Source organism: Streptomyces monticola, from assembly GCF_042665355.1.
Classification (GTDB): domain Bacteria; phylum Actinomycetota; class Actinomycetes; order Streptomycetales; family Streptomycetaceae; genus Streptomyces; species Streptomyces monticola.
Map to the genome: position 1 here is coordinate 20,480 of NZ_JBHTCF010000035.1, position 41,335 is coordinate 61,814.

Annotated in this window: 28 protein-coding genes; 14 read left to right on the top strand and 14 right to left on the bottom strand. The window is 71.3% G+C overall.

The window, feature by feature from the left end; all coding sequences use genetic code 11:
- The 3 genes from ACFQVC_RS40550 to ACFQVC_RS40560 form a co-directional block, all read left to right on the top strand.
- The coding region (locus ACFQVC_RS40550; protein WP_381841119.1) for a hypothetical protein at positions 1-460 on the top strand (460 nt) is incomplete at its 5' end.
- Positions 461-607: 147 nt separating this feature from the next.
- Positions 608-1,114: a DUF6912 family protein gene (locus ACFQVC_RS40555; protein WP_381841122.1), complete on the top strand. Its 507-nt coding sequence runs from the start codon at positions 608-610 to the stop codon at positions 1,112-1,114.
- A gap of 58 nt (positions 1,115-1,172) precedes the next feature.
- The gene (locus ACFQVC_RS40560; protein ID WP_381841125.1) at positions 1,173-1,838 is read left to right on the top strand and encodes an HAD family hydrolase; all 666 of its coding nucleotides are present in this window, start codon (positions 1,173-1,175) and stop codon (positions 1,836-1,838) included.
- Positions 1,839-1,963: 125 nt separating this feature from the next.
- Here the strand turns inward: ACFQVC_RS40560 and ACFQVC_RS40565 are convergent, their stop codons facing one another.
- A complete protein-coding gene (locus ACFQVC_RS40565; protein WP_381841128.1) occupies positions 1,964-2,530 on the bottom strand; it encodes a DJ-1/PfpI family protein in 567 nt (188 codons plus the stop codon).
- Between the two features lie 506 nt (positions 2,531-3,036).
- Here ACFQVC_RS40565 and ACFQVC_RS40570 point away from each other — a divergent pair.
- From ACFQVC_RS40570 to ACFQVC_RS40595, 6 genes are all read left to right on the top strand, one after another.
- Positions 3,037-7,971 carry an NAD-glutamate dehydrogenase gene (locus ACFQVC_RS40570; protein WP_381841131.1) on the top strand — a complete coding sequence of 1,645 codons (4,935 nt, stop codon included), beginning with the start codon at positions 3,037-3,039 and terminating at the stop codon, positions 7,969-7,971.
- Between the two features lie 366 nt (positions 7,972-8,337).
- Positions 8,338-9,477, top strand: coding sequence for a mannosyltransferase family protein (locus ACFQVC_RS40575; RefSeq protein ID WP_381841134.1), 1,140 nt, complete (start codon positions 8,338-8,340; stop codon positions 9,475-9,477).
- Positions 9,478-9,701: 224 nt separating this feature from the next.
- On the top strand, positions 9,702-10,784 hold the full coding sequence (manB, locus tag ACFQVC_RS40580; RefSeq protein ID WP_381841137.1) for a mannose-1-phosphate guanylyltransferase: 1,083 nt from the start codon (positions 9,702-9,704) through the stop codon (positions 10,782-10,784).
- A gap of 212 nt (positions 10,785-10,996) precedes the next feature.
- Positions 10,997-11,728 (top strand): polyprenol monophosphomannose synthase, encoded by a 732-nt coding sequence (locus ACFQVC_RS40585; protein ID WP_381841196.1) that lies wholly within the window; start codon positions 10,997-10,999, stop codon positions 11,726-11,728.
- A gap of 47 nt (positions 11,729-11,775) precedes the next feature.
- Positions 11,776-12,312 carry a GtrA family protein gene (locus tag ACFQVC_RS40590; RefSeq protein ID WP_381841140.1) on the top strand — a complete coding sequence of 179 codons (537 nt, stop codon included), beginning with the start codon at positions 11,776-11,778 and terminating at the stop codon, positions 12,310-12,312.
- The gene (locus ACFQVC_RS40595) at positions 12,293-13,837 is read left to right on the top strand and encodes a hypothetical protein (protein ID WP_381841143.1); all 1,545 of its coding nucleotides are present in this window, start codon (positions 12,293-12,295) and stop codon (positions 13,835-13,837) included. The genes ACFQVC_RS40590 and ACFQVC_RS40595 overlap by 20 nt, the downstream gene beginning before the upstream one ends.
- Positions 13,838-13,973: 136 nt before the next feature.
- On the opposite strand, the gene ACFQVC_RS40600 is transcribed toward ACFQVC_RS40595, so the two are convergent.
- The 5 genes from ACFQVC_RS40600 to ACFQVC_RS40620 form a co-directional block, all read right to left on the bottom strand.
- Positions 13,974-15,674, bottom strand: coding sequence for a glycosyltransferase family 2 protein (locus tag ACFQVC_RS40600; RefSeq protein WP_381841146.1), 1,701 nt, complete (start codon positions 15,672-15,674; stop codon positions 13,974-13,976).
- Complete coding sequence (locus ACFQVC_RS40605; protein ID WP_381841149.1) at positions 15,671-17,950, bottom strand: bifunctional glycosyltransferase/CDP-glycerol:glycerophosphate glycerophosphotransferase; 2,280 nt, start codon at positions 17,948-17,950, stop codon at positions 15,671-15,673. The genes ACFQVC_RS40600 and ACFQVC_RS40605 overlap by 4 nt, the downstream gene beginning before the upstream one ends.
- A gap of 146 nt (positions 17,951-18,096) precedes the next feature.
- The gene (locus ACFQVC_RS40610) at positions 18,097-19,224 is read right to left on the bottom strand and encodes an alpha/beta hydrolase (RefSeq protein ID WP_381841152.1); all 1,128 of its coding nucleotides are present in this window, start codon (positions 19,222-19,224) and stop codon (positions 18,097-18,099) included.
- Positions 19,225-19,326: 102 nt separating this feature from the next.
- Positions 19,327-20,118 carry an ABC transporter ATP-binding protein gene (locus tag ACFQVC_RS40615; RefSeq protein ID WP_381841199.1) on the bottom strand — a complete coding sequence of 264 codons (792 nt, stop codon included), beginning with the start codon at positions 20,116-20,118 and terminating at the stop codon, positions 19,327-19,329.
- Positions 20,119-20,125: 7 nt separating this feature from the next.
- Positions 20,126-21,046 carry an ABC transporter permease gene (locus tag ACFQVC_RS40620; RefSeq protein WP_381841155.1) on the bottom strand — a complete coding sequence of 307 codons (921 nt, stop codon included), beginning with the start codon at positions 21,044-21,046 and terminating at the stop codon, positions 20,126-20,128.
- A 99-nt stretch (positions 21,047-21,145) separates the two neighbouring features.
- Between ACFQVC_RS40620 and ACFQVC_RS40625 the strand changes: the two genes are divergently transcribed.
- Positions 21,146-21,769: a TetR/AcrR family transcriptional regulator gene (locus ACFQVC_RS40625; RefSeq protein ID WP_381841158.1), complete on the top strand. Its 624-nt coding sequence runs from the start codon at positions 21,146-21,148 to the stop codon at positions 21,767-21,769.
- A gap of 123 nt (positions 21,770-21,892) precedes the next feature.
- Here the strand turns inward: ACFQVC_RS40625 and galE are convergent, their stop codons facing one another.
- From galE to ACFQVC_RS40640, 3 genes are all read right to left on the bottom strand, one after another.
- Positions 21,893-22,873 carry a UDP-glucose 4-epimerase GalE gene (gene galE / locus ACFQVC_RS40630; protein ID WP_381841161.1) on the bottom strand — a complete coding sequence of 327 codons (981 nt, stop codon included), beginning with the start codon at positions 22,871-22,873 and terminating at the stop codon, positions 21,893-21,895.
- Between the two features lie 86 nt (positions 22,874-22,959).
- The gene (locus ACFQVC_RS40635) at positions 22,960-24,627 is read right to left on the bottom strand and encodes a glycosyltransferase family 2 protein (protein ID WP_381841164.1); all 1,668 of its coding nucleotides are present in this window, start codon (positions 24,625-24,627) and stop codon (positions 22,960-22,962) included.
- Positions 24,628-24,675: 48 nt separating this feature from the next.
- Positions 24,676-26,055: a hypothetical protein gene (locus ACFQVC_RS40640; protein WP_381841167.1), complete on the bottom strand. Its 1,380-nt coding sequence runs from the start codon at positions 26,053-26,055 to the stop codon at positions 24,676-24,678.
- 81 nt (positions 26,056-26,136) lie between these two features.
- Here ACFQVC_RS40640 and ACFQVC_RS40645 point away from each other — a divergent pair, with 81 nt between their 5' ends.
- Positions 26,137-27,747 (top strand): glycosyltransferase family 39 protein, encoded by a 1,611-nt coding sequence (locus tag ACFQVC_RS40645; RefSeq protein WP_381841170.1) that lies wholly within the window; start codon positions 26,137-26,139, stop codon positions 27,745-27,747.
- A gap of 126 nt (positions 27,748-27,873) precedes the next feature.
- On the opposite strand, the gene ACFQVC_RS40650 is transcribed toward ACFQVC_RS40645, so the two are convergent.
- Together ACFQVC_RS40650 and ACFQVC_RS40655 are read right to left on the bottom strand one after the other, a co-directional pair.
- Positions 27,874-29,421, bottom strand: a complete 1,548-nt coding sequence (locus tag ACFQVC_RS40650; RefSeq protein ID WP_381841173.1) for a hypothetical protein — start codon at positions 29,419-29,421, stop codon at positions 27,874-27,876.
- On the bottom strand, positions 29,418-32,978 hold the full coding sequence (locus ACFQVC_RS40655) for a bifunctional glycosyltransferase/CDP-glycerol:glycerophosphate glycerophosphotransferase (protein ID WP_381841176.1): 3,561 nt from the start codon (positions 32,976-32,978) through the stop codon (positions 29,418-29,420). The genes ACFQVC_RS40650 and ACFQVC_RS40655 overlap by 4 nt, the downstream gene beginning before the upstream one ends.
- A gap of 162 nt (positions 32,979-33,140) precedes the next feature.
- On the opposite strand from ACFQVC_RS40655, the gene ACFQVC_RS40660 reads away from it, so the two are divergent.
- The gene (locus tag ACFQVC_RS40660; RefSeq protein ID WP_381841179.1) at positions 33,141-35,252 is read left to right on the top strand and encodes a bifunctional glycosyltransferase family 2 protein/CDP-glycerol:glycerophosphate glycerophosphotransferase; all 2,112 of its coding nucleotides are present in this window, start codon (positions 33,141-33,143) and stop codon (positions 35,250-35,252) included.
- On the opposite strand, the gene ACFQVC_RS40665 is transcribed toward ACFQVC_RS40660, so the two are convergent.
- The 3 genes from ACFQVC_RS40665 to ACFQVC_RS40675 all read right to left on the bottom strand — a co-directional run bounded on the left by ACFQVC_RS40665 (position 35,237) and on the right by ACFQVC_RS40675 (position 39,464).
- Positions 35,237-38,113, bottom strand: coding sequence for a stealth conserved region 3 domain-containing protein (locus ACFQVC_RS40665; RefSeq protein WP_381841181.1), 2,877 nt, complete (start codon positions 38,111-38,113; stop codon positions 35,237-35,239). The genes ACFQVC_RS40660 and ACFQVC_RS40665 overlap by 16 nt on opposite strands.
- Complete coding sequence (locus tag ACFQVC_RS40670) at positions 38,110-39,147, bottom strand: hypothetical protein (protein WP_381841184.1); 1,038 nt, start codon at positions 39,145-39,147, stop codon at positions 38,110-38,112. Before ACFQVC_RS40670 ends, ACFQVC_RS40665 begins: the two co-directional genes overlap by 4 nt.
- 68 nt (positions 39,148-39,215) lie before the next feature.
- Positions 39,216-39,464, bottom strand: a complete 249-nt coding sequence (locus ACFQVC_RS40675) for a hypothetical protein (protein WP_381841187.1) — start codon at positions 39,462-39,464, stop codon at positions 39,216-39,218.
- 197 nt (positions 39,465-39,661) lie between these two features.
- On the opposite strand from ACFQVC_RS40675, the gene ACFQVC_RS40680 reads away from it, so the two are divergent.
- Complete coding sequence (locus ACFQVC_RS40680; protein ID WP_381841190.1) at positions 39,662-40,402, top strand: methyltransferase domain-containing protein; 741 nt, start codon at positions 39,662-39,664, stop codon at positions 40,400-40,402.
- Positions 40,403-40,457: 55 nt separating this feature from the next.
- Positions 40,458-41,285: a TylF/MycF/NovP-related O-methyltransferase gene (locus ACFQVC_RS40685; RefSeq protein WP_381841193.1), complete on the top strand. Its 828-nt coding sequence runs from the start codon at positions 40,458-40,460 to the stop codon at positions 41,283-41,285.
- Positions 41,286-41,335: the final 50 nt, after the last annotated feature.

The window sequence follows — 41,335 nt, forward strand, 5'->3', positions numbered from 1 at the left end:
GGTGGATCGGGTGCTGCTTGCTGGTTGGCTGGTGCTGGTGGATCGGGTGCTGCTTGCTGGTTGGCTGGTGCTGGTGGATCGGGTGCTGCTTGCTGGTTGGCTGGTGCTGGTGGATCGGGTGCTGCTTGCTGGTTGGCTGGTGCTGGTGGATCGGGTGCTGCTTGCAGGCTGGCCGGTGTTGGTGGGCCGGATGTTGCTCGCTGATTGGCTGGTGCTGGTGGGCCGGGTGTCCGTGGTGTGCTCGGTGGTCATGCTGACGCCCCCGTCTTTGCTGGGCCCGGGTGGTGTACCGGGCAGTAGCCACGTCCTCTTCTACGGGTGCGGGGCCATGACCCGCAACGCGGCGGCAGGGGCCGCGGAGGCCTCCGGGAGAACCACCTATCAGAGTGATGTGGGCCTTGGGGGAGCTGGCATCGGAGGGGTCCGCACCGGGCTCCCAAGTGGCCTTTTGGAGCTCTGAGGGGCACCTCGATAGGGGACCCCACACGTATCCTGGGAGTCCTGAATTCCCTGTCCGACCCGTCTGACTCCGTCAGACCCTGTCAGTTTCTGTTCCACCAGTTCCTGTTCCACCAGTTCCTGTTCCACGACGACGAAAGCAGCGGCCATGCGCGTCTACGTACCCCTGACCCTCCCCGGCCTCGCCGAGGCGCACGAGGCGGGCGAGCTGGGCCCCGGGCCGCTGACCGCGTATGCCGTGACGCCCGCGCTGCGTGAGTGGTACGTGTCGGACGACATCGAGGAACTCGAGTACGCGGCGCTCAATCGGGCGGCGTCCGCCTCGCTGAGGATGCTCGCGGGCACGCCGTCGGCGGCACGCCGCAGGGTCGTCGTGGCCGTGGACGTACCGGATGCCGAAGCGGCCGTGGATCCCGACCGTGGCCTGGACGCGTCGGCGCTCGGCGAGGTGCGTCTGGCCCGTCCCGTGCCGTTGGCCAAGGCGGCCGCGGTGCATGTCGACGCCGACGACGCGGAGGCCGATGTCGCGGCTGCGGCGGCCGCGCTCGGCGCCGCGGACCAGGGCGACGACGATGCGCAGTTCACGGTGGACGGGGCGGAGGACCACGAGCTGCTGTGGTTCGCGACGCAGGAGATCCCGAACCTCGTCGGGTGAGGCCGGAGTTATCCACAGGCCCCGAGGCCTGTCGGGCCGGGCGGGTACCGTTTTGGACATGGGGAAGCAGCAAGCAGCACACATCGTCTGGGACTGGAACGGCACGCTGTTCCACGACATCGACGTGGTCATTCAGGCCACGAACGCCTCGTTCGCGGAGATAGGGCTGCCGCCGATCACGCTCGAGCGCTACCGGGACCTGTACTGCGTGCCGGTGCCGCGGTTCTACGAGCGGCTGATGGGCCGCCTGCCCACGGACGAGGAGTGGGCCGTCATGGACGAGGCGTTCCACCGGCATTACTGGGCGCTCGCGGAGGGGGCGGGGCTGGCCGACGGAGCGGGTGAACTCCTCGCCGACTGGCAGGCGTCGGGGCTGACGCAGTCGATGTGCTCGCTGGCACCGCACGACCGGCTGCTGCCGATAGTGCGCACCCACGGGATCGAGCACCACTTCATACGCGTCGACGGGCGTATCGGTAACTCGACCGCGGGCAAGGCCCAGCACATGGAGCGGCATGTGGCGGCGCTCGCGGCGGTGGACGCGGCGCGCACGGTGGTGATCGGGGACGCCGTGGACGACGCGGTGGCGGCGGCTCATGTCGGTGCTCTCGCCGTGCTGTACACCGGTGGGTCGCACAGCAGGGCGAGCCTCGCGGAGGCGGGGGTGCCCGTGGTGGACACCCTGGCCGAAGCGGTGCGTGAGGCGGCCCGCCTCGCCGCCTGAGAGTGAGGCCGTCCCGCCTCGCCGCCTGAGAGAGCCTGAGCTCGTGCGGCAGGCGGGCAGGCGGGCAGGCGGGCAGGCGGGCTCAGGCTGTCGGACAGCGGGGCGGGCGCGCGCTCACGGTCAGGTCAGGTCGCCGGCGCCTTCGCCCGCAGCACGGTCAGGAATTCGCGCATCCAGCGTGAGTGGTCCGGCCAGGCGCGGGACGAGACCAGAGTTCCGTCGACCACGGCCTCGGAGTCCTGGAAGGTGGCGCCGGCCGCCTGCATATCCAGTTCGAGGGCCGGATAGGCCGTGACTCGGCGGCCCGTCAGGCAGCCGATGGCCGCGGTGAGCAGGGGGCCGTGGCAGATCTGGGCCACGGGTTTGTCCGCGTCGAAGAAGGACTTGAGGATCTTGCGGAGCTCGGGATCGTTGCGCAGATACTCCGGGGCCCGGCCGCCGGGGATCACCAGAGCGGCGTACTGCCCGGGGTCCACTTCGGAGAAGGCGAGGTCGGCGGGCCAGGTGTAGCCCGGTTTTTCGGTGTAGGTGTCGAAGCCCGGTTCGAAGTCATGCACCACGAACTGCAGCTTCTTGCGGGCGGGGGCCGCGATGTGCACGTCGTAGCCCTCTTCGCGCAGCCGCTGGTAGGGGTAGAGCACCTCCAAGGACTCCGCCGCGTCACCGGTCACTATCAGGATCTTCGCTGCCATCGCCGCTCGCTCCCCTTGGCGTGATGCCGTTCGGCGTGATTCGGCCCGTGCCGTATGTGGGCGGGACCGTACCGTCGTCGGTCCGTGCCCGCCTTCGCCAACGTGCCTCCACCGGGGAGGTTTGCCAAGGGGGCGGCACTCAGGGGGTGGTCGCGTCGCTGTCCAGAGTGTCAAAGTTCGGCCCCTTCTTTTGTACACATACGGCCCATGACGTGGTCCCGGTGCGGGGCGATAGCCTTGTCTCGTGATCAGCGCGATATCCCTCGGGGGCAGTGCGGCCCCCGGCCTGTGCCCGGTGCGCCACCGTGCCCGGGTGATCGTCGCTCTTCAGGTGCGGGGCGGGCAATCGAAAATGGCCGATACAGCCCCGGTCACCTCACTTTCCGGCATACCGTCGACCGAGACCGGACACCCCGCGTCGCGGCGTTATGTCACTTCTCGCCACACTGGCGAAACCGACACTTCCTTCTACGTCACGCAACGGCGCGCGACAGGAGCCAGAGGACATGCAGACCAAGCTGGACGAAGCCAAGGCCGAGCTGCTCGCGCGGGCCGCCCGGGTAGCTGAGCACAGCCCGGTCGGGGGGCAACTTCCGACGGGGGCCACCACGGGGGAGAGTCCGGACCAGGACACCGTCCTCTCGTACCTCCAGCGCTACTACCTGCACACGGCCCCCGAGGACCTTGCCGACCGCGATCCGGTCGATGTCTTCGGTGCCGCCTTCTCGCACTACCGCCTGGCCGAAACCCGCCCTCAAGGAACCGCCAACGTCCGGGTGCACACCCCGACGGTGGAGGAGAACGGCTGGACGTGCTCGCACTCCGTCGTCGAGGTCGTCACCGACGACATGCCCTTCCTTGTGGACTCGGTCACCAATGAGCTGTCCCGGCAGGGCCGGGGCATCCATGTGGTGATCCACCCGCAGGTCGTCGTGCGCCGCGATCTGACCGGCAAGCTGATGGAGGTGCTCCCGGCGGGGGCGCCCACGGACGCGCATGACACGCTCACCGAGTCCTGGATCCATGTCGAGATCGACCGCGAGACCGACCGGGCCGATCTGAAGCAGATCACCAACGACCTGCTCAGGATCCTGTCCGATGTCCGTGAGGCCGTCGAGGACTGGGAGAAGATGCGCGACGCCGCGCTGCGCATCGCCGAGGAGCTGCCCAGCGAGCCGACCGCCGACGACCTGCAGAACCAGGAGGTCGAGGAGGCCCGCGAGCTCCTTCGCTGGCTGGCCGCCGACCACTTCACGTTCCTGGGCTTCCGTGAGTACGAACTGAACGAGGACGACTCGCTCGGCGCCGTCCCCGGCACCGGTCTCGGCGTTCTGCGCTCCGACCCGAAGCACAGCGGCGAGGACGCCCACGGCCACCCCGTCAGCCCGTCCTTCAACCGGCTGCCCGCCGACGCCCGCGCCAAGGCCCGTGAGCACAAGCTGCTCGTCCTGACCAAGGCCAACAGCCGCGCCACCGTGCACCGGCCCAGCTACCTCGACTACGTCGGCGTGAAGAAGTTCGACGCCGAGGGCAATGTCGTCGGTGAGCGGCGCTTCCTCGGCCTTTTCTCGTCCGCCGCGTACACGGAGAGCGTGCGCCGCGTTCCCGTCATCCGCCGCAAGGTGGCCGAGGTGCTCAAGGGCGCGGGCTTCTCGCCCAACAGCCACGACGGCCGTGACCTGCTGCAGATCCTCGAGACGTATCCGCGCGACGAGCTCTTCCAGACGCCGCCGGACGAGCTGCGCGCCATCGTCACCTCCGTGCTCTATCTGCAGGAGCGCCGGCGTCTGCGGCTCTACCTGCGCAAGGACGAGTACGGCCGGTACTACTCGGCCCTTGTCTATCTGCCGCGTGACCGCTACACCACCGGCGTACGCCTGCGGATCATCGACATCCTGAAGGAGGAACTCGGCGGCACCAGCGTCGATTTCACCGCCTGGAACACCGAGTCGATCCTGTCCCGGCTGCACTTCGTCGTCCGGGTCCCGCCGGGCACCGAGCTGCCCGACCTCGCCGACGCCGACACCGAGCGCATCGAGGCCCGTCTGATGGAGGCCGCCCGCTCCTGGGTGGACGGCTTCTCCGAGGCGCTGAACGCCGAGCTCGGCGAGGAGCGCGCCGCGGAGCTCCTGCGCCGCTACGGCAACGCCTTCCCGGAGGGCTACAAGGCCGATCACATCCCGCGCTCCGCCGTCGCCGACCTGGTGCACCTGGAGCAACTCACGCAGGGCGAGAAGGACTTCGCGCTCTCCCTGTACGAGCCGGTGGGCGCCGGACCCGGCGAGCGACGGTTCAAGATCTACCGCGCGGGCGGCCAGGTCTCGCTCTCCGCGGTCCTCCCGGTGCTGCAGCGCCTGGGCTGCGAGGTCGTCGACGAGCGGCCGTACGAGCTGCGCGCCAGCGACGGCACCACCGCGTGGATCTACGACTTCGGTCTGCGGATGCCCAAGCCATCGGGCAACGGCGACTACTTGGCCGATGACGCGCGCGAGCGTTTCCAGGAGGCCTTCGCCGCCGTCTGGACGGGATACGCGGAGAACGACGGCTTCAACTCCCTCGTCCTGGGCGCCGGTCTGAACTGGCGGCAGGCGATGGTCCTGCGCGCGTACGCCAAGTACCTGCGCCAGGCGGGCTCCACGTTCAGCCAGGACTACATGGAGGACACCCTCCGGTACAACGTCCACACCACCCGCCTTCTGGTGAGCCTCTTCGAGGCACGGATGTCCCCGGACCGCCAGCGCGCGGGGAATGAACTGATCGACGGCCTCCTCGAAGAGGTCGACGGCGCCCTCGACCAGGTCGCCTCGCTCGACGAGGACCGGATCCTGCGGTCCTTCCTCACGGTCATCAAGGCGACCCTGCGCACCAACTTCTTCCAGGAGGCCGGGGGCGGTCTGCCGCACTCGTATGTCTCCATGAAGTTCGACCCGCAGGCCATCCCGGACCTGCCCGCACCCCGGCCGGCGTACGAGATCTGGGTCTACTCGCCGCGTGTCGAGGGTGTGCACCTGCGCTTCGGCAAGGTCGCGCGTGGCGGTCTGCGCTGGTCGGACCGGCGCGAGGACTTCCGCACCGAGATCCTCGGCCTGGTCAAGGCGCAGATGGTGAAGAACACCGTGATCGTGCCGGTGGGCGCCAAGGGCGGCTTCGTCGCCAAGCAGCTGCCGGACCCGAGTGTGGACCGGGACGCGTGGCTGGCCGAGGGCGTCGCCTCGTACAAGACCTTCATCTCGGCGCTGCTCGACATCACGGACAACCTGGTGGCGGGCGAGGTCGTGCCGCCCGCCGACGTCGTGCGTCACGACGAGGACGACACCTACCTCGTGGTCGCCGCCGACAAGGGCACCGCGACCTTCTCGGACATCGCCAACGAGGTCGCGGAGTCCTACAACTTCTGGCTCGGTGACGCCTTCGCCTCCGGCGGCTCCGCGGGCTACGACCACAAGGGCATGGGCATCACCGCGCGCGGCGCCTGGGAGTCCGTGAAGCGGCACTTCCGGGAGCTGGGCCACGACACGCAGAGCGAGGACTTCACGGTCGTCGGCGTCGGCGACATGTCGGGTGACGTGTTCGGCAACGGCATGCTGCTCTCCGAGCACATCCGCCTGGTCGCCGCCTTCGACCACCGGCATATCTTCATCGACCCGAACCCGGACGCGGCGGTCTCCTACGCCGAGCGCCGGCGCCTCTTCGAGATGCCGCGCTCGTCCTGGGAGGAGTACAACAAGGACCTGCTCTCCGCGGGCGGCGGGATCTTCCCGCGCAGCGCCAAGGCCATCCCGCTCAATGCCCATATCCGCGAGGCCCTGGGCATCGAGTCGGGCGTCGCGAAGATCACTCCGGCCGAGCTGATGAAGGCCATCCTGCAGGCCCCGGTGGACCTGCTGTGGAACGGCGGCATCGGTACGTATGTGAAGTCGGGCGCCGAGTCCAACGCCGATGTCGGCGACAAGGCCAATGACGCGATCCGGGTCGACGGCGCGGACCTGCGCGTCAAGGTCGTCGGCGAGGGCGGCAACCTGGGCCTGACCCAGCTGGGCCGGATCGAGTACGCCCGCGCGGGCGGCCGGGTCAACACCGACGCGATCGACAACAGCGCAGGCGTGGACACCTCCGACCACGAGGTGAACATCAAGATCCTGCTCAACTCGGTCGTGACGGACGGCGACATGACGGTGAAGCAGCGCAACAAGCTGCTCGCCGAGATGACCGACGAGGTCGGCCGCCTCGTGCTGCGCAACAACTACGCGCAGAACACCGCCCTGGCCAATGCCCTCGCGCAGTCCCCGAGCATGCTCCACGCCCAGCAGCGCTTTATGCGGACCCTGGTGCGCGAGGGCTATCTCGACCGGGCCCTGGAGTTTCTGCCCACCGACCGCCAGATTCGTGAGCGGCTCGGCGCCGGGCTCGGTCTGACCCAGCCGGAGACGGCCGTCCTGCTCGCGTACACCAAGATCACGGTCGCCGAGGAGCTGCTCGGCACGGATCTGCCCGACGACAAGTATCTGCAGAGCCTGCTGCACGCGTACTTCCCGACGGCGTTGCGCGAGCGGTTCCTCGATCAGATCGACGCCCACGCGCTGCGCCGCGAGATCGTCACCACGGTCCTGGTCAACGACACGGTGAACGCGGGCGGCACCAGCTTCCTGCACCGTATGCGTGAGGAGACCGGCGCCTCCCTCGAAGAGGTCGTACGCGCGCACACCGCGGCCCGCGAGATCTTCGGGCTCGGCGAGGTCTGGGACGCGGTCGAGGCGCTGGACAACATCGTGGCGGCCGATGTGCAGACCCGGATCAGGCTGCACTCGCGGCGCCTGGTGGAGCGCGGCACGCGCTGGCTGCTCAACAACCGGCCGCAGCCCATCGATCTCGCCGAGACCATCGGTTTCTTCAGCGAGGGCGTGGCGCAGGTCTGGTCGGAGCTGCCGAAGCTGGTGCGCGGCGCGGACCTGGAGTGGTACCAGCAGATCTTCGAGGAGCTGACCGGCGCAGGCGTGCCGGAGGAGCTGGCGCAGCGGGTCGCCGGGTTCTCCTCCGCGTTCCCGACGCTGGACGTGGTGCTGATCGCGGACCGGATGGACCGGGCGCCGCTCGATGTCGCCGAGGTGTACTACGACCTCGCCGACCGGCTCTCCATCACCCAGTTGATGGACCGCATCAGCGCTCTGCCGCGTACGGACCGCTGGCAGTCCATGGCCCGCGCGGCGATCCGCGAGGACCTGTACGCGGCGCACGCCGCCCTCACGGGCGATGTCCTCGCGGTGGGCAACGGCACCTCGACCCCCGAGCAGCGCTTCAAGGCCTGGGAGGAGCGGAACGCGGCGATCCTGGGCCGCGCGAAGACCACCCTGGACGAGATCCATGGCTCGGACGCCTTCGACCTGGCGAATCTGTCGGTGGCGATGCGGACGATGCGGACGCTGCTGCGGACGCACAGCTGAGGCTGCTGTCGCTGTCGCTGGCGTATGGCTGGGGTTGCCGCGCTGGCGTACGGCTGAGGCATCGGCCGGGTAACTCCCGGCAGGGCCACCGAGCATCGGGCAAGAAAGTGCATTACTGCTCAAAGTGAACCAATCGGGCGTTCCGGCCATCATGGTGACCGGGGCGCCCGATTCGTGCGGCGCTCAGGTTCGTACGACCCGGAGAGTCCGCCGCAGATGACGCTCGGCAGCATAGTTTCGCCGCCCTCGCGGGAGCCTTCGCAGGAGCCGGAGGCCTCGCAGGGGCGGGCGCCCCAGGGCGATCCCGGAGATCCGTCGCGCCCGGGCCCGGTGCGCCGGAGGTCCGGTTCGCTGCGCCGTCGGCCTGTGACGATCCGTTTCGTACGCCATGAGGCGCATCTGGCGGCCGCTCTCTATCTCGCCGTCGCCCTGCTCGGCTTCGCGGTGCTCGTGCTGATCAACCACAAGCTGGGGCACGGCACCCAGGAACTGCTGCGCCGCTGGGACAGCGCCAACTATCTGGACATCGCCGAGCGCGGCTACCCCCGCGAGATCCGCTACCGCGCCGACGGTCTGCCCGAGTGGTCGCGGCTCGCGTTCTTTCCGCTCTTCCCGGCGCTGATCCGGGCGCTGCAGTTGTTCACCGGGCTGCCGTTTCCGTACGCGGGCGCGGTGGTCGTCTGGTTCGCGGCGGCGGTCGCCGCGGCGGGTGTGCACACGCTGGTGCGGTCGATCGCCGGGCGCCGCGCGGGATTCGCGTGTGTGGCGCTCTGGGCGTGCTCGCCCTGTGCGTTCGCGCTGTGGGTGCCGTACTCGGAGGCGGTCTTCAGCGCTCTGCTGATCTGGGCCCTGGTCGCCCTCCTCGCCAGGCGGTGGGTGACGGCCGGGGTGCTGTGTGCCTTCGCCGGACTGGTGCGGCCGACCGCGTCCGTCCTGGTGGGGGTGGTGATGGCCGCCGCCGTGTGGGAGCTGTGGCGGCGGCGCGGACAGTGGGGGCCGCAGGACTGGCGGCCGCCGGCCGCGGTGGCCCTGGCGCCGCTCGGTCTGATCGTCAGCTGGCTCTACATCGGCAGCCGGGTGGGACGGGTCGACGGCTGGTTCGAGGCGGAGCGGGCCTGGGGGCAGTCCTTCGACTTCGGGGCGGGCACGCTCGCGTTTGTGCGCAGGGCCGCCGCGTACCAGCACTTCGACGCGCGGCAGGGCGTGGTGCTCGCGCTGATCCTGCTGGCCGCGGCGGCCGTCGTGGCGCTCGTCCTCGACCGGTCGGTGCCGTGGCCGCTGGTGATCGCGCTGGCCGGGGCCTGGGTGCTGATGGTCGGCACGCCCGGGTCACCCTTCTCCAAGCCCCGCTTCATGCTGCCGTTCCTGCCGATCGCCCTGCTCCTCGTGGCCCGGCCGCTGGCCAGGGCGCCGTGGGCGGTGCGGCTGAGTCTGTACGGCTGCGGGGCGGTGTGCGCCGGGTGGTACGCGGTGGGGCTGCTCGTGGTCTTCCGGCAGTCGCCGTGAGGTGCCCGGCCGGGCCGGTGCGAGCAGTCGCTGTGACGTGAAGCGTGCTCAGCGGGTGGCCGCAAGTCGAACGGCACCGGCACGTGACCGCGGACGGCTGTTGCGGCCAAAAGGATGCCTCTGAGGACCAGAAACTTGCATGAATTTTGCAATATAGCTCTAAGTTCTCCATTTGGTCTAAAGTGGATCTGATTGTCCCGTAATTACGTGCATGGGAAGAGTGGATGACGGAAGCGATTCTGCTGGTCGGCGGGCAAGGCACTCGGCTGCGACCGGTCACGGTGAACACACCGAAGCCCATGGTGCCCGCCGCGGGGGTCCCCTTCCTCGCCCACCAGATCGCGCGCGCGGCCGCGGCCGGTGTCGACCACATCGTCATGGCGACCTGCTATCTGGCCGAGGTCTTCGAGCCGTACTTCGGTGACGGCTCGGCGTACGGCATCACGCTGGAGTACGTCGTCGAGGACGAGCCGCTGGGTACCGGCGGGGCCATCCGCAACGCCGCCGAGCGGCTGCGCTGCGGGCCCGACGAGCCGGTCCTGGTGTTCAACGGCGACATCCTCACCGGCCTCGACATCAGCGGCCTCGTCGACACCCACAGGCAGATGGACGCCGATGTCACGCTGCACCTGGCCAAGGCCGACGATCCGCGTGCCTTCGGCCTGGTCCCGACGGATGTCGACGGGCGGGTCACCGCCTTCACGGAGAAGCCGCAGACGCCCGAAGAGATCGTCACCGACCAGATCAACGCCGGCTGCTATGTCTTCCGGCGCTCGGTCATCGACACCATCCCCAGCGGGCGCCCGGTCTCCGTGGAGCGCGAGACGTTTCCCTCGCTGCTCGCCGGCGGTGCCCACCTGCACGGCAAGGTCGAGAACACCTACTGGCTCGACCTCGGCAAGCCCGAGGCCTTCGTGCAGGCCTCGGCCGATCTGGTCCGGGGCGTCATCGACTCCCCGGCCGTTCCCGGGCGGCGCGGCGAGGCCCTGGTGCTGCCGGGCGCGCAGGTCGCCGAGGACGCCAGGCTCGCCGACGGCACCGTCATCGGGGCGGGGGCCCGGATCGGGGCGGGTGCCGTGGTGCAGGGGTCTGTCGTGCTCGACGGTGCGGTCGTCGCCTCCGGCGCCCATGTCGACGAGAGCCTGGTCGGCGCGGGTGCCTCCATCGGCCTGCGTACGCGGCTGCAGGGCGCGGTCATCGGTGACGGCGCGCGCGTGGGGGCCGACAACGAACTCAGGGCCGGAGCCCGTGTGTGGTGCGAGGCAGTACTGCCCGACGCCGCGCTGCGGTTCTCCTCGGACCGATGAACCCGCGACCGGTCGACTCGGCGACGGCACCGATGAACCCGGCGACGGCACCGACGAACCCGGCAACAGCACCGATGAACCCGCCGACGGCACCGATGAACCCGGCCCCCATGAACCACCCCGTGAAGGGCAAGCGAGTGAACCATCAGATCCACGCCTCCCAGGCCGCGAAGCTCCCGGCCGGCTGGGCCGACACCGCGCTGACCGTCGTCATGCCGACGTACAACGAAGCGGGCAATCTTCCGGTCATGGCCGAGTCGCTGATGGCGCTCGACCTGCCGGGCCTGAGCCTGCTCGTCGTCGACGACTCCAGCCCGGACGGCACCGGTGAGCTCGCCGAGACCCTCGCGACCCGCTACAACCGCGATGTCGAAAGCGGCGCGCGTCCCCGGATGAGCGTCCTGCACCGCACCGAGAAGAACGGCCTCGGCCGTGCCTACGCCGCCGGTATGAGCCAGGCCGCGGAGCAGGGCGCCGCGTACGTCCTGCAGATGGACGCCGACGGCAGCCACCCGGTCGGCAAGGTCGGCGAGATGCTCGGCGTGGCCCTGGCCACCGGCGCCGGTGTCGTCGTCGGCAGCCGCTACGTCCCCGGCGGCACCCTCTCCGACGCCTGGGGCGCGCACCGTAAGCTGCTCTCGCGCTGGGCCAACGCCTACGCGAGCGCCATCCTCGGCACCCGCGTCCGCGACATCACCGGCGGCTTCAACCTGTGGCGCGGTGACGCCCTGCGCGCCATCGACCTGGCCTCGGTCGGCTCGGCCGGATACAGCTTCCAGGTCGAGATGAAGTACGCGGCCCTGCGCCGCGGCTTCAGCGTGATGGAGGTGCCGATCCACTTCGAGGACCGCACCGTCGGTGAGTCGAAGATGAACCTCGCCGTGCAGCTGGAGTCCATGGCGATGCCGTGGAAGCTGCGGGCCCGCTCGCGGGGCAGCCGCTGACCTCCTCAACTCGCGCCCACGACCGACGACTTGGTGACCCCTCTGCCATGACCACGATGCCCGACACTCTGCCCGCCCCCGCCCCGGCGGGACCGCCCCCGCCCCCGCAGGCACCCGCGCCCGCGCCCGCGGCCGGGGGGCCGCTGCGGGTGCGCCTGCGCCGGCTGTTCAAGGAACTCGTGAAGTTCGCCGTCGTCGGCGGCAGCGGCGTCGGCGTGAACTTCGTCGTCTTCAACCTGCTGCTCCACGGCCTGAACTGGGGCCCGATGACGGCCACGGTCCTGGCCAGCTGCGTCGCCATCTGCACCAACTACCTGGGCTTCCGCTTCTTCGCGTACCGGGACCGGGCCTCGCGCACCAAGCAGCAGATCGTGCTGTTCTTCGTGTTCAGCGGTATCGGCGTCGCCGTCGAGAGCGGCCTGTTCTACGTGGCGTACCACGGCGCGGGCATGGACGGTCCGCTCGGCTCGAATATCGCCAAGGCCCTGTCCATCGTGCTCGCCTCGGCGTTCCGTTTCCTGGTCTACCGGACCTGGGTCTTCCAGCACGACGCGCACCGGGGCCATGCTGCACACCGCGACTGAACCCACGCGGGCGGAGGCCGCCACGGCCGCCGCCCCGATCGAACCGGCCGCCGGCTCCCGGCCCGCCCGCGCCGTGCTGCGCGCCGCCATGGTGCTGCTCGGCGGGCTGCTGCTGCTCCTGGTGGTGCGGCTGCCGTGGATCGGCGACCTCGGGGTGCACGCGGCGACGATCGAGCGCCTGCGCACGGATCTGCTCGACCCGGGCAACCCGATGGTCGCCGCCGACACCGACAGCCCCTACTACTCGCCGTGGATGGTGCTGCTCGGCGCCTTCGCGAAGGTGACCGGGCTCGGCACATTCACGGTGCTGCGGCTCGCGGCCCTGGTGAGCCTGACGCTGCTCGGCACCGGCGTATGGCATTTCGTACGGAGGTTCACGGCGCGCCGGGCGGCGGCGCCGCTCGCGATCCTGTGCCTGCTGTTCCTGTGGGGCTCGCAGGTGTTCGCCTGGAGCGGCTTCCTCGGCCTCGGCTCCCTGGCCCTCACCCTCGCCTACCCCAGCACCTTCGCGCTCGCGCTGTCCTTCCACTTCTGGGCGCTGCTCTCCAAGTCGCTGCGCCACGGCGGCAGCTGGAGCCGGTTCCTCGGGCTCGGTCTGATCTGGGCGGTGATCCTGCTCAGCCACCAGTTCTCCGGAGTGGTCGCCACGCTCGGCGCCCTCGGCGTACTGCTCGGGGCGCGGCCCTGGCCCACCAGGGCGACCTGGCTGCGGCTCGGCGGCGGCATGGCCGTGGGGCTCGCCCTGCTCGCGGCCTGGCCGTACTACTCCTTCTTCTCGCTCTTCGGCGTCGGCGGCCTGGAAGAGATCCACCGCTCCCTCTACGTCGACACGCTGCCGCGCCTCGGCTTCGTCCTGATCGGTGTCGCCGCACTGGTCTTCCGCTGGCGCCGCGACCACCGCGACCCGCTGGTGATCTTCTTCGCCCTCGGTGCGGCGATGGTCGCCGCGGGCGCTCTGACCGGGCACTGGTCCTGGGGCCGCGCCCTGCCCGCCGCGGTCATCCCGGCCCAACTGGCCGCCGCCATAGCGGCATTGGAGGGCGGTACGCGACTGCTGCGCAACGCCTTCGCGGCCGTCACGGGCATCGCGCTGCTCGCCGGCGCCTGGACGCAGTCGGGGACGCTCGGCTATGTCGTACGCTCCGACGCGCTGCCGCACGCGGTGCGCGAGAAGACCAAGAACTCCTGGGCGGGCTACCAGTGGATCACCCCCTGGGTGAACTACGGCGACACCGTCATGACGACGCGCCGCGCCGCCCGCCAGATCCCGGCGTACGGCCCCTACACCGTCGCCCCCGGCTACCCGGACTTCTTCCTGCCGGACGAGGAGGAGCGACTCGCCACGGTGAAGCGCTACTTCGCCGCCGGCAGCTCCCGCGCCGACCGCCTCGACGCCCTGCACCGCTACCACGCGCAGTGGATCGTGCAGTGGAAGAGCGACGGCGGCCTCGCCGCCGACGACCCGGCCCTGCGGAAGGTGGCCACTGGGCCGAACGGCCAGGTGCTGTTCGAAGTGGTGGGCTGAGCGCTCCGCCACGCCTCACCACGACCGAGGGTGCCACCGGCGACGAACACGTCACTGGTGGCACCCTCGGCTTCGCTCCGACCGCGGGGCTCTGCGGGGTGCCGTTCAGCGAACGGGCCCCGTCAGCCCCCAGACCTCAGGCCGCGAACATCCTGGCCACCTGCCGCAGCCCGCCCGCGCGGTTGCCCACGCGCTGAGCGAGCGGCCGGACGGCCTTGACCAGGGCGCCTTCCGGCTCCCAACGCACCTGGAAACGACCGGAGTTGTGGCCCTCGGGCTCCACCGTCACCCGGTGGGCGGCCACGCCGCGGTAGCGGACGACCGCCGTCAGGGTGGGGAAGTCCAGAGGGGCGAGGAGGAGACCGGTGTTGCGGCGGCGGTTCTCCTCCAGCTCCAGAACGGGGTGGCGTACGCCCGCGAAGCCGTGCACCGGCAGGGGTGCCGCGGCCAGGTCGAGGCGGACGGTGCCCTCGAAGACACCGGGCCGCACCGGGTCGAGCCGGAACTTCGTGGTGAGGCGGCGGCCCGCGGGGGAGATGTGCACGGCGGCGGTGTGCGGGCCGACCGCGAGCTGCAGCCCCGGGTCATAGGTCCGCACCCGCAGCTCGACCGTGGCGCCCGTCCCCTTGGTGACCTCGGTGATCTCGTGCCGGAACTGCGCGCTCGCGAACGGCCTGGAGTCCAGCGCCTCGTCGGTCAGGTCGAGTTCACGCCGTGAGTCGTCCGAGCCGGGGACATGGTCGCCCCAGTAGACACGGCCGGTCGCCGGGTCGGTGGCCGTCTCGCGCGGGGCCACCCCGTGCCCCATGCCGCGCGCGGCGAGCTGGGCGTCCGCGAGGCGGCCGTCGCGAAGGAGACGGATGACGACGTGTTCGGCGCGCGGCAGCCGGGCGTAGGCGCCGGGGGAGAGCTGAGCGAGATACGGGTTCACCGCGTCGGCGAACTCCCGCAGCCACTCCTCGTCGCGGAACGGCAGGTCGCCCGCGTACATCCGGAAGTCATGCTTGAGGAACTTGTAGTCCTTGTCCTCCTGGATCGCGGTGTGCCCGCTCTCCTTCAGGAAGGAGTCGATCAGGGTCTGTACGTAGATCCGGTCGCGGACATTGCTGATCTTGTGGCGCTGGTTCGAGATCGAGGCCGCGCCCGCGGCCGCGAACGGCTCGATGTACCAGCGGTAGACCGGCTTCGGGATGATCGTGAAGGCCCGCGCCAGACAGTACGCCTGGGCCGAGAAGAGCTGGTCCTCGTAGTGGATGCCCTCGGGGAAGCGCAGGGAGTGCCGGTCGAGGAACTCCTTCTTGTACATCTTGCTCGTCGACAGATGCTCGAAGAGCAGCCCCGGTTCGGCCTCGATGCCCTCGACCGTACGGTGGGTGGCGACCAGGTCCGGCATCCAGGTGGAGCGCTTGCCGGTGTCGACCCGGACCCGCTCGACCTGGCCCATGGTGAAGTCGACCTCGCGCTCCTTGTGCGCGGCGAGCAGCAACTCACAGGCCTGCGGGGGGAGTTCGTCGTCGCTGTCGAGGAACATCAGATACGGGGCGCGGGCGATCTCCATGGCCCGGTTGCGCGGGGCGCTGCAGCCGCCGCTGTTCTGCGGAAGGCGCAGATAGCGCACCTGCTCGTGCCGGGCCGCGAGCTCCCGTGCCACCTCGGGGGTGTGGTCGGTGGAGTGGTCGTCGCTGATGATGATCTCGATATTGCGGTGCGTCTGCGCGAGCAGGGACGCGACCGCGCGCGGCAGGCGCTCGGCGTCATTGAAGACGATCACCGTGACCGTGACATCGGGCGATATCGGGCTGCGCGTGCTGGTGGGCGTGCTCGTGCGCGTACTCATCGGGTGGCGGCCTCTTCCGGGGTGGGTGCGGGCGTCCGGTCCTCGACCGGGGCGATCGGGAGAGCGCGGGCGACTGCCTCCTCGGACTCCCCGAGGAAGACACGGCGTACGACACGCTCGGCGGCGTGCCCGTCGTCGTACTCGCAAAAACGCCTGCGGAAGGCGGCGCGCAGCTTGGCGGCGGACTCGTCGCGCCAGCCGCCGGAGGTGAACAGATCGGTCAACTGCCCCTGGTCGCGGGCGACATGGCCGGGCGGCTCGGCCATCAGGTCGAAGTAGACGCCACGGGTCTTGGCGTACATCTCCCAGTCGTCGGCGTAGACCACGATGGGGCGGTCCAGATTGGCGTAGTCGAACATGATCGACGAGTAGTCCGTCACCAGCGCGTCCGCGGCGAGACAGAGTTCCTCGACCGGGTCGTACGTCGATACGTCGATGACTCGGCCGCTCTTGCGCAGCTGGGCGAGCGGGGAGGCGGAGCCGCCGTAGAAGTAGTGGCCGCGCACCAGGAGCACGGTGTCCTCGCCGAGGTCCTCGCTGAGCCGGGCCAGATCGAGGCGCGGGGTCCAGCCGGCTTCGTAGTCGCGGTGCGTGGGGGCGTACAGGATCGCGGTCTTGCCGGGGGCGATACCGAGGCGCTCGCGGGCGGCGCGGACATCGTCGGCGGTGGCCCGGTAGAAGATGTCGTTGCGCGGGTAGCCGGTGTCGAGCTCGGTGTAGTGCGAGGGGTAGGCGCGCTCCCACATGCGCGTGGAGTGGCTGTTCGCGGAGACGCTGTAGTCCCACTTGTCCACGCGGGCCAGGAGGTTGCGGAAGTTGAGGCCCTTCGCGGCGGCCGGGTACTCGCGCTGGTCGAGGCCCATGCGCTTGAGGGGGGTGCCGTGGTGGGTCTGCAGATGCACCGAACCCGGCCGCTTGATCACGGAGTTGGGGAAGTTGACATTGTTGACCAGGTACTTGGCGCGGGCGAGCACATCCCAGTAGCGGCGGGTGCCGGGCACGATGTGGTCGGTGCCGGGCGGCAGCAGCGGCTCATTGGCCTTCGACACCACCCACACCTGGTGGATCTGCGGGGCGAGCTCGGCGAGCTTCGCGGCGATGGCGGCCGGATTGCAGGCTACTCCGCGGTCCCAGTACGCGGTGAAGACCGCGAGGTTCTCGTCGATGGGCTGCGCGAGCGCCTTGCGGTAGCGGTGGTCGCGGACCTTGGCGCCGACCTTGCGCTTCTTGGCGGCGAGCGTGGAGGTCAGGCCGCGCCGCCTGGCGTTGGCGGCCTGCAGCGCCTTGTAACCGGTGAAGCGGTCGCGCTCCAGGAGGGTGTGGCGCAGCCCGTCGAGGCCGTCCGGCTTGGCGTAGCCCTCGGGCCGGAAGCGGTTGGCGTGCTCGGACGCGCGGTGGAAGTACTCGGGCGCGAGCGCGGCGGGCAGGGCGCCGGGACGGGCGATGATCCGCAGATAGTCGCCGGTCATACGCTCGTAGAGGGCGCCGCGCACCGAGGCGGGCAGCTCTCGCGCGTCGGCGAGCTCCTGCAGCCTCGCGTACTCCTCGAAGAGCGCGAAGTGCTGTTCGGCGGTGGTCGGCGGCAGGCTGGCCCGGCGCAGCCGGCGGTCGTTGAGGGCCACTTTGTCCAGGCAGGCGATGCGGTCGGCCAGGACGAGCGCGGCGTACGCGGTGTAGAGCTGTCCCGCGCTGCCGGCCTCGCCGGGGCGGTCGGCGTCGGTGCCCGCGGTGAGCAGCTCGGCGTGGGCCGCGAAGAATTCGGCGCGCAGGACGCGGTTGCCGAGCAGCGGCGCGAGATCGAGCAGGGCCGGGAAGTCGGCGAGGGCGAAGGGGGTGCGTCCGGGCTGGGCCAGGATCCTGGATTCGCCGCTGGGGCGGGCCGGGTCCCACCAGTAGGAGCGGACGTGGTCGAAGACGAGCACGTCGGGGGCGAGGGCACCGGGGACGGCGGCCAGGTCGTCGAGGCGCTGGGCGATCGACGGGGCGGCGTCCGCGGGCAGGGTGTCCTTGCCCGAGAGGAAGTGCAGATAGTCGCCGCTGGCGGCGTCGGCGGCGGCGCGCCGGGCGGACCCGGGCGTGGCGTCGGCGGGCAGCGGCAGGGGTATGAAGCGGCGATCGCGGGCGGCCCACTCCTCGGCGAGTTCGAGGCAGGCCGGGTCGGCCGTGGCGACGACCACCTCCAGGTCGTCGTACGGCTGGCCGGCCACGCTCTCCAGGCACGCACGCAGGTGCCCCTGGATGTCGCCGCCGGTCACGATCACGCTGAGTTTGGGCATGGGGCAGAAGGTTCCTTATTTAGGGAATTCCGGCCTTCGAGTGTATAAGGTCGCTTTACTTTTCTTTCCGCCGGATGGGGCATATGGGGGGCGGAGCCCGGTTCGGGTGGGGCGGGGCCCGGTTCGGGTGGGGGCGGAGTTCGGGTTCAGGCTTTCTCGGCCCAGCCGGGCTTGAGCTTGTCGCCGAGCCACTGCACGACGCCCGGCACCTCGCGCTGCCAGGTGTTGAAGTTGTGGCCGCCCTCGTCGAGGAACATCCGGGCCATCCGCATCGGCTCCTTGGTCTTCGACAGGAACTTCACGGTGTTGCCGTAGTCGTACTCGCCCTTCTTGCTGCTGGTCACGAGCAGCGACACCGGGGGCTGCGGCTCATGGTCGAGCCGCCACATGAGGTCGTAGGACTGCTCGAGCTTCTTGTCGCCGTGGAAGAGGTCGCCGGTGGTGTCGTCGGTCTTGGGCTTGAAGTACGGCGAGAGTGCGGCGCCCGCGGTGAACGCGTCGGGGTGCTTCATGGGGAGCATCAGGGCGCAGTAGCCGCCGGTCGAGTAGCCCGTGACGGCCCAGTGGGCGGCGCCGGTGCGGACCCGGTACTCGGAGGAGATCGCCTTCGGCAGGTCCTTGGCGAAGAACGACTCGACCTGCGGGCCGCCCGGCACGTTCACGCACTCGGTGTCACGGGGCGGGGTGGCCGCCGAACGGATGAAGACCATGATCGTGGGCGGCATCTTCTTCTGCCGGGCCTTCTCCCGCGCGCTCTCCGCGAAGCCCAGGGTGTTGATCATCCCGTCGACCGTGCCCGGGTAGCCGGTCAGGGCCAGGACCACCGGGAAGTCCCGCTTGGCGTACTCCTTCTGGAAGTACTGGGGCGGCAGGAAGACCTTGGCGTTCGCCGCGATCTTGGTTGTGGCGCCGGTGATCCGGACGGATTCCAGGCGCCCGGCGCTGGCCGCCGCCTGGCCGCCGGGGGCCTTGAGCGGCTCGCTCCCGGTGCGCTGCACGGGCTGCCCGCCGGGGCCGAGTTCCTGCACGACGCCCTCGCCCTTCTCGGTGCCGAACAGGTCGTCCCAGGAGGCGTAGAACTCGAACTTGTCGTTCGCGTAGAGCAGCACCACGGACAGTACGGCGAACTGGGTGAGGACAAGGAGCAGCAGGCGCCCGAGCCAGGCCCGGACGCTCTGCCGGGCGAACCGCGGCCACAGCCACATGGTCAGCACGAAGAGCACGATCGCCGCGACGACGGCGAGCAGGAGAAGCTTCTTGCTGGTCAGGCCCATGCGAAGTTCCTAGTTGCGGCGGGACGGCGGACCCTGATGGGCCCCGACAACTAGAGGCTAAGTGGCATAAACAGGTTGTTCGAGGCGAGCACCCTTTACCGGCTATTTGCCGGTGAACTTCTCGTACGCCTCCAGGACCTGCTCCGTCGGCCCGTCCATCCGCAGTTCGCCGCGCTCCAGCCACAGGACCCGGTCGCAGGTGTCACGGATCGACTTGTTGTTGTGACTGACCAGGAAGACCGTGCCCGCCTGCGCGCGCAGGGCCCGGATCCGGTCCTCCGAGCGCTTCTGGAAGGCGCGGTCGCCGGTGGCGAGCGCCTCGTCGATCAGGAGGACGTCATGGTCCTTGGCGGCGCCGATGGAGAAGCGGAGGCGGGCGCGCATACCGGAGGAGTAGGTGCGCATCGGCAGCGTGACGAAGTCGCCCTTCTCGTTGATCCCCGAGAAGTCCACGATGTCGTCGAAGCGCTCCCTGGTCTGCTCGCGCGACATGCCCATCGCGAGACAGCCGAGCGTCACGTTGCGCTCGCCGGTGAGGTCGTCCATCAGGGCGGCGTTCACGCCCATCAGGGAGGGCTGTCCGTCGGTGTAGATCCGGCCCTGCTCGCAGGGCAGCAGCCCGGCGACCGCGCGCAGCAGCGTGGACTTCCCCGACCCGTTGGTGCCGATCAGGCCGATGGCCTCGCCTTTGTACGCGGTGAAGGAGACGCCCTTGACGGCGTGCACCTCGCGGACGCCGGGGTTCTCGCCGCGGCGCATGATGCGGCTGAGCGCGGCGGTGGCGCTGCCCTTGCCGCTGCTCGCGCCGGTGACGCGGTAGACGATGTGCACGCCGTCGGCGATGACGGTGGGGGTGCGGGACTCGGCGGGTGTCGCCTGCCGCTGGGGTTTGATCAGGGTGTCAGCCACGGCCGTAGGTCTCCTCTGCCTTCCAGAAGTAGATGAACCCGCCGACGCCGGCGAGCAGGGCCCAGCCGAGGGCCCAGGCCCAGACGTGCGGCGGCAGGTGGTTCGCGTGGAAGCTGTCGATCAGGGCGAAGCGCATCAGGTCGAGATAGACGGCGGCCGGATTGCACTCCAGGGCTGCGCGGACGAGGTGGGGAACATCGTGCCCCTTCAGCATCTGGTCGAGGCTGAACATCACCCCCGACGTGTACATCCAGGTGCGCAGGACGAACGGCATCAGCTGGGCGATGTCGGGGACCTTGCTGCCGATCCGCGCCATGATCATGGCGAGGCCGGTGTTGAAGACGAACTGCAGGGCGAGCACGGGCAGGACGAGCAGCCAGGACGCCGAGAGCGGGATGCCGAAGGCGAACAGGATCACCACGAGCGCGGTCATCGAGAACAGCAGCTGCTGCAGCTGCTGCAGACAGAACGCGACCGGCAGCGCGGCCCGCGGGAAGTGCAGGGCCCGCACCAGGCCCAGGTTCCCGGAGATCGCCCGGGTGCCGACGAGCACCGAGCTCTGCGTGAACGTGAACACGAAGACACCCGTGACCAGGAACGGGATGTAGTCCGGCACGCCCCGGCTGGTGCCCATGAGCAGGCCGAAGATGAGGTAGTAGACGGCCGCGTTGAGCAGGGGCGTCATCACCTGCCAGATCTGGCCGAGCTTCGCCTGGCTGTACTGCGAGGTGAGCTTGGCGGTGGCGAACGCGGAGATGAAGTGCCGGCGGGCCCACAACTGCCGGATGTACACCGGCAGGGACGGGCGGGCGTTGCTCACGGAGAGCCCGTGGCGGGCGGCGAGCTCGGCCGGGGTCGGGGCTGGTTGCTGTGCCGCGGCCGGCCGCGGCGGGGCGTCGAGGACCTGACTCACTGCTGACCGGCTCCTTACGTCGGGACGGGCCCGTATCGTCGTCACGTCGAGAGTAGGCCGAGTTCACGTCGGGACGCAACCGTTTCGTCGTCACGCCCTATGCTTGGCCGTATGACTGCGAGCCCCGAACGCCCCCGTCGAAGAGCCCCCGCCGGGGCGGCCGTGCTGCGCGAGGATGTGACCGAGGCCATTCGCGCCGCGGTCTTCGAGGAGCTGGCTGCCGTCGGCTATGCGCGGATGTCCATCGAGGGCGTCGCCCGCCGCGCGGGCGTGGGGAAGACGGCGGTCTACCGCCGCTGGAAGTCCAAGCTGCACCTGGTGCTCGACCTGGTCTCCGCGGTCGCGGTGCAGGGGCTGCCGGCCCCGGACACCGGCTCACTCGAAGGCGATCTGCGGCTGCTCTACGAGGTGACGTCGCGCGCCCTGCGCCACCCCGTGGCGGGCCAGATCATCCCGGATCTGCAGGCGGAGGCGGCCCGGAACCCGGAGATCGCCGAGGCGCTGCAGAAAGCTTTGCGCGAGGGCCAGCACGGAGTGGCGAGCGGCATCGTGCAGGCGGCCGTGGCGCGGGGCGAACTGCGCGAGGGCATCGACGAGGGACTCGCCCTCGATCTGATCTCGGGGCCGCTGTACTGGCGGTCCGTGGTGGTGCGGACCTCTTTGCCGAAGGGCTATCTGGGGGCGCTGGCGGGGGCCACGGCGGCGGGGCTCCGGGGGTTGTAGGGGCGTGTAGGGGGTCGTAGGGGGCTGTAAGCGGCTCGGCGGTGGCCGCCGGGCATGCGAAACGGGGGCGCCCACGGAATGGGGCACCCCCGTCGCGAGGTGAGGTGTGGTGGTCCGGGACGGCTAGGACCGGGCCGCCTCCGGGTGCAGGCGCACCCAGCCCGCCCAGGCCGATGTGACCATGTCGCGTACGTCGTGCCGGGCCTTCCAGCCGAGCTCGGCGGAGATCCGGTCCGCCGCGGCCACGACCCGGGCCGGGTCGCCGGGACGGCGCGGGTCGACCTGCGGGGCGATTCCGTAACCCGTGATCTCGTTGATCAGGTCGATCATCTCGCGGACCGAAACGCCTTCGCCGCGGCCGATGTTGAGCGTCAGGTCCTTGCCGGGCGACTGGGCGAGCTTCCTGGCCGCCACCACGTGCGCGTCCGCGAGGTCGGACACGTGGATGTAGTCACGTACGCAGGTGCCGTCCGGTGTCGCGTAGTCGTCGCCGAAGATACGCGGGGGCTCGCCGGCCGTGAGGCGCTCGAAGACCATCGGCACGATGTTGAAGACGCCGGTGTCGGCGAGCTCGGGGGCGGCCGCACCCGCCACGTTGAAGTACCGCAGCGAGGCCGTCGCCAGGCCGTGGGTGTGGCCCACGGCGCGGACCAGCCACTCGCCGGCCAGCTTCGTCTCGCCGTAGGGATTCATCGGCGCGCACGGGGTGTCCTCGGTGACCAGGTCCACGTCCGGCATGCCGTACACCGCGGCCGACGACGAGAAGACGAAGCTGCCCACGCCGCCCTCGACGACGGCTTCGAGGAGGGTGCGCAGACCCTCCATGTTCTCGTGGTAGTAGCGCAGGGGCTGCTCGACGGACTCGCCGACCTGCTTCTTCGCCGCCAGGTGCACGACGCCGGTGACGCCGTGCTCCGCGATGGCGCGGTCGAGGGCCGCCCGGTCGAGGGTGGAGCCCTCCACCAGCGGCACGCCCTCGGGGACGCGCGCGGCGATGCCGGTGGACAGGTCGTCGTACACGACCGCCTGCTCGCCGGCCTCCGTCATGGAGCGGACGACGTGCGCCCCGATGTAGCCGGCTCCGCCGGTGATCAGCCAGGTCATGGTCACCCTGTTTCCGATGTGATGTGTGTGCTGGGTAGTGGTGGACGGCGTCGGGTCGGTAACGCGCGGCGGCGGACCCGAGTTCCTCAGCCTCGGCCGAGCAGGCGTACCGCCTTGCGCCGCAGCATCCCGCCCGCGCTGCGCGCCCCCACGGAGAGCCGCATGGCGAGATTGCCCGAGGTGGTGACGTAGGGCCGCACGAGCAGGACGCCCTTGCGGGGGTGCGGGCGCGCGGCGGCGCGCAGGAGTCCGGGGCCGCTGGTGGCGCGCGCCGTGGTGTCCCGCGCGGTGCCGTCGGCGAAGCGCACCCGGATCTTGATGTCCCATACGCCGGTCTCGAGCGCGGCGAGGTCGAGCAGCACCTCGGTGGTCCAGGTGCGCGCCTCGTCCCCCTGCGCGGAGCCGGAGGCCTGCTCGGAGCCGGAGCCGGCGCGTGCGTCCGAGCCGGATTCCGGTGACCACGCCGCCGTACGCCGCATGCCGCAGCGTCCGCTGTCGCGGTCCCGGAGTTCGATGTCGACGGAGGCCGGCCCGGCGGCGGTCATCCGTCCGTAGAGGTCGTGCAGGCGAAGGCGCAGGGCGGAGGCACGCGCGCGTGGCCGCAGTTCCGCGTCGACCGAGATCGGCAGGAGCCGCATCGGGCGGTGCAGGAGATGCTCCAACGTCACCTGGGGCAGCTGCTCCGACCAGATCGGGGTGCCGTCCGACGCTCGCGCGTAGGGCGGGGCGAGCCGGGCAGGGCGGGCCGCGACCTGCTGCAGGCGTGGCAGGTCGACGGGGTCGGGCGAGGCCAGGATGACGCGGCCGATGACCCGGCCGGGCGCGGGGGCGAGCTCGAAGTCGGCCTCCCCGAATGTCTGCAGGTACGCGCGCGTGCGGTCCCACCACTCACGCCGGTACTCGGGGCCGCGCTGGTCGAGCTCCTTGGTGTACATCCGCAGGCCGTGCTCGAGGAACTTGGCCCGGGCCGCGCGGGCCAGCTTCTTCTCGCCCGCGTCGAGCAGGATGTCGACGACCTGGCGATGGGCGTCCATACGGGCCTGCCAGTTCTCGATGCCGGCCCGGTCCAGGGAGATGGACAGCTTGGCGGCGGAGCGGCGGACATGCCAGATGTAGACCGTGTTGGAGATCAGCGCGATCCGCGGCGAGGCGGCGAGCACGCGCGCGGTGAAGACGAAGTCCTCGTAGATGAACCGGCCGTCGGGGAACCGGATGCCGTGCTCGCGCAGGAAGCCGGTGCGGTAGAGCTTGTTGACGCAGAGCGTGTCGTGGACGAGCCGGGGCCGCTTCTCGGGGCGCGCGATGATCGCGGGGGAGTCGAAGAGCTCCGGCTGCCACGGCACCTCGCGCCCGGACGGCAGCTCACGGCGTACGCACAGGCCGGCCGCGACCTCGGTGCCGTGGTCGGTGGCGGCGGTGAGCAGCGCGTCGACCGCGCCCGGCGGCAGCACGTCGTCGCTGTCCAGGAACATCACGTACTCGGAGGTGCAGGCGTCCACGCCGTCGTTGCGCGGGCTGCCGCAGCCGCCGCTGTTGGTGGTCCGCAGGACCGTCTTCAGGCGCGGCTCGGCTGCGGCGAGGCGGCCGAGCAGCTCGGGGCTGCCGTCCGACGAGCAGTCGTCGACGGCGATGACTTCGCGGACGGCGGGGCCCTGGGCGAGTGCTGAGCGCACCGCGTCCGCCACGTGGGCGGCGTCGTTGTACCCGATGACGACGACGCAGACCTGGGGCTGCTGAGGCGGGACGCTTTCCATGGATCGGAATTTTAGCCGTTAGCGCCAATTGTCCGACTAAAGGGTTGTTCAAGGGTTGGAGTCGCGCCAAAGGCCCCGCCAGGACAGCGCCACCGCGCCGATCAGCAGGCCGTTGCGGACCACGAGCACGAGGCAGCCGGTCCAGGTGCCGGCGATGACATCGGCGTAGAGCACGGGATACGCGAGTGTGCTGACCCCTGCCGCCACACCGATCAAGAGGGCCGCCGGCCCCTGTGAGGTTGCCCGCGAGGTCAGACAGACTGCCGCGAGTCCGAGAAGCCAGATCAGATACTGCGGGCTGATCACCCGGCTCGTGACGGTGAAGAGCAGTACCGCGCACAGGGCCGCGTCGCAGGGCGTGGCCGCGGTCCAGCGCCGGGCCCGCAGCCGCCACACCAGGAGCGCGGCGAAGGCCAGGGCCGTGGCGAGCAGGGAGGCGCGGGCCACGACGCCGACGTACGGACCGACGTACTCCATCGCCCCGAACTGGTAGCGCACCTCGCCCGGCAGGCCCGCGCGGTGCGCCAGGGCGAGCAGCGTGCCGCCGAGCGACTCGATCTGCACTCCGCGGCCGCCCTGCTGGCGCAGGAAGGAGAAGGGGTGCGCGAAGAGGGCGGCCAGGGCGAGCAGGAGCGCGGCCGCGGTGCAGAGTGCCGCCGTCCAGGCCTCGCGGGTGGTGCGCCCCCGTGGCGTGCCGAGCAGGGTGAGCACGGGCCAGACCTTCACCAGGGCGCCGAGTGCGGCGAGCGCACCCGCTGCATACGTGCGCCACGCGCGCGTGCGGCGGGACGTCGCCCGCGGGGGAGCAGGCGGGGGCGACGTCGCCCGCGCGGCGGTGCGCAGGGGTGACGGTGCCCGCGCGGGAGCGGGCAGGGACGACGGTGCGGGCAGCGCCAGCAGGGACAGCACCGCGAGTGCCGTCACGTGCAGGTCGTACCGGGCCAGCGGGATGTGCAGAAGCAGCGGCAGGCCGCCGACCCAGAGCGCGGCGCCGCGCAGGCTGCGTCCGGCCCGGCCGCCGGCCCGGACGAGCGCCACGGCGATCACCGCGTCCGTGAGCAGCGCGAGGGCGACGAAGGCCTGGAAGTAGCTGAGCCACGGCAGCAGTGCGGGGGAGAGGAGGACCGGGCCCGCCGCCGGCGGGTACTGCCACAGCGGATCGCCGAGCGGCAGGCCGCCCTGGGACAGGACGCCGTACCAGCGGAAGTAGAGCTCGTGCACCTCGCGCGCGATGCCTCCGACGCCGAGCGGGAAGCGCCCGTCGAGGGCGAGCAGGAGCACGGTCAGGGCGCGTGTCGCCAGCCATGCCGCGGCGAAGGCGAGCCGGGCCGCGGCGGCGTCCGGGCGGCGCAGGTCGTGGGGGCCGGGGGAGCCGGGGGAGCCGAGCGGCTCGGGGAGCGGTGTGGCATGCGGGGCCGTGGTCGTCATCGACGGGAAGCCTAGGCCGCAAACCACCTGAAATGCCGTCAATACTCAAGATTCTTGGGTTAATCGTACAAAGTGGACTCCATGCAGGTCACGACTCTTCGTGCGGCCCTCGCGGCCGGACCAGCCGCTCCGGCACTGCCGAACCGGCCGGTCCGCGCCGCCTGGACGGCACTCACCGCCAGGCCGGCCGCGACGGCCGTGCTCGTTCCCGCGTCCGCGATGCTGCTCCTCGGTCTGTGGGGCCTGGACCGCGACTCCATGTGGCGCGACGAAGGGGTCACCCACCAGGTGGCCACGCGCTCGCTCCCGGAGATCCTGCGGCTGCTCGGCAGCGTCGACGCCGTCCACGGTCTCTACTACGTCCTGATGCACGCCGTGCTCTCCGTGCACCCCGGCGAAGTCGCGCTCCGGCTGCCCTCGGTGCTCGCCGCCACCGCCGCCGCGGGCCTCGTCGCCGCGCTCGGCGTGCGGCTCGCGCGCCCACGGGTCGGCCTGTGGGCGGGACTCCTCTACGCGGCCACACCCGTCACCGGCTACTACGCGCAGGAAGGCCGCTCCTACGCCCTCGTCGCCGCCGGAGCCACCGGCGCGACGCTGCTCCTGGTGCGGGCCGTGCGGCACGCGCGCGTGCAGGACTGGTGCCTGTACGGCGCGACGGTCACCTGCACCGTGCTGCTGCATGAACTCGCCGTGCTGCTCGTGGTCGCGCACGCGGCGACGCTGCTCCTGTCGTGGCGGCGGATCGACCGGCGCGCCTGGCGCGGCTGGGCTGTCGCCGTCTGCGCCGCGCTCACGGCTCTCGTCCCGCTCGTCCGCCTCTCCATGGGGCAGAGCGGGCAGGTGGCGTGGCTGGAGACGCCGGGCGCCGGGCGGGCCGAGGCGCTCCTCAAGGCCTTCGCCGGACCGACCGAACTCGTCCTCACCGCAGCCCTGTTGCTCGCCTGTGTCGCGCTCAACTCGCCCTTGGAGCGCACCGGACGCCTCTCCCTCAACGCGGTCGCGCTGCCGCTCGCGGTGCTGCCACCGGCCGTGCTGTTCACCGTCTCGCAGAACACCCCGCTCTATGCGGACCGTTATGTGTTCTTCGCGCTCGCGGGGGCGCCGCTGCTCGCCGCGGCCGGTGCGGAGCGGATCGCGGGGACCGTGCACCGGATGCGCTCGCGTCCCCGCCGGCGTGCCGTCGGTGCGCTGTTCGGGGCCGCCGTCGTCGCTGTCGCCTTCTGCTGGCAGCTGCCGCTGCACCGGTCCGACCGGACCACGGCACAGCGCCCCGACGACCCGGCGGCGGTGGCCGGGCTCGTCGACCGTGAACTCGGCCACGGGGACCCGGTGTTGTTCCTGCCGTCCATCGGCCGGCGTACGGCGCTCGCCTACCCCGAGGAGTTCCGCGGTGTGAAGGACGTGGCCCTGGCCCGGACGGGCGCCGCCTCCGGGACGCTGTACGGCGAGGAGGTCGGCGCCGGTGAGCTGCGGCGGCGGCTCGCGGGCCTCGACCACGTGTGGCTCCTGGCCGAGCCGTACGCCGTGCGGGACGCGTGGAATCCGGCGACCGCGGCGGAGCGGACCAAGTTCACGGTGGTGAGCGAGGAGTTCCTGCTGCGGGACGAATTCCCCACCCGCAGCGGGGTGCTGCGGCACTACGTCCGGCGACCGCAGGACCAGCCGGTGGGGTGGCCGCAGCCGGGGAAGTGAGGGTCTCAGGCGGGGAAGCAGGACCTCAGGTGCGGAAGTGAGGGTCTCAGGCGCGGAAGTGAGGGTCTCAGGGGGGGCAGGACCTCAGGCCGGAAGCAGAGCCTCAGGCGGGGAAGTGGCGGCAGGTCACGCGGCCCGCCGGCCGGGACCCACCCGGGCCAGCGCCTCGCCGGTCCGCGGCCCCCAGGCCACCACCACGGCCTCCTGCGGCGCCTTCTGGCTCGGGTCGAGGAGCAGCCAGCGCACGTGGTAGCGGGCGACGATCGCGGCGCGCTCCGCGCGCGTGGAGCCGGGGTCGAGATACGCCGCCACATCACGCTGGCGGCGGGCCCGTTCGGGCTCGGGCAGGGAGGCGTCCGGCCAGGCGGGGGCGACCAGGTTGGGGCCGTAGCCGGGCAGGGAACGGGACGGGCGGTAGCCGTCGGTGAGGACGACCTCGCCGGGACCGATGCGGCGCGCCGCCCAGTCGTACTCGGCCCAGCGCGGCGGCTGGTCGAGGCCCACCGGATCCACCGACCTGGGCACGACGGCGCCGCCCTGCACCAGGAAGCCGAGCGCCGCCGCGGCCGCCGTCGCCTGGGCGAGGAAGCGCCGCCCCGCCGGCCAGGGCCGGGCCTGCGCCAGCTCGACGGCGAGGGCGAACTGCAGGGGCACCAGGGTGAGTCCGAGGATGCGGCCGTAGGTGTAGTGGCCGCTCAGCCAGCCGTACGCGATGACCGCGACCTCCGTCACGAACATCAGTACCAGCGGGTCGCGGCGGTCGCGAAGGCCGCGCAGCCACAGGGCGGGCAGGCCGATGAGGGCCAGCCAGAAGCGGGCGTCCATCTCGGTGTAGAGCTGCTTGTGGATCCAGTCGACGCTCTGGTCGCCGACGAGGGAGAAGACGCTGTAGTACGGCCAGGCCGTGGCGACCAGGACGGCGACGACGGCGACGAGCGCCCAACGCCCCACCACGCGCGCGTGCCAGTCCCGCTGCCATCCCGCGACGAACGCCGCCACCCCGATCATGGCCGCCACGGCCGAGATCGGGTGCACGAGCAGGACCACGCCAGAGAGGATGCCGAGCCCCGCGTACGCCGCGAGAGGGCCACCGGAGCGGGCCAGGCGGGCCGTCGACGCCCAGATCCAGAAGGCGAGTCCGATGCCGAAGGTGCTGGGGAAGGACAGATGCCCCGTCATCGACATCAGGCCCAGATAGCCGCTCCACCAGGCCATCTTGGTGCCCCACAGGAGCACCATGAAGGCGAGGGCCAGGACGGGTGCCCAGGGGCGCGGGGAGAGCGTCCTGACCACCCGGCCGAGGCCCGTGAGCAGGAGCAGCAGATTCAGCGGGCCCGTCAGCTTGACCACCTGCCAGCCCGCGAGGCCGGTGAGCTGGGCCACCAGGCCCTGCGCGACCGCGTAGGGCGAGTAGTACGCGCTGCCCGCGCCCGGCAGGTCGGCCATCGGGTGGGCGGGGTTCAGGAGGTCGGCCTTGAGGCGTTCCACCACCGCCGCGTGCTGGCCGAAGTCGCAGCAGATCGGCACCCGCCAGGCGGCCGCCGACATCAGCACCCAGAAGAGGGTGCCGAACACGAGGTAGGGGCTGGGACGCAGGGAGCGGCGGCCGCCCATGACGGCGGTCGCGCCCCGCACCACGCGCGTGTGCTTACGGGTCGGGGTGGCCGTGGTCATCGCATGAGCCTGTCCGCCACCCGGGCGGATGCCCGTCCGTCGTCCAGGTCGCAGTAGGCCTGCCGGAAGGTCGCGTAGGCGTCGGCGTGCCGGGCGGCCACACCGTCCAGGTCGTGCAGGGCGGCGGCGATCCCCGCGGTGGTCCCGAGGAGCGGCCCCGGGGCACGGGACTCGAAGTCCAGGTAGAAGCCGCGCACCGTGTCGCGGTAGTGCTCCAGGTCGGGCGTGTGGAAGAGCATCGGGCGCCCGGTGTGCGCGAAGTCGAACATCAGGGCCGAGTAGTCGGTCACCAGCACGTCCGCGATCAGGAGCAGCTCGGCGATCTGCGGGTGGGCGCCGACATCGCGGACGAAGGGGGCTCTCGCGCCCGTCAGACGGCCCGAGGCCAGGGGATGTCTGCGCACCAGGAGGACGTGGTCGGCGCCGAGTGAGTGCTCGAGGTCACCGAAGTCCAGGGCCTGTTCGTAGCGGAAGCGGCCACGGGAGAGCGCGAGATGGTCGCGGAAGGTCGGCGCGTAGAGGACCACGCGCTTGCCGTCCTCGATGCCGAGCTCCGTGCGCACCCGGTCCGCGACCTTGCTGCGGTCGTCGGCGAACAGGAGGTCGTTGCGGGGCGAGCCGGCCTGCAGGATCTCGCCGTCGTAGGCGAGCGCGCGGGTCATGTGGGGGATGGCGTAGCGGTTCGGGGTGACCAGGACGCTCCACTGGGCCGACAGGCGCGGCAGCGCGTCGAGATGGCCGTGGTCGGCGTACAGGGTGTCCGTGAGGTCGGTGCCGATGCGCTTGAGCGGGGAGCCGTGCCAGGTCTGTACGACGGTCTGGCCCTCGCGCCGCTCGAACCAGTCCGGCAGGTGGCCCGCGGTGACGATGCGGCGGCAGCGGGCCAGCGCCTCGTACCAGGCGGCGCTGTGCAGTTCGACGCCGGTCGCTGCCGTCGGTACCCGGGTCTGCTGGTCGTGGGTGACCCACAGGTGCTCGGTCTCGGTGCCGCGGCGCACCAGTTCCTCGTGCACCGCGCGCGGGGAGTCGCCGTCGAAGTACAGGACGGCTTCCTTCAGGGGGAGCGCGCGCTGCTCGGGGTAGTGCGCGGTGCGCAGCCGCTCGCGGCGGTAGGCGCCGCGCTCCTCGGGTGCGAGTACCGGGCCCGAGTCGATGAGGAGCCGGTCGCCGAAGCGGCGGTCGGCGGCGTACTCACGGCCTTCGAGGCTCTGCTTCAGGGGCAGTTCGGCGCAGAGTGAGGTGAGAAGCCGCACCGGCATGCCGTCGCGCGCGTGCACCTCGCCGATGCCGACGCCCGGCTCGGTCTCGCGCAGGAACGCGTACCAGCGGCCCTCGCGCAGCGGGAGCCCGTCGGCGGCGGCGGCCGGGGCGAGGACGGCACGGAAGCGCCCACCGGCGCCGTCACCGTCGCAACAGGCGCCATCACCGTCGCCGGACCGCTCCACCGGCACTGCGACCTCCTCACCGCGCGCGCTGTGCCGCAGTACGAGTTCGGCCGCGCCCCAACTCGCCCCCGCGAGCGAGCCCTCGACGGCCAGGGTGCCGTCGTCGAGCCAGCGCACGGTGTCGGCGACGGGCTGCCGGGTCAGCTCGACGACCAGCTGCCCGGTGTCGTTGGCGGTGGTGCACAGCTCGCGTCCCGCGCCTGTGGCGTACCGCCCCGGCGCCAGGTCGGTGACGGCGGCGACGGACTTCAGGGAGCCGTCGGGCAGGACCAGGTTGGCCTGCCAGCGGTCGCCGTGCAGCGGCTCGACCTCGCGCGGTGCCAGGTGCGGGGCCGGAGGCACGGCTTCGAGGTCGGGCAGCGGCACACGCGCGGTGAAGGCGGTGCCGTCGACGGTGACCGGGCAGGTGACCTCGGCGTCCGAGTGCTTGTGCTTCAGATGCAGCCCGGTGGGGTGCTGACCGGCGGCGCGCAGACCGCCGTAGAGCCGGCCGCTGAGCAGTACGTCGTCCCCTTCGCGCGCGTGCCGCTCGACGCGGGCCGCGTACTCCTGGACCTTGAGCACGAGACGGCCCTTGCTGAAGGCCAGCACGAGGCGCATGCCGTCGTCGAGTTCACGCACCACGCACTGTGCGGCGGAGCCGTCGAGGGAGCGTACGGCGGCCCTGCGCACCTGCCCGTGACCGCCGACGACCACGCCGAGCAGCCAGTTCCCGGGACGCCAGCGGCCGCGGATCTTGAGCTTGCGCGGATCGATGGTCATCTCGAAGCCGGACAGGTCGTAACTGTGCAGCTGCTGCCGGGAGTTCTCGGTGGCCTGCGGGGCGGTGACGGTCCTGGTCGGGATCGTGCGCAGCTGCCCCTTGTGCTGCACGGACTTGAGGAGCCCGGCCTTGACGGCCTGCCCCGGACGGGCGGCCTCCAGGTTGCGTACATACGCGTATCCGCCGATCCGCAGCCGCCCCTCGGCGTCCCAGGACGTCTCAAGGACCCGCGCCACGACGGGCAGTTCACGCCGCTTGAGGCGGGCCAGGCGCCGCTCGACCTCAAGGGGGCCGCCCGACGCGGTGGGGTGGACGGCGGTGCGGCGCAGGTGGCCGCGGACGTGGAAGGCGGTGCCGCTGTGCTGCTCGAAGTCGAGCAGCTCGATGAGGTCGCCGAGTCGCTGTTCGCGCACCAGCTGCCACTTGACGCGCAGTTCGACCGGGAGGGCCTCGACCACGGACGGCTCGGCCTCGGCGAGGAAGGCGGCGGTGCCTTCGAGGAAGGCGGCGCGGTACTCGGGCCCGCCCATCGGCAGGCCTTCCAGGAAGTACACGAAGTCATCGCGCAGGCATGAGACGTCGTACGTCTTCTTGTGTGCCGGAAAGCGCTCCCCCAGGAAGCGGCTCACGCCCTGGCAGGCGGCGATCCGGTCGGTGACGCCTTTGACGTCGGTGCGGCGCCGGGTGATCGAGCCCTCGCGCACGCGCCAGTAGTAGACGTGGTCGCGCAGTACGTCCACCGAGGTGGCCAGGAAGTGCGCCGGGATCATCACCGGGGTGTCCTCGTAGAGCTTGCCCTCGGGGAAGGTGAAGTCGTGGCGCAGCCAGAACTCCTTGCGGAAGACCTTGTTCCAGGCGACCCGGTCGGAGAGCAGGTTCTGGTCGCGGGTGATGTGGGTGCGCTGCTTGGCGGTGGTGAGCCACTTGTACTGCCAGGCCTGCTGGCGGCCGCGCTCGTTGAGCCGCCACACGTTGCCGGTCGCGAAGTCGGAGCCGGTCGCGTCCAGGCTCGCGATCATGCGCTCGTACGCGTTGTGCGGCACGATGTCGTCGCTGTCGACGAAGGTCAGATACTCGGCGTCCGGCGAGGTGTGGCGCACGCCGGTGTTGCGGGCGGCGCTCAGGCCGGCGTTCTCCTGGCGGACGTACCGGAAGCGCGGGTCGCTGTCCGTGAAGGCGCGGGCGATACGGGCGCTGCCGTCGGTGGAGCCGTCGTCGACGAGCACGACCTCGATGCCGTGCTCGCGCGCCAGGGTCTGCCCGGCGAGAGAGCGCAGGCAGTCCTCCAGATAGTCCTCGACGTTGTAAATGGGCACGACGACGCTGAGGCGTGGCTGCGCTGATCGCACGATGAGGGGCCTTTCGCAGCGGAGACACTCGGGTGCACCGCCGAATATGACGGTGCATTTGTCCCATTTGCCCACTCACGTCAATCTTTTTGCCTTTGGTCGCCCGAAAGAGTGGCCTTCGGTCTTCGACAGGCGGTACGCGCCTGACTACCGTCAGTGCCCATGGTGCGCTTCTCCGTTGTCGTCCCCGCCCATCGGATCCAGGGCTACCTGCGGGAATGCCTGGAATCCACGCTGGCCCAGAGCCTGCGCGACCTGGAGCTGATCGTCGTCGACGACTGCTCGCAGGACGCCTGTGCCGCGATCGCCGCGGAGTATGCGGAGCGTGACCCGCGCGTGCAACTCGTCCGTCTCGAATCCCGGTCGGGCGCGGGCGGTGCGCGCAACGCCGGGGCCGCGCGGGCCCGCGGCGACTTCCTGCTCTTCCTCGACGGCGACGACCTGCTCCTGCCCGGCTCGCTGCAGGCGATCGACCGGGCGCTGCACCAGCGGGACGTGGACGTCCTGCTCTTCGGGCACGACCGTGTCGACTGGTGGGAGAGCGTGCGCGGCGGCGGGGACGCGCCCGGCGACGATCCCCTTGCGGCCGTCCCCGTCGCCTGGAACCGGGTGTTCCGGCGCTCCTTCTGGGCGGCGCACGGACTGCGGTTCACGGCCGGCACCGACCCGTACGAGGACGTGCTGCCGGTGCACCGCGCCACGCTGCTCGCCGGTGAGCGGCTCGGAGTGCTCGACCGGGTGTGCGTGCGCTGGCGCAAGCGGCGCGGGGGGAGCGTGTCCACGACGCCGGGGAGGCAGCACTTCGCGGTGCTCTCGCGCTACGAGGAGCTGTTCGCGGCGCCCGCCGTCGCCGGGGCCGCCGCGGCGCGGGTGTTCCCGTACGCCGTGGCGCATCTGCTCGATGTGCTCGGCGACCCCGGGCGGATCAGGCCCGCCGACCGCGCCGACTTCTTCCGGGCCGCCGCCCGCCTGTACCGCAAGCACCGGCCGCAGGGGTACGAACCCGTGGGCGAGCGCCAGCGGGCCCTCGCCGCCGGGTCCTACGCCGCGTTCCAGGCCCTGAAGACCGCCGACAGCAGGCTGAAGGCGGCGCGCGGTGCGCTCGCGCGGCGCAAGCGGCAGCTGCGGGCCAAGGTCATGAAGGCCGCCTACCGCGGCGACAGACGCCGCCCCCTCGACCCCAACCTGGCCGTCTACGGCGCCTATTGGAACCGCGGTCTGTCCTGCAACCCGTACGCCGTGTACGAGAAGGCCCGCGAGCTCGCCCCGCACATCCGCGGCGTATGGGTGGTCAGCAGCCGCCACAAGCACAAGGTCCCCGAGGGCGTCGAGTACGTCATCGAGGGCTCGCGGCGCTACTGGCGGGCGATGGCGCGGGCGACGTATCTCGTCAACAACTCCAGCTTTCCCGGGGGGTTCGTGAAACGGCCGGGGCAGGTCTACCTCCAGACCCACCACGGAACACCGCTCAAGAAGATGGGCCTCGACCAGCGCCGCTACCCGGCAGGCACGCACGGCATCAGCTTTCAGAAGGTGCTCGACCACACCGACCAGTGGGATTTCAGCCTCTCCTCGAACCCGCACTCCACCGAGGTGTGGGAGCGCGTCTACCCCTCCGCCTACGAGCCCCTGAACCTCGGCTATCCACGCAACGACGTCTATTTCAAGGCCAGTTCGGAGGACGAGCAGCGCGTCCGCAAGGAGCTCGGCATCGGCGACGGCCAGACCGCGCTGCTCTACGCGCCCACCCACCGCGACTACCAGAAGGGCTTTCTGCCCCGGCTCGACCTGGAGAAGTTCGCCCAGGCGCTCGGCCCGGACTTCGTGATCCTGGTGCGCGCGCACTACTTCTACGGGACGCACGCGGGCCTGGAGGAGCACCCGCAGCTGCTCGACGTCACCTCGCACGCGCGCGTGGAGGAGCTCTGCCTCGCGTCCGACGCACTGATCACGGACTATTCGTCGCTGATGTTCGACTACGCCTGCCTGGACCGCCCGATCATCACCTACGCCCCCGACTGGCAGGCCTACCGCCTGGCTCGCGGCACCTACTTCGACCTCCTGTCGGGGCGGCCGGGCGACACCCCTGGCGCCGTCGCCACCAGCGAGGAGGAGCTGCGCTTCCTCTTCCAGGCCGAGGCGTGGGACACGGACACGACGACCCGCCTCCGACGGGCCTTCCGTGCGCGCTTCTGTCCCTACGACGACGGGGGCGCCGCCGAGCGCGTGGTGCGGCGGCTGTTTCTCGCCGGGGCGGATCAGGCCCGCTCGTAGGGCGAGCGGACCGGGAAGTACGCCGTCAGGAACGAGCGCATCGCGAGCGCCATCTCCTGGTCGGACAGCGTGCTGTGCGGTGCCTCGCCGATGCAGAACGCCATCCTGCCGCGGCTCTGCAGCAGCTGGCCGAGGCGGGCGTGACCGCTCCTGCTGCCGATGTCGACGTACTCGTAGGAGATGCCGCCCGGCACCGCGCGGCCGGTGACGAACGCGTAGTGCTGGAACAGGGACGACACCAGGGAATGGTCGCGGTGGGAGCGGAAGCGGCTGCGGGAGGTGGCGGTCAGTTCGTCGGCGTACCGCTCGGTGAGTTCCTCCAGGAGGCTGCGGCGCAGCGCGTAGGGGGCGTGCACGAAGCCGTGCGTGAGCGTGCGGCCGAAATCCCGCTCCAGAAGAGCGCGGTTGTTCTTCGCCGCCGCCAGATAGCCCTCGTCCCGCTCCGACGGCGGCAGCGGGGGCACGGACGCCCCCGCCCAGAAGACCCGGGGCAGCCCCGAGCCGAGGAAGAAGGTGTCCGGGGTGGTGGGGCGGCCCAGGAACATGTCGTCGTTGAAGTAGAGGAAGTGCTCCGACAGGCCCTCGATGCGGTGCAGTTGGGTCTCGATGGCATGGGAGTTGAAGGTCGGGAGCGCGGCTCCGGGGTCGGCGAAGAGCTCGCGGTGGTCGACCACCGTCAGGTCCGGGTGGTCCGTGTCCAGCCAGGCCGGGGTCTGGCCGGCCGTCACCAGATGAACCCGCCGGATCCAGGGTGCGTACTGCGCCAACGAGCGCAGGGAGAAGCGCAGTTCGTCACGGTTGCGGAAGCGCACCGCGCCGGTGTCCGCGGACTCCGCGCCGCCGCCGCGCACCTCGTCGCGCCGGGCCCGCCACTGCGGGTCCGCGTCGTCGACCCAGGTGTAGACGGCGTCGACGGGGAAGTCGACGTCCTTGACCAGGCGCCGCGCGAACACGTCGAGGGTCGGGTAGTCACGGCCCCGGACCCGCAGGGTGGCGGTGGGCCGCAGCGAGGGCAGCTCACGCCCCGCGAGCGTGCCGCCGAACGGGGCCCGCCAGGCCACCGGCTCCCCGTCCGCGGTGCGCGCAGTGCCGTCGGCGCCGAGCCAGCTGCCGTCCTGCCACGCCGCGGCCGCGTCCTGCCGCTCCCAGAACGCCACCGTGCAGGCCTGCGCGGCCCCGTACCGCAGCGACAGCGTCGAGGTGGTCACCGGCGTGAAGACCTTCACGCCCGCCACCTCGCCGATGCTGTCGAGGCGTTCGGCGAGCACCGGGCCCGGCGCGGCGTCCCGTGGCTTGACCAGCTCCGCGTAGACCGCCCTGTCGCGGCACGCCTCGGCGAGCGCCTTCAGGGCGCGGTCGCGGTACTCGGCGGCGACGGCCAGGGTGTGGGCCGTGGCGCCGGTGCGCACCAGGGCGTACGGCACGTCCTGTGCCTGAAGGGCGGACGCGGTGAGTTCGAGGTTGGCGTCGATCACCTGCGGCGCGGTCAGGTCGTCGCGCTGCTCGGCGAGCCGGCCCACCGAGCGCACGAGGCGGCCGCCGGACGCCGCGAGGATCTCGTCCTCGCGGGCGCGTTCACCGGCGCCGGGGGCGGCGCTGATCAGATACGGGGCGGTGGTCCTGAAGGCCGCGCCGCCGGAGCCGATGCCCGCCGCGACCCGGTCGGCGCGCTCACCGAGGCGCTCCGGTCTGTCCCTGCGGGCCACGAGCCGCTCGTACAACTCCTCCCACTTCGCGGTGACTTCGGCCGACGAGAAGCGTTCGTAGACACCGCTGCGGGCGGCCTTCGCATAGCTGCGGCGGGTCTCGGGGTCGCCCATCAGGGAGCTCATCGCGGCGGCGAGCGCGTCGGTGTCGCCGGGCGGCACGAGCAGCCCGTCCACCTTGTGCCGGACGATCTCGGCGGGCCCGGTGAGCACGTCGTACGCGACGACCGGCACCCCCGCGGCCATGGCCTCCAGGAGCACCAGCGGGAAGGCCTCGTTGTGCCCCGAGGTGAGCAGGCTGAGCCCGCCCTTGGCCCACTCCGCGGCCATGTCCTGGCAGGGGCCGAGGAGTTCGACGCGGTCGTGCAGGCCGAGGCCGTCGACGAGCCGCCGCAGCTCCTGCTCCATACGGCCGCTGCCGAAGACCCTCAGGGACCAGCCGGGGTGGGCGTCCGCGATCTTGCCGAAGGCCCGGATCGCGTGGTCGACGCGCTTCTCGCCGGTGAGCCGCGCGGCCATCACGATGGTCCGGCTCTCGGCGTCGGCGCTCGGCCGGAAGCCGGCGGGAACCGCGTTCGGGATCACCGCGAGCTCGGGTGCGCTCGCGCCGAGCGACTCCGCGAGCCACACCCGGGTCCGGTCGGTGAGCGTCACCAGGGCGTCCAGGCGCGGCGCGTGCAGCAGCAGCGGCTCGCCCGAGGCGCCGCGGCGCTGCGAGGGCCGGTGCTCCTGGTGCACGGTCACGACCCGCGCGGGCGCGTGCGTGACGGCCGCGGCCATCAGGGCGGGGGTGGTGGTGACGAGGACGTCCGTGTCGAGCGCGGCCAGTGCCGTGGCCATCTCGATGTCGGAGAGCCGGTCGAAGGCGTCCTCCCAGGCGGGCGCGATCAGTTCGCTGGGCAGCGCGGCGAGGGTGCGGCAGGCGGTCCCGTCCAGGAGCGAGTCGCGCACCGGGCGCTCCGGGGTGACGGTGCGGTCGATCAGGTAGCGCACCGGCAGCGCACGGGCCTCGCGGAAGAACGGCTCGTCCCTGGTCCTGAAGACGGACAGGATCTCCACGTCGTGGCGCTCGGCGAGATGCTCGGCCTGGGTGTACGTGGCCAGCTCGGTGCCGCCCATCTCGTCGCCCCAGCCGAGCAGATACGTGATCTTCATGAGGTCTCCGTGAGGTGCGAGGTCTCGGCGCGGTGCGAGGTCTCCGTGCGGTGCGCGATTCCGGTGCGGCGCGTGTTCTCGGTGAGGTGCGAGTCCTCGGTGAGGTCGAGGCAGGTCACGGCGAACGCGCCGGTCTTCGTGAGGTGCGCGTGGGCCCGTACGAGCGAGCCGCACGGCAGCGCGAAGACGCGGAAAGGGGCGGGGAAAGCGGCGGCCGGGTTGCGGACGTCCGTCAGCCAGCGCCCGACGGGCAGCTCGGCAGGGCCGCGGCCGCGGCCGGGCTCCCGCAGCAGCCGGAAATCCCACACCCACTGCCCGCGCCCGGCCCCGGCCATCGCGCCGAGCGGCAGCTGCAGCGTGAACTCCGGCCCCTCCCAGGAGGCTTGGACGGGTACGACGACGCCGTCCCTGCGCCGGACCGCCTCGGCCCGCCAGCCGCCCGGCCCCACCGCGACCAGGCGGCCGTGCACGGTGCCGCCGTCGCCGCGCGGCGTGAACCGGACCAGCTCGGCGCGCGGCTGCGGCCGTGTCACCTGCAGGGCGGCCCGCCCGGTGCGGCAGCGCACCACCCGGATCAGCGCCCCGGTGCCGGGGTCGGGCGCGTGCCGCACGGTCGGTGTGGGCGGCAGCGGCGGCTCCTTGTCCATCCGGATGCCGCGGCGCCGCCTGCGGCCGCCCTCCGTCGTCACGACCGTCATCCGCCACACGCCGTCGGCGAGGCGGAAACCGGCCCCGTCGGCGCCGGGGCCGCGCAGGGTGGCCGTCGCGGTGAGCAGCTGCCCGCCGCCCTCCGCCAGGCGTTCCAGGGCCAGCGGAAGCCGGTAGCGCCGACGGCCGCGGGAGATCAGGAGATGGGCCCCGTCCCCAGGTTCCACCGGTCCGGGCGGATCGAGGGCGAGGTTGAGTGTCCGGCTGTCCCGGAGCGAGAGATGGGCGGGCGACCAGAGAAGCACTGCCGAGCCACTGGTACGGCCCGCCACGACGCGTTCGATCCGGAACCGATTGGCCCGGATGTTGAACCCAAATCGCTGCATTCGCCTACTTTGCCCGCTGCGAGCAGGGGCGCTGGGGCGGCACGCTGGCGGTCACCTCCGCATGGCGGTCACCTCCGCATGACGGTCACCTCTGCTCGGCTGTCACCTCGCCCGGCGTTCACCTCCGCCCACACCGTCTTGCGCGGCGCCTCGACCCGGACGCCCCACCGGTCGGCGAGCGCGGCCACGATCAGGAGCCCGCGCCCCGCCCCGGCCTCGGGCCCCGCCCCGGCCTCGGGCCCCGGCTCGGCCGGGGGCGCGGCCGTGGGTGGCGGCGTGCGTGGCGAGCTCGGCGACGATCTCTGTGACGTCGGCATGGCCCAACACTGCTTGTGGGGGGCGCCTGTTCACCACGTACGCAGCCTGTACGCCGTGGTTTGTACGAGCCCGACGCCTGGACGTACTGGTAACCGCCCGTGACCACGGGAGACTCCCAGCCCCGTGACCGCGCGCCGTGTCGGCCGTTGTTGTCCTCAACGAACGAGTCGTACACCAGCGTTGGAAAGAGGCAGCCGTGCACAGGTCCGCGTACGAGCAGATGGAACTCTGCGTGCAGCAGTACATGCCGACCGGCGGCGGGCAGCGCGTCGTCGACCTCGGCTCCCGTATCTCCGACGGGCAGAAGCTCACCCACCAGGAGATCCTCAAGGGCCGCGACATCCGCTATGTGGGCGTCGACGTCTGGGACGGCCCGAACGTCGACCGCGTGATGCGCAAGCCGTACCGCATTCCGGTGAAGTCGAACAGCGCCGACTTCCTGCTCTCCGGGCAGGCCTTCGAGCACATCCCGTTCTTCTGGGCGTCGATGCTGGAGATCGCCCGGGTCCTCAGGCCCGGCGGCACGGCCTTCGTGACGGCCCCCTCGCGCGGGCACGTGCACGACATGCAGGACTGCTGGCGCTACTACCCGGACGGGTTCCGCGCCCTGGCGGCGTACACCAGGCTCGAACTGGTCGAGGCCTACACCGACTTCCCGCCGACCAAGGGCATCCGGCACGACTACAAGAGCGTGGACGCCAAGAACGCCTACTGGGGCGACTCCGTCGGCGTCTTCCGCAAGCCGAAGCGCTACCCCCGGATGACCATGACCTTTGTTCGGGCCACCACCCGCTGGTGGGCCAACCGGGTCGGTGGCGTCGAGGGCGTTCCGTTGCCCGAACCGCTGGCCGCGCGCGCCGAGTGCGGCAGGCCCGCGGCTGTGCCCGAGCCCGCGCGCCCGTCCGACGTGGGCGCGAGCGCAACGCACGCACGGTAGTCGTACGTTGACGAAAAGTGACATCTGCGGCGGGGCGCGCGTATCGTCCCGCCGCATGGCATGGCGAAACGCAGTGAACGGCGTACTCAAGCAGATCACCGGATACCAGCTGACGCGCGTCCCCGTACCCGCCCAGCGCACGGCCCCTCAGGCGGCGGCCGCGGCCCCCAAGCCGCAGCCCAAACCCAAGCCGAAGCCCAAGGGCCTGGTCTTTCCGGACGACTACGACGACGAGGCGAAGGACATCATCCGCGCGGTGAAGCCGTGGACGATGACCTCGCCCGAGCGCCTGAACGCCTTCATCCTCGCCACCCGGCACATCGTGAAGCACAACATCCCGGGCGACATCGTGGAGTGCGGGGTGTGGCGCGGCGGTTCCATGCAGGCCTGTGCCAAGACCCTGCTCTCCCTCGGCGAGACCGACCGCGAGCTGTTTCTCTTCGACACCTACGAGGGCATGACGCCGCCCACCGAGGAGGACCTGCGGCGGGACGGCAAGTCCGCACAGGAGCTGCTCGACGCCCAGGGCAAGGACCGGCCGATCTGGGCCGTCGCGGACCTCGACGACGTCAAGTCCGGTTTCGAGAACGTGCCTTACCCGCGTGAGCGGATGCACTACGTGGTCGGCAAGGTCGAGGAAACCGTGCCGCACGAGGCGCCCGAGCAGATCTCCATCCTGCGCCTGGACACCGACTGGTACGCCTCCACCAAGCACGAACTCGACCACCTCTACGAGCGGTTGGTGCCCGGCGGCGTCCTGCTCATCGACGACTACGGCTACTGGCAGGGCTCGCGCCAGGCCGTGGACGAGTTCCTGGAGAAGACCGGCGAGCAGCTGCTGCTGCTTCGCATGGATGAGGGGCGTATCGCCGTCAAGCCCTGACGGACCCCGCCAGGGAAGGAAGTTGAAGCCGGGCCCCCGCCCGCCGCCCG

What these genes read in the sequence shown, in the direction of transcription:
- ACFQVC_RS40600 (WP_381841146.1), bottom strand. Translation starts at nt 15,674, where the DNA reads ATGAGTACGCGCACGAGCACGCCCACCAGCACGCGCAGCCCGATATCG.
- ACFQVC_RS40685 (WP_381841193.1), top strand. Translation starts at nt 40,458, where the DNA reads ATGGCATGGCGAAACGCAGTGAACGGCGTACTCAAGCAGATCACCGGA.
- galE (WP_381841161.1), bottom strand. Translation starts at nt 22,873, where the DNA reads ATGACCTGGCTGATCACCGGCGGAGCCGGCTACATCGGGGCGCACGTC.
- ACFQVC_RS40665 (WP_381841181.1), bottom strand. Translation starts at nt 38,113, where the DNA reads ATGAAGATCACGTATCTGCTCGGCTGGGGCGACGAGATGGGCGGCACC.
- ACFQVC_RS40635 (WP_381841164.1), bottom strand. Translation starts at nt 24,627, where the DNA reads ATGGAAAGCGTCCCGCCTCAGCAGCCCCAGGTCTGCGTCGTCGTCATC.
- ACFQVC_RS40590 (WP_381841140.1), top strand. Translation starts at nt 11,776, where the DNA reads ATGACCACGATGCCCGACACTCTGCCCGCCCCCGCCCCGGCGGGACCG.
- ACFQVC_RS40650 (WP_381841173.1), bottom strand. Translation starts at nt 29,421, where the DNA reads ATGACCACGGCCACCCCGACCCGTAAGCACACGCGCGTGGTGCGGGGC.
- ACFQVC_RS40625 (WP_381841158.1), top strand. Translation starts at nt 21,146, where the DNA reads ATGCTTGGCCGTATGACTGCGAGCCCCGAACGCCCCCGTCGAAGAGCC.
- ACFQVC_RS40570 (WP_381841131.1), top strand. Translation starts at nt 3,037, where the DNA reads ATGCAGACCAAGCTGGACGAAGCCAAGGCCGAGCTGCTCGCGCGGGCC.
- ACFQVC_RS40675 (WP_381841187.1), bottom strand. Translation starts at nt 39,464, where the DNA reads ATGCCGACGTCACAGAGATCGTCGCCGAGCTCGCCACGCACGCCGCCA.
- ACFQVC_RS40610 (WP_381841152.1), bottom strand. Translation starts at nt 19,224, where the DNA reads ATGGGCCTGACCAGCAAGAAGCTTCTCCTGCTCGCCGTCGTCGCGGCG.
- ACFQVC_RS40565 (WP_381841128.1), bottom strand. Translation starts at nt 2,530, where the DNA reads ATGGCAGCGAAGATCCTGATAGTGACCGGTGACGCGGCGGAGTCCTTG.
- ACFQVC_RS40660 (WP_381841179.1), top strand. Translation starts at nt 33,141, where the DNA reads ATGGTGCGCTTCTCCGTTGTCGTCCCCGCCCATCGGATCCAGGGCTAC.
- ACFQVC_RS40645 (WP_381841170.1), top strand. Translation starts at nt 26,137, where the DNA reads ATGCAGGTCACGACTCTTCGTGCGGCCCTCGCGGCCGGACCAGCCGCT.
- ACFQVC_RS40585 (WP_381841196.1), top strand. Translation starts at nt 10,997, where the DNA reads ATGCCGACGTACAACGAAGCGGGCAATCTTCCGGTCATGGCCGAGTCG.
- ACFQVC_RS40595 (WP_381841143.1), top strand. Translation starts at nt 12,293, where the DNA reads ATGCTGCACACCGCGACTGAACCCACGCGGGCGGAGGCCGCCACGGCC.
- ACFQVC_RS40555 (WP_381841122.1), top strand. Translation starts at nt 608, where the DNA reads ATGCGCGTCTACGTACCCCTGACCCTCCCCGGCCTCGCCGAGGCGCAC.
- ACFQVC_RS40640 (WP_381841167.1), bottom strand. Translation starts at nt 26,055, where the DNA reads ATGACGACCACGGCCCCGCATGCCACACCGCTCCCCGAGCCGCTCGGC.
- ACFQVC_RS40670 (WP_381841184.1), bottom strand. Translation starts at nt 39,147, where the DNA reads ATGCAGCGATTTGGGTTCAACATCCGGGCCAATCGGTTCCGGATCGAA.
- manB (WP_381841137.1), top strand. Translation starts at nt 9,702, where the DNA reads ATGACGGAAGCGATTCTGCTGGTCGGCGGGCAAGGCACTCGGCTGCGA.
- ACFQVC_RS40560 (WP_381841125.1), top strand. Translation starts at nt 1,173, where the DNA reads ATGGGGAAGCAGCAAGCAGCACACATCGTCTGGGACTGGAACGGCACG.
- ACFQVC_RS40605 (WP_381841149.1), bottom strand. Translation starts at nt 17,950, where the DNA reads ATGCCCAAACTCAGCGTGATCGTGACCGGCGGCGACATCCAGGGGCAC.